Source organism: Microbacterium kribbense, assembly GCF_039537285.1.
In the GTDB taxonomy this organism is placed as follows: Bacteria; Actinomycetota; Actinomycetes; order Actinomycetales; family Microbacteriaceae; genus Microbacterium; species Microbacterium kribbense.
Genome location: NZ_BAABAF010000007.1, coordinates 228798 through 286468, shown reverse-complemented (window position 1 = coordinate 286468; position 57671 = coordinate 228798). Strand labels below are relative to the sequence as shown.

General features: G+C 69.6%; 47 protein-coding genes (2 of these 47 cut by a window edge). 26 read left to right on the top strand and 21 right to left on the bottom strand.

Annotated features, from left to right (window positions below; all coding sequences use genetic code 11):
* The 5 genes from ABD705_RS10745 to ABD705_RS10725 form a co-directional block, all read left to right on the top strand.
* Positions 1-971 carry the 3' portion of an ABC transporter permease gene (locus tag ABD705_RS10745; protein WP_344783389.1) on the top strand. The gene continues 391 nt to the left of window position 1, outside the view, so only the last 971 of its 1362 coding nucleotides appear in the window; its start codon lies beyond the left edge, outside the window; its stop codon occupies positions 969-971.
* Entirely contained in the window at positions 971-2242 is a 1272-nt protein-coding gene (locus tag ABD705_RS10740; RefSeq protein ID WP_425562073.1) for an ABC transporter permease, read from the top strand. Before ABD705_RS10745 ends, ABD705_RS10740 begins: the two co-directional genes overlap by 1 nt.
* A 37-nt stretch (positions 2243-2279) precedes the next feature.
* Positions 2280-2681: a cytidine deaminase gene (locus ABD705_RS10735; protein ID WP_344783385.1), complete on the top strand. Its 402-nt coding sequence runs from the start codon at positions 2280-2282 to the stop codon at positions 2679-2681.
* A 64-nt stretch (positions 2682-2745) separates the two neighbouring features.
* On the top strand, positions 2746-4032 hold the full coding sequence (locus ABD705_RS10730; RefSeq protein ID WP_344783383.1) for a thymidine phosphorylase: 1287 nt from the start codon (positions 2746-2748) through the stop codon (positions 4030-4032).
* Between the two features lie 77 nt (positions 4033-4109).
* On the top strand, positions 4110-5225 hold the full coding sequence (locus ABD705_RS10725; RefSeq protein ID WP_344783381.1) for an adenosine deaminase: 1116 nt from the start codon (positions 4110-4112) through the stop codon (positions 5223-5225).
* A 193-nt stretch (positions 5226-5418) separates the two neighbouring features.
* Here ABD705_RS10725 and ABD705_RS10720 read toward each other — a convergent pair whose 3' ends face one another.
* The 6 genes from ABD705_RS10720 to ABD705_RS10695 all read right to left on the bottom strand — a co-directional run bounded on the left by ABD705_RS10720 (position 5419) and on the right by ABD705_RS10695 (position 11957).
* On the bottom strand, positions 5419-6324 hold the full coding sequence (locus tag ABD705_RS10720; RefSeq protein WP_344783379.1) for an endonuclease domain-containing protein: 906 nt from the start codon (positions 6322-6324) through the stop codon (positions 5419-5421).
* Between the two features lie 276 nt (positions 6325-6600).
* Positions 6601-7758: a mannitol-1-phosphate 5-dehydrogenase gene (locus tag ABD705_RS10715; protein WP_344783377.1), complete on the bottom strand. Its 1158-nt coding sequence runs from the start codon at positions 7756-7758 to the stop codon at positions 6601-6603.
* Complete coding sequence (locus ABD705_RS10710; protein WP_344783375.1) at positions 7755-8195, bottom strand: PTS mannitol transporter subunit IIA; 441 nt, start codon at positions 8193-8195, stop codon at positions 7755-7757. Before ABD705_RS10710 ends, ABD705_RS10715 begins: the two co-directional genes overlap by 4 nt.
* 101 nt (positions 8196-8296) lie before the next feature.
* On the bottom strand, positions 8297-9871 hold the full coding sequence (locus ABD705_RS10705) for a PTS mannitol transporter subunit IIBC (protein WP_425562072.1): 1575 nt from the start codon (positions 9869-9871) through the stop codon (positions 8297-8299).
* Between the two features lie 30 nt (positions 9872-9901).
* Positions 9902-11617: a phosphoenolpyruvate--protein phosphotransferase gene (gene ptsP / locus ABD705_RS10700; RefSeq protein ID WP_344783371.1), complete on the bottom strand. Its 1716-nt coding sequence runs from the start codon at positions 11615-11617 to the stop codon at positions 9902-9904.
* Positions 11607-11957: a PTS sugar transporter subunit IIB gene (locus tag ABD705_RS10695; RefSeq protein WP_344783368.1), complete on the bottom strand. Its 351-nt coding sequence runs from the start codon at positions 11955-11957 to the stop codon at positions 11607-11609. Before ABD705_RS10695 ends, ptsP begins: the two co-directional genes overlap by 11 nt.
* A 146-nt stretch (positions 11958-12103) precedes the next feature.
* Here ABD705_RS10695 and ABD705_RS10690 point away from each other — a divergent pair, with 146 nt between their 5' ends.
* Positions 12104-14026, top strand: coding sequence for a BglG family transcription antiterminator (locus ABD705_RS10690; protein WP_344783366.1), 1923 nt, complete (start codon positions 12104-12106; stop codon positions 14024-14026).
* 10 nt (positions 14027-14036) lie between these two features.
* Here the strand turns inward: ABD705_RS10690 and ABD705_RS10685 are convergent, their stop codons facing one another.
* Genes ABD705_RS10685 through ABD705_RS10675 form a run of 3 tightly spaced genes read right to left on the bottom strand, consistent with a single transcriptional unit; the run spans position 14037 to position 17151 of the window.
* Entirely contained in the window at positions 14037-14621 is a 585-nt protein-coding gene (locus tag ABD705_RS10685; protein ID WP_344783364.1) for a GNAT family N-acetyltransferase, read from the bottom strand.
* Positions 14622-14647: 26 nt separating this feature from the next.
* Complete coding sequence (locus tag ABD705_RS10680; protein ID WP_344783362.1) at positions 14648-16327, bottom strand: phospho-sugar mutase; 1680 nt, start codon at positions 16325-16327, stop codon at positions 14648-14650.
* Positions 16324-17151, bottom strand: a complete 828-nt coding sequence (locus ABD705_RS10675; RefSeq protein ID WP_344783360.1) for a purine-nucleoside phosphorylase — start codon at positions 17149-17151, stop codon at positions 16324-16326. The genes ABD705_RS10680 and ABD705_RS10675 overlap by 4 nt, the downstream gene beginning before the upstream one ends.
* A 93-nt stretch (positions 17152-17244) precedes the next feature.
* Here ABD705_RS10675 and ABD705_RS10670 point away from each other — a divergent pair, with 93 nt between their 5' ends.
* On the top strand, positions 17245-18693 hold the full coding sequence (locus ABD705_RS10670) for an NAD(P)H-quinone dehydrogenase (RefSeq protein WP_344783358.1): 1449 nt from the start codon (positions 17245-17247) through the stop codon (positions 18691-18693).
* Positions 18694-18701: 8 nt separating this feature from the next.
* Here the strand turns inward: ABD705_RS10670 and ABD705_RS10665 are convergent, their stop codons facing one another.
* Both ABD705_RS10665 and ABD705_RS10660 read right to left on the bottom strand, forming a co-directional pair.
* The gene (locus tag ABD705_RS10665) at positions 18702-20465 is read right to left on the bottom strand and encodes an acetyl/propionyl/methylcrotonyl-CoA carboxylase subunit alpha (protein WP_344783356.1); all 1764 of its coding nucleotides are present in this window, start codon (positions 20463-20465) and stop codon (positions 18702-18704) included.
* Positions 20466-20543: 78 nt separating this feature from the next.
* The gene (locus ABD705_RS10660; protein WP_344783354.1) at positions 20544-21191 is read right to left on the bottom strand and encodes a Maf family protein; all 648 of its coding nucleotides are present in this window, start codon (positions 21189-21191) and stop codon (positions 20544-20546) included.
* Between the two features lie 238 nt (positions 21192-21429).
* On the opposite strand from ABD705_RS10660, the gene ABD705_RS10655 reads away from it, so the two are divergent.
* The 4 genes from ABD705_RS10655 to ABD705_RS10640 are packed head-to-tail and all read left to right on the top strand — an operon-like array spanning position 21430 to position 25711.
* A complete protein-coding gene (locus ABD705_RS10655; RefSeq protein WP_344783536.1) occupies positions 21430-22734 on the top strand; it encodes a class I SAM-dependent RNA methyltransferase in 1305 nt (434 codons plus the stop codon).
* A 4-nt stretch (positions 22735-22738) separates the two neighbouring features.
* A complete protein-coding gene (locus ABD705_RS10650; protein ID WP_344783352.1) occupies positions 22739-23401 on the top strand; it encodes a response regulator transcription factor in 663 nt (220 codons plus the stop codon).
* Positions 23391-24644 carry an ATP-binding protein gene (locus ABD705_RS10645; protein ID WP_344783350.1) on the top strand — a complete coding sequence of 418 codons (1254 nt, stop codon included), beginning with the start codon at positions 23391-23393 and terminating at the stop codon, positions 24642-24644. Before ABD705_RS10650 ends, ABD705_RS10645 begins: the two co-directional genes overlap by 11 nt.
* An 8-nt stretch (positions 24645-24652) precedes the next feature.
* Positions 24653-25711, top strand: coding sequence for a hypothetical protein (locus tag ABD705_RS10640; protein WP_344783348.1), 1059 nt, complete (start codon positions 24653-24655; stop codon positions 25709-25711).
* A gap of 250 nt (positions 25712-25961) precedes the next feature.
* Here the strand turns inward: ABD705_RS10640 and ABD705_RS10635 are convergent, their stop codons facing one another.
* The 3 genes from ABD705_RS10635 to ABD705_RS10625 all read right to left on the bottom strand — a co-directional run bounded on the left by ABD705_RS10635 (position 25962) and on the right by ABD705_RS10625 (position 28849).
* Positions 25962-26201 (bottom strand): acyl-CoA carboxylase subunit epsilon, encoded by a 240-nt coding sequence (locus ABD705_RS10635; protein ID WP_344783346.1) that lies wholly within the window; start codon positions 26199-26201, stop codon positions 25962-25964.
* On the bottom strand, positions 26198-27784 hold the full coding sequence (locus tag ABD705_RS10630; RefSeq protein ID WP_425562071.1) for an acyl-CoA carboxylase subunit beta: 1587 nt from the start codon (positions 27782-27784) through the stop codon (positions 26198-26200). Before ABD705_RS10630 ends, ABD705_RS10635 begins: the two co-directional genes overlap by 4 nt.
* 237 nt (positions 27785-28021) lie before the next feature.
* Complete coding sequence (locus ABD705_RS10625) at positions 28022-28849, bottom strand: endonuclease domain-containing protein (protein WP_344783342.1); 828 nt, start codon at positions 28847-28849, stop codon at positions 28022-28024.
* A gap of 245 nt (positions 28850-29094) precedes the next feature.
* Here ABD705_RS10625 and ABD705_RS10620 point away from each other — a divergent pair, with 245 nt between their 5' ends.
* From ABD705_RS10620 to ABD705_RS10570, 11 genes are all read left to right on the top strand, one after another.
* Positions 29095-29304 carry a hypothetical protein gene (locus tag ABD705_RS10620; RefSeq protein ID WP_344783340.1) on the top strand — a complete coding sequence of 70 codons (210 nt, stop codon included), beginning with the start codon at positions 29095-29097 and terminating at the stop codon, positions 29302-29304.
* Between the two features lie 20 nt (positions 29305-29324).
* The gene (locus tag ABD705_RS10615) at positions 29325-30113 is read left to right on the top strand and encodes a biotin--[acetyl-CoA-carboxylase] ligase (protein ID WP_344783338.1); all 789 of its coding nucleotides are present in this window, start codon (positions 29325-29327) and stop codon (positions 30111-30113) included.
* A 189-nt stretch (positions 30114-30302) separates the two neighbouring features.
* Entirely contained in the window at positions 30303-30857 is a 555-nt protein-coding gene (locus tag ABD705_RS10610) for a PH domain-containing protein (protein WP_344783336.1), read from the top strand.
* Between the two features lie 80 nt (positions 30858-30937).
* Positions 30938-32074, top strand: coding sequence for a 5-(carboxyamino)imidazole ribonucleotide synthase (locus ABD705_RS10605; RefSeq protein WP_344783334.1), 1137 nt, complete (start codon positions 30938-30940; stop codon positions 32072-32074).
* Between the two features lie 158 nt (positions 32075-32232).
* Positions 32233-32700, top strand: a complete 468-nt coding sequence (gene purE / locus ABD705_RS10600) for a 5-(carboxyamino)imidazole ribonucleotide mutase (protein ID WP_344783534.1) — start codon at positions 32233-32235, stop codon at positions 32698-32700.
* The gene (locus ABD705_RS10595) at positions 32697-34154 is read left to right on the top strand and encodes an LCP family protein (protein ID WP_425562070.1); all 1458 of its coding nucleotides are present in this window, start codon (positions 32697-32699) and stop codon (positions 34152-34154) included. The genes purE and ABD705_RS10595 overlap by 4 nt, the downstream gene beginning before the upstream one ends.
* A gap of 5 nt (positions 34155-34159) precedes the next feature.
* Positions 34160-35281, top strand: coding sequence for a glycosyltransferase (locus ABD705_RS10590; protein ID WP_344783332.1), 1122 nt, complete (start codon positions 34160-34162; stop codon positions 35279-35281).
* A gap of 228 nt (positions 35282-35509) precedes the next feature.
* Positions 35510-37579 carry an FG-GAP-like repeat-containing protein gene (locus ABD705_RS10585; RefSeq protein WP_344783330.1) on the top strand — a complete coding sequence of 690 codons (2070 nt, stop codon included), beginning with the start codon at positions 35510-35512 and terminating at the stop codon, positions 37577-37579.
* A 112-nt stretch (positions 37580-37691) separates the two neighbouring features.
* Positions 37692-38567 carry an ABC transporter permease gene (locus tag ABD705_RS10580; RefSeq protein ID WP_344783328.1) on the top strand — a complete coding sequence of 292 codons (876 nt, stop codon included), beginning with the start codon at positions 37692-37694 and terminating at the stop codon, positions 38565-38567.
* The gene (locus ABD705_RS10575; protein WP_344783326.1) at positions 38567-39316 is read left to right on the top strand and encodes an ABC transporter ATP-binding protein; all 750 of its coding nucleotides are present in this window, start codon (positions 38567-38569) and stop codon (positions 39314-39316) included. The genes ABD705_RS10580 and ABD705_RS10575 overlap by 1 nt, the downstream gene beginning before the upstream one ends.
* An 81-nt stretch (positions 39317-39397) precedes the next feature.
* Positions 39398-41536, top strand: a complete 2139-nt coding sequence (locus tag ABD705_RS10570) for an acyltransferase family protein (protein ID WP_344783324.1) — start codon at positions 39398-39400, stop codon at positions 41534-41536.
* Here the strand turns inward: ABD705_RS10570 and ABD705_RS10565 are convergent.
* Genes ABD705_RS10565 through rfbA form a run of 3 tightly spaced genes read right to left on the bottom strand, consistent with a single transcriptional unit; the run spans position 41490 to position 44803 of the window.
* On the bottom strand, positions 41490-42941 hold the full coding sequence (locus ABD705_RS10565; RefSeq protein WP_425562069.1) for a sugar nucleotide-binding protein: 1452 nt from the start codon (positions 42939-42941) through the stop codon (positions 41490-41492). The genes ABD705_RS10570 and ABD705_RS10565 overlap by 47 nt on opposite strands.
* The gene (gene rfbB, locus ABD705_RS10560; RefSeq protein ID WP_344783320.1) at positions 42938-43933 is read right to left on the bottom strand and encodes a dTDP-glucose 4,6-dehydratase; all 996 of its coding nucleotides are present in this window, start codon (positions 43931-43933) and stop codon (positions 42938-42940) included. Before rfbB ends, ABD705_RS10565 begins: the two co-directional genes overlap by 4 nt.
* A complete protein-coding gene (gene rfbA / locus ABD705_RS10555; RefSeq protein WP_344783318.1) occupies positions 43934-44803 on the bottom strand; it encodes a glucose-1-phosphate thymidylyltransferase RfbA in 870 nt (289 codons plus the stop codon). It abuts the gene before it with no gap.
* Between the two features lie 99 nt (positions 44804-44902).
* Between rfbA and ABD705_RS10550 the strand changes: the two genes are divergently transcribed.
* Together ABD705_RS10550 and ABD705_RS10545 are read left to right on the top strand one after the other, a co-directional pair.
* Complete coding sequence (locus ABD705_RS10550) at positions 44903-45682, top strand: acyltransferase (RefSeq protein ID WP_344783316.1); 780 nt, start codon at positions 44903-44905, stop codon at positions 45680-45682.
* A gap of 39 nt (positions 45683-45721) precedes the next feature.
* Positions 45722-48457 (top strand): CDP-glycerol glycerophosphotransferase family protein, encoded by a 2736-nt coding sequence (locus ABD705_RS10545; RefSeq protein ID WP_344783313.1) that lies wholly within the window; start codon positions 45722-45724, stop codon positions 48455-48457.
* Positions 48458-48468: 11 nt separating this feature from the next.
* Here ABD705_RS10545 and ABD705_RS10540 read toward each other — a convergent pair whose 3' ends face one another.
* On the bottom strand, positions 48469-49881 hold the full coding sequence (locus ABD705_RS10540; RefSeq protein ID WP_344783311.1) for an SDR family NAD(P)-dependent oxidoreductase: 1413 nt from the start codon (positions 49879-49881) through the stop codon (positions 48469-48471).
* A 116-nt stretch (positions 49882-49997) separates the two neighbouring features.
* Here ABD705_RS10540 and ABD705_RS10535 point away from each other — a divergent pair, with 116 nt between their 5' ends.
* A complete protein-coding gene (locus ABD705_RS10535; RefSeq protein ID WP_344783309.1) occupies positions 49998-51452 on the top strand; it encodes a glycosyltransferase family 2 protein in 1455 nt (484 codons plus the stop codon).
* On the opposite strand, the gene ABD705_RS10530 is transcribed toward ABD705_RS10535, so the two are convergent.
* The 3 genes from ABD705_RS10530 to ABD705_RS10520 are packed head-to-tail and all read right to left on the bottom strand — an operon-like array spanning position 51430 to position 56133.
* On the bottom strand, positions 51430-53802 hold the full coding sequence (locus ABD705_RS10530) for a CDP-glycerol glycerophosphotransferase family protein (RefSeq protein WP_344783307.1): 2373 nt from the start codon (positions 53800-53802) through the stop codon (positions 51430-51432). The genes ABD705_RS10535 and ABD705_RS10530 overlap by 23 nt on opposite strands.
* A gap of 58 nt (positions 53803-53860) precedes the next feature.
* The gene (locus ABD705_RS10525; RefSeq protein WP_344783305.1) at positions 53861-54982 is read right to left on the bottom strand and encodes a hypothetical protein; all 1122 of its coding nucleotides are present in this window, start codon (positions 54980-54982) and stop codon (positions 53861-53863) included.
* A complete protein-coding gene (locus ABD705_RS10520; RefSeq protein WP_344783303.1) occupies positions 54979-56133 on the bottom strand; it encodes a glycosyltransferase in 1155 nt (384 codons plus the stop codon). Before ABD705_RS10520 ends, ABD705_RS10525 begins: the two co-directional genes overlap by 4 nt.
* 213 nt (positions 56134-56346) lie before the next feature.
* Between ABD705_RS10520 and ABD705_RS10515 the strand changes: the two genes are divergently transcribed.
* Positions 56347-57671 carry the 5' portion of a DUF4012 domain-containing protein gene (locus tag ABD705_RS10515; protein WP_344783301.1) on the top strand. It continues 604 nt past the right edge of the window, so the window shows 1325 of its 1929 coding nt (coding positions 1-1325); it begins with the start codon at positions 56347-56349; the stop codon falls past the right edge of the window.

Here is a 57671-nt window from a genome sequence, read left to right as displayed (position 1 = left end):
GGCCGCTGACCAACACGCTCGGCTTCGCCGCGCCGCTGATCGCCGCCGGCCTCGGCGTGGCGCTGGCCTTCCGCGCCGGGCTGTTCAACATCGGTGCGCGCGGCCAGATGCTGATCGCCTGCGCGGTCGCGGCGCTGGTCACCTTCAACCTCGACCTGCCGATGTGGATCCACCTGCCGCTGACGCTGATCGCCGGCATCGTCGGCGGCGCCGTGTGGGGCGGCATCGCGGGGCTGCTCAAGGCCCGCACCGGTGCGCACGAGGTGATCGTGACGATCATGCTGAACTTCGTCGCGCTGTACCTGATCAGCTGGCTGGTGCGCACCCCCGGCCTGCTGCGCAAGCCCGGACAGAATCAGCCGATCTCCTCGCCCACGCCCGCCTCGGCGCAGTTCCCCTCCCTGTTCGGCCCGCAGTTCCCGTTGCTGAACTGGGGCTTCCCGGTCGTGGTGCTGGCCACTCTGATCGTCTGGTGGCTCATCGAGCACTCCAGCCTCGGCTTCCGGCTGCGCGCGGTCGGGGAGAACCCGAACGCCGCCCGCGCATCGGGCATCAGCGTGCAGCGGATGTACGTCTACGCGATGGTGCTCGCCGGAGCGCTGGCGGGCCTGGCCGGCATGAACCAGATCCTCGGCTCGGTCACCAGCGGGTTCGACGGCGGCATCGACGCCGGCATCGGCTTCGACGCGATCACCGTCGCGCTGCTCGGTCGCAGCCGCGCCTGGGGGACCCTGTGGGCCGGGCTGCTGTTCGGCGCCCTGAAGGCGGGCTCGTTCACGATGCAGGCCGCCGAAGGCATCCCGATCGACATCGTGCTGGTCGTCGAGTCGATGATCGTGCTGTTCATCGCGGCGCCGCCGCTGGTGCGCACGATCTTCGGGCTGCCCAAGAACGATGCGGACCGCTCCGCCAAGGGGCGCGCCAAGGCCGCCCGGCGCCGAGCCGACGCCGAGCGCAAGGCGGTGGCATGATGACCACGACCACAGCAGCACCGGCAACGCCGGAACTGGTCCGCACCCGGCACTACAAGCTGCCGATCACGCTGACCATCGTCACCGTGATCCTCGGCGTCCTGTTCCTCGCCTCACCGGCCGGCGGTGAGAGCATCTTCCGCATCGGCGACGGCATCTCGATCTCGATCGGCGACATCCACCTGCCCGCCGCGCCCACGGTGTGGACGCTGTGGGTGATCGTCGCGCTGCTGACGGTGTGGACGTGGCTGGATGCCGTGGCCTACCGGCGCACGACACTGTGGCTGCCGATCGGCTATGCCGTGCTGGGCATATTCGCTTTCCTGGCCTGGGCGGCCCAGGGCGGCGGGGTCGTGCCGGTGGCCGGCACCCTCGCCGGCGCGCTGTCGCTGTCGGTGCCGCTGGTCTACGGTGCCCTCGCCGGCGTGATCGGCGAGCGCGGCGGCGTGGTCAACATCGCGATCGAGGGCCAGCTGCTGCTGGGCGCGTTCGCCGCGGTGGTGCTCTCCAGCATCACGCACAGCCCGTTCGTGGGGCTCGTGGGCGCCATGGTGGGCGGCATGCTGGTCGCGTTCGTGCTGGCCGCCTTCGCGATCCGCTACCTGGTCGACCAGATCATCGTCGGCGTCGTGCTGAACGTGCTGGTGTCGGGTCTGACCGGCTTCCTCTACGGTGCGCTGCTGGCGCCCAACGGCGCGCAGCTGAACAGCGCGGTCACGTTCCCGAAGTGGAAGATCCCGCTGGTGGGCGACATCCCGGTGATCGGTCCGGTCTTCTTCCACCAGACCTTCATCGTGTACCTGATGTACGTCGTGGTCGCCGTCGTCGCGTGGGGACTGTACCGCACCCGCTGGGGCCTGCGCCTGCGCGCGGTCGGCGAGCACCCGCAGGCCGCCGACACCGTCGGCATCAAGGTCAACCCGACGCGGTTCTGGAACGTGCTGCTGGCGGGGGCTATCGCCGGCATCGGCGGCGCGTACTTCACGCTGGTCTCGGTGCCGCAGTTCACGAAGGACATGACCGCCGGGCTCGGCTTCATCGCGCTGGCGGCGGTCATCTTCGGCGGCTGGGACCCGATCAAGGCGACGCTTGCGGCACTGCTGTTCGGTTTCGCGACGAACCTGCAGAACCTGCTCACGGTGCTGAAGACGCCCATCCCCAGCGAGTTCATGCTGATGCTGCCGTACGTCGTGACGATTCTGGCCGTGGCCGGGTTCGCCGGGCAGATCAGGGCGCCGGCGGCGGACGGCAAACCGTACATAAAGGGCTAGGGCGGAGCATCCGCCTGCACCCGACGAAAGGGAGATCGTGACCGACATCGACTGGGACGTGCTGCACGCCGCGGCGCGGGACGCCCAGGAGCACGCCTACGCGCCGTATTCGAGGTACCGGGTGGGCGCCGCCGCACTCGTCACCGACGGGCGGGTGATCTCGGGCTGCAACGTCGAGAACGCCTCGTACGGCCTGACCCTGTGCGCCGAGTGCGGGCTGGTCAGCGACCTGCACCGCTCCGGCGGCGGGCAGCTGGTCGCATTCGTGTGCGTGAACGGCCACGGCGAGACGATCATGCCCTGCGGGCGCTGCCGGCAGCTGCTGTTCGAGCACGCGATCCCCGGGATGCTGCTGGACACCGTCTCGGGCATCCGCACGATCGATGAGGTGCTGCCCGATGCCTGGGGCCCCCGCGACCTGCAGGAGGCGGGTCGTTGAGCGAGCCTGGGTCCCGGTCGTTGCGCGAGCGCCAGCGAGTCGAAACGACAGTGGGAACGAGACGATGACAGAGCCCTTCGACGCGGTCGACGTGATCCGCGCACAGCGCGACGGCACCGGCGTGCCCGAGGACGCGCTGCGGTGGATGGTCGACGCCTACACCCGCGAATACGTCACCGACGCGCAGATGGCGGCGTTCGCGATGGCGGTGCTGCTGAACGGCATGGGACGGGAAGACATCCGGGTGCTCACCGATGCGATGATCGCCTCGGGGCAGCGGATGAGCTTCGCGGGCCTGGGCAAGCGCACCGTCGACAAGCACTCCACCGGCGGCGTGGGCGACAAGATCACGCTGCCGCTGGCGCCGCTGGTCGCCTCGTTCGGCGTCGCGGTGCCGCAGCTGTCCGGCCGGGGTCTCGGCCACACCGGCGGCACGCTGGACAAGCTCGAGTCGATCCCGGGCTGGCGCGCCGCGCTGACCGGCGACGAGCTGATGGCGCAGCTGGCCGGGGTCGGCGCGGCTATCTGCGCGGCCGGGCCGGGGCTGGCCCCGGCCGACAAGCGGCTGTACGCGCTGCGCGACGTGACCGGCACCGTCGAGGCCATCCCGCTGATCGCCTCGAGCATCATGTCGAAGAAGATCGCCGAGGGCACCTCGGCGCTCGTGCTCGACGTGAAGGTCGGCACCGGCGCGTTCATGCGCGACCTCGACCGCGCCCGCGAGCTCGCCCGCACCATGGTGGCCCTCGGCTCCGATTCGGGGGTCGCGACGGTCGCCGTGATCACCGACATGAACACGCCGCTGGGCCGTGCCGTCGGCAACGCCAACGAGGTGCGCGAATCGGTCGAGGTGCTCGCCGGCGGCGGCCCCGCCGACGTGGTCGAGCTGACTGTGACGCTGGCCCGCGAGATGCTGGCCCTGGCCGGACAGCCCGACGCCGACGTCGCGGCGGCGCTGCACGACGGCCGGGCGATGGACGTCTGGCGGGCGATGATCCGCGCGCAGGACGGCGACCCTGACGCCGCGCTGCCCACGCCGCGCGAGTCGCACACCGTCACGGCCGACGCGGCCGGCGTGGTGGCCCGGATGGATGCGTGGGACTTCGGCGTGGCCGCGTGGCGGCTGGGCGCCGGGCGCGCCCGCCCGCAGGACGCGGTGGTGCACGCGGCCGGCATCGAGCTGCACGTCAAACCGGGTGATACTGTGACCGGTGGCCAGCCGCTGTACACGCTGGCGGCCGACGACGCGTCCCGGTTCGCCCGGGCGCTGGATGCGCTGGAAGGGGCGGTCGAGATCGGGGCGAATGCTCCGGCCCTGCCGCCGCTGGTGCACGAGCGCATCACGGCCTGAGCCCGCGCCGGCGCATCCGCGGCCCGCGCGCGTATGCCTGCGTGCGGCACAATCATCGATCACCGACGGAGAACGACATGCCCATCGACCAGAACGGCGACACGACCATCGAGGGCGTCTCGCTGCGCAGCCTGCCCAAGGTCTCGCTGCACGACCACCTCGACGGCGGGCTGCGGCCGGCCACGATCATCGAGCTCGCCGATGCGGCAGGCGTCGCCGTGCCCGAGCGCGACGCCGCCGCGCTGGGCGACTGGTTCGCGCGGCAGGCCGACTCGGGCTCGCTGGTGGAGTACCTGAAGACGTTCGATCTGACCATCGCCGTGATGCAGACCCGCGCCGGGCTCACCCGCGTCGCGCGCGAGTTCGTCGAGGACCTGGTCGCCGATGGCGTGGTCTACGGCGAGGTGCGCTGGGCGCCTGAGCAGCACGTGGCCGGCGGCCTCAGCCTGGACGAGGCGGTCGCGGCCGTGCAGGACGGCATCGAGCAGGCCGAGGATGCCGCCGCCTCCGCCGGGCACGACATCCGGGTCGGGCAGTTGATCAGCGCGATGCGACACACCGACCGGTCGCTACAGATCGCGAAGCTCGCGGTGTCGTGGCGCGACCGCGGGGCGGTCGGGTTCGACATCGCCGGGCCCGAGGACGGCTTTCCGCCGGCACGGCTGCGCGAGGCGTTCGACTACCTGGCAGGGCAGTTCTTCCCGGCCACGGTGCACGCGGGTGAGGCGGCCGGGCTCGACTCGATCCGCTCGGCGCTGCTGGACGGGCGCGCGCTGCGCCTGGGCCATGGCGTGCGGATCGCAGAGGACGTGGACGTCGTCGGCGAGGACGGCGACGAAGTGCAGGTGCGCTTCGGCGACCTGGCGCGCTGGGTGCGCGACCGCGAGATCCCGCTGGAGCTGTCGCCGTCATCCAACCTGCAGACCGGCGCGATCGCGGCGTGGGGCACCACCGTCGCCGATCACCCGTTCGACCTGCTCTATCAGCTCGGCTTCGCCGTGACCGTCAACGTCGACAACCGCACCATGAGCCGCACCTCGCTCACGCGTGAGCTGGCTCTGCTGGCCGAGACCTTCGACTACGGCCTGGACGACCTGGAGGCGTTCCAGCTGAACGCCGCCGCCGGCGCGTTCCTGCCGATCGAGGAGCGCGAGGAACTCATCGACATCATCGCCGCCGGCTTCGGCCGCTAGGCCCGCGCGCTCGGCGGCGCAAGCCGCCCGCCGGCGCGGCCGCCGCACCCGGGTCGCCGGCGCCCGGTCTGTGGGGCTGGGCTCTCGGCGGCGCAAGCCGCCCGCCGCCGCGGGCCGGCCGCCCCGGGGGTCGGCCACTCCGCCCGGCCGCACGCCGTGCAGAACTCCTTCGAATCCGCGTCCAGACCACTCGTCAGGCCGCCTTCTTCGTCCTGCGGACTCGATGAGAGGAGTTCTGCACGGCCGGGCGCGGTGCCGGGGTGGCCAGAACGTGCCTGATGCGGTCGAGAACCTCGTCGCGGCGGTACAGAATGTCTTCGGCGATCGGCCGGATCGTCGTGTACCCTTGCGCGGCGGCGGCGATGTCGCGGCGCCGATCGCGCTTCTGCGCCGTCCAGCCGGAGTGGTGCGCCTCGCTGTCGCACTCGATGATGAGCCAGCCATCGACGACGAAGTCCACCCGGCCCACCGCGCGAATCCTCACCTGCACCTCGACGTGGCAGCCGAGTGCGCGCAGCAGCAGTCGCATCAAGGTCTCCGGTCCTGATTCGGCGCGCTTGTCGAGCAGGGGCCGCAAGCGCTGGAGTCGACGCGGCAGCAGGGCGAAGACGGCGGTGATCTTCTCTTCGTCGACGAGGCCGTGGTGCCAGGCGCTGTCCAGCGTCGCGATGGCCTCCCGAGGCGGCTGGCAGCGGCAGGCCTGCGCGAGTGCGTCGACGATGCCCGTGGCCAATCCGGATCGGTCCTGGCCGGACGCCCGCCAATGCCGGATGATGCCCTTCGCCGGTAGGGGCAGCCGGCTGGCGCCCTGCTCGACCTGCACGTGCAGGTCGTCGCTGGTGTGCACGAAGACGCCGAGCGTGCTCAGCAGCGAGATGCAGTCCAGGCGTGCGCCGAGCCCACCTGCGCGCACCAGGTCCACATCCGTGTCTGCGGCGATGTACCGACCCTTGCGCAGACGGATGAGGTCACCGGCCGAGACGCGCGCGGCGACCTGCCGGCGACTGAACCCCTGTGCGGCCAGCCCAGCGGGGCTGAGGAAGGTCGCGGGAAGGACCGTCTCGGCGAGCTGGATCGCAGTCTTCTTCGGCGTTGCCACACGACTATGACACCGGGGCTCGGGCGGGCGTGGTGTCCTGGTGGACGATCTGTGCACAACTCGGTGTCCGGGCCGGGGCCGCGAACCTGGGGAGGAGCCGGTGGTGGGCCCGGGCCGTGTGCAGAACTCCTCCGATCGGGTGGCTGCGGCGCCGGCTCAGCCTGTTTTCGGGCGCGACTGCGCCGGATCAGAGGAGTTCTGCACACCAGAGATGCCGCGGAGCGCCCGCCGAGCGGCGGAGCGGCCGCCGCCGGCGGTGTGGCGCGCCGGCGCGGGTCAGTCGTCGGCCAGGTCGTCCTGCCGGGCGGCGACGACCTCGCGCACGGCGCTGTAGAGCGGATGCGCCTCGCCCAGGCCGGTCACCTCGGTCACCAGCGAATCCACGTCGATCGTGCGCAGCAGCTGCTGCAGCGCGACCGACTGGGCGTCGGCCGGGTCGTCGAACGCGAGCGCCGCGCCCATCGCCGCCACCAGCGCGTCCACCGGCAGGCCCCGCTCGGCGGCCTCGGCGGCCGGTCCGACGAAGCGCTCGTGCCGAGACAGCTTGCGCATCGGCTGCCGGCCGACCCGCCACACCGTGTCCGGCAGCGCCGGGTTGCGGAACCGCTGCAGGATCGTCGCCCGGTACTCGGCGAGTTCCGCCACCGGCAGCCCGTGCTTGGCGGTCAGCAGTGCGGATGTCTCTTCCAGCGCCGCCGACACCTGGGCCGCGATCGCGTCGTCGGCCAGGGCGTCCGAGATCCGTTCGATGCCGGCCTGAGCGCCGAAGTACGCCGTGGTGGCGTGCCCGGTGTTGACCGTGAACAGCTTGCGCTCGATGTACGGCTGCAAGTCGTTCACGAAATGCGCGCCCGGGATGTGGGGCGGATTCACCCCGAACGGCGCGCGCTCGATGGCCCATTCGAAGAACGGCTCCACCGTGACGTCGACGCCGGCGTCGGCCGGCTGGGCGGGCACGATCCGGTCCACCGCGGTGTTGGCGAACACGGCGCGCGAGCGCACGGCCTCCCACGCGTCTCCGGCGGCCTGGGCGATCTCGGCCTGCAGCAGATCGGTCGCGTTGATGGCGTTCTCGCAGGCCATCACCTGCAGCGGCGGCGCCGACGGATCGCGCAGCGCGAGCGCGTCGGCGATCAGCGGCGCGATGAAGCGCAGCACCGTCGGCCCGACGGCGGTGGTCACCACGTCGGCGCCGGCGACCTGCTCGACGACGTCGGATGGATGCTCGGCGCTGTTGATCGCCCGGAATCCGGTGACGACCGTGTCGCGGCCGCCGTCGCCGACCTCGTGCACGGTGTACGAGTCGACGGCGTTGATCGCGTCCACCAGCGGCGCCGCGACGTCGGAGAACACCAGGTCGTAGCCGCCGTCGTGCAGCAGCAGGCCGACGAATCCGCGCCCGATGTTGCCGGCGCCGAAGTGGACGGCCTTCATGACTCGTTCACGGTCGCGAGCAGCCCGTACAGCGCCTCGGCGGTGGGGGCGGCCTTGAGCCGGGCGACGTCGTCGTCCTCCGAGAACAGGATGGCGATGCGCGAGAGGATCTCGAGGTGCTCGTCGCCCTTGCCCGCGATGCCGACCACGAACGTGACGGGTTCACCACCCCAATCGACGCCGCCGTCGTAGCGCACCATCGACAGCGCCGAATCGAGAATCATGTCCTTGGTCTCATTCGTGCCGTGCGGAATGGCCAGCTCGTTGCCCATGTAGGTGGACACCGTCTGCTCGCGCTGCTGCATCGCATCGAAGTACGCCCCGGTCACGGCGCCGGCCGCCTCGAGGATGTCGGCGGCCTCCTTCATCGCCTCTTCCTGCGTCGCACCGCCGGAGTGGATGCGCACCTGCCCGAGGGCGAGAACCTCACGTGACATGTCTGCTCTTCTCTCTTGATTCGGTCTGTCTGCTTCTGGCGGAGGCGACCGCGGGCCGTGAGGCCGGGGGCGCAAGCCATCCCAGCCCCACGGCTTGCCGTCTACTCTGAGGCCTCGCGCTGCCTTTTGACAAGGTCCACGACTTCGTCGTACTTCGGCGAGTTCATGAAGTTGTCCACCGAGAAGTGGATGGCATCAGGCGCCTGGGCCTGTGCCCGCGGCGTGAGCTGGTTCTGCGTGATGACCAGATCGGCGGTGCCGTCCAGGTTCGCGATCGCCTTGTTGACGACGGTGACCCCTTCGATGCCCGCCTTCTTGATCTTGTTGCGCAGCACGCTGGCGCCCATCGCCGAGGACCCCATGCCCGCGTCGCAGGCGAACACGATGGCGCTGACCTCGCGCTCGGGCGCCTCGGTGGCGACCGCTTCGGCGGCGGCGCCGCTGCCGGCGGCCGACGTGCGCAGCCCGGACAGGGTGCTGGAGGACTTGCCCTTGTTGGCCTCGGTCTGCGAGATCGCCCGTTCGAACGCGTCCTGGTCGCCCAAGGCGGCGAGGTCCCGCTTGCGCGAGGCGCGCAGGATGATCGCCGCGATGACGAACGTGACCGCCGCCGACAGGACCACCGAGAGGATCACGCCCAGATAGTCCGTCTGATAGGTCTGGGCGATCACCGCCAGGATGCTGCCCGGGGCGGCCGGCGCGCGCAGTCCGGTGTTGAACAGCACGTTGGTGGTGACACCGGTCATGCCGCCCAGGATCAGCGCGACGATCAGCATCGGCTTCATCAGGGCGAACGGGAAGTACACCTCGTGGATGCCGCCGATGAACTGGATGATCGCAGCGCCCGGGGCGGATGCCTTCGCGATGCCGAGGCCGAAGAACGTGAACGCCAGCAGCAGACCCAGGCCGGGGCCGGGGTTGGCCTCGAGCAGGAACAGCACCGACTTGTGCGCGGGGCCGGCCGCCTGCTCCAGGCCCAGCGGCGTGAGCACGCCGTGGTTGACCGCGTTGTTGAGGAACAGCACCTTGGCCGGTTCGATCAGGATGCTCGTCAGCGGCAGCAGGTGCGTGGCGATCAGCCAGTTCACCGCCGCGCTCAGCACGTTCATCAGGCCGTTGACCAGCCACGCGATCGGGTAGAAGCCCAGCACGGCCATCGCGAAGCCCCAGATGCCCGCCGAGAACAGGTTGACCAGCATCTCGAAGCCGGCCTTGACCTTGCCCTCCCAGAGCTTGTCGAGCCACTTCATCGTGTAGGCGGCCAGCGGGGCCATGATCATCGCGCCGATGAACATGTGGATCTGGCCCAGCGGGGCGGCGTTCGGGTCGGTCTGCGCCAGCTGCGCGTTGAACTGCGCGATCAGGTTGTCCGACCCCGCGATCACGCCGAACGTGGCGATCGCGCCGACGACGGCACCGCGGTTGCCGTAGACCATGTGACCGCCGGTGTAGGCGATGATGATCGGCAGCAGGTAGTGGATCATCGGGCCGACGATGGTGGCCAGATCCGCGTTGGGAGTCCAGCCGACGTCGATGAAGAAGGCTGTGAAGATGCCCCAGGCGATCAGTGCGGGGATGTTCGGCATGATCATGCCGGAGAGGAACGTGCCGAATCGCTGGATATGGACCCGGGCTCCTCCCTTTGCCTGCGTTGCAGGAACGGACGCCGTTGTCATTGCCGTGTCACTTTCTGTCGGAACGCCGGCTCATGCCGGTCGTGTGGGGGACGCGGCGGCCACAGCGGCCGCTCGCGCGGATGCCGCATCGCCCGCGGCCAGGGCCGCGGCAGCGATGGATTTGGCCTGGTCGAGGGTGTGCGCTCGCAGCGATGCGCGCACGTCGGCCAGCGCTGCCGGGGCCATCGACAGGCTCGTCGCGCCCAAGCCCACCAGCACGACCGCCAGCAGCGGATCGGCGGCGGCCTCGCCGCAGATGCCGACCGGCTTGCCGAGCGTGCGCCCGGCGAAGCCGACGTCGGCGACCAGGCGCAGCACCGCCGGGTGCCACGGGCTCTGGTACGACGCGACGCTGCCGAGCACGCGGTCGGCGGCCATCGTGTACTGGGTGAGGTCATTGGTGCCGATCGAGGCGAAGTCGGTGGCCGCCAGCACCCGGTCGGCCAGCAGCGCCAGCGCGGGCACCTCGACCATCACGCCGGGGACGCGGATGCCGCACTCCCGGGCGAACGCCGTGAAGTACTCGGTCTCTTCGACGGTAGCCACCATCGGAGCCATCACCCACAGCTCGGCGCCTTCGCCGCGCGCCGTGGTCGCGGCGTCGGCCTGCGCCAGCGCGGTGAGCTGATCGCGCAGGATCTGCTCGTTCGCCCGCAGCGCGCGCAGGCCGCGCCGGCCCAGCGCGGGGTTCTCCTCGTGCGCGTCGCCCAGGAACGACAGTGGCTTGTCGGCGCCGGCATCCAGTGCCCGCACCACCACCTTCTTGCCCGCGAAGCCCGCCAGAAGCTGCTCGTACGCGGCCTGCTGCTCGGCGACGGTAGGGGCTTCGGTGGCGCTGAGGAACAGGAACTCGGTGCGGAACAGCCCGACCCCTTCGGCCCCCAGCGCGATCGCGGCGGCCGCGTCGCCGGGCTTACCGAGGTTGGCCAGCAACGGCACGGCGGTGCCGTCGGCCAGCGCCCCCGCCGCCAGCGGTGCCGAGGCGGCCGCCGCGCGGTCGTCGGCGCGCTGCTGCGCATCGGCGAGCTGGTGGGCGGTCGGACCGGTGGTCACGATGCCGGCTGCGGCATCCACGATCACGGTCTGCCCGTCGGCGAGCCGGTCGGCGCCCGCGGCGCCGACGACCGCGACGATCGACTTCTCCCGCGCCAGGATCGCGGTGTGCGAGGTGGGTCCGCCCGCGGTGGTCACCAGCGCCAGCACCTGGGTCAGGTCCAGCAGGGCGGTGTCGGCGGGGGCCAGGTCGCGCGCGACCAGGATGAATGGATGACCGGGGTCGGGCACCCCCGGAGCGGGCACGCCGCGCAGGTGGGCGATGACCCGCTGGGCGATGTCGGCCAGGTCGGCCGCGCGCTCACCGAGGTAGCCGCCCATCGCGGTGAGGGTCTCCTGGAATGTCGCGAACGCCTCGAACACGGCGCGCTCGGCGGTCTTGCCCTGCGCGATGCCGGCGTCGATCTGCTCCTGCAGCGAGGGGTCCTCGGCCATCATCGCCTGGGCCTCGAGCACCTCCGCCGCGGTGCCGCCGACCTGCTCGGCACGAGCGTTCAGCTCGCCCGCGACGGCGGCGACCCCCTCGCGCGCCCGGGCGGTCTCGTCGTCGACCGACAGCGCGCTGGCGACGTCTTCAGGCGCCGGCAGCGGATCGGCCATGCGTGCCACCGGCCCCTGCGCCACACCCGGGCCGATGCCCACTCCGGTCAGCTCGGCGGGCAGCGCCTGCGCCTGTCCGGTCTCATCCGTCATGGCTGATCCTCTCGTCGACCCGCGCCGGCGCGGGGGTGGTCGGTGCGGCGCCGGTGGCCAGCGCGAGCGCACGGCTGCCGTCGCGGTCGCCGAAGATGTCACCCGGCAGCACGATCACGCGCACCCCGCGGCCTGCGGCGGCGCGGGTCAGGTCGTCGCTGCGGTCGGCCAAGTGCGGTCCGACCAGCAGCACGTCGGCGTCGTCCAGGCGGTCCGGCAGCGCGGTGATCGACACCGCCGTCACGACATCGCGGCGACCGGCGGCGCCGATCGCGCGACGCATGCGCTGCGCCACGAAGGTGCTGGACGCACCCGCACCGCATACCACGATGATCCTCATCGACCGTCCCTCCTGACTGCCCATTCTGACAATCTCCTGTGAGGAGGACAACCAGATCTGTTTCCGGAGGGGCGGAAACACCCGGGCGGTGCGCGTGGTTGACTTGCCACAGCGGCGCACCCCGATCTGCCGCGTGGAGGCGGACGGTGACCAGAGCGCGACCGGACCGCCTGCTGGCGCTGCTGGTGCGCGCGGGCGACTGGCTCACCGCCGCGCGGCTGGCCGACGCGCTCGGGGTCACCCCGCGCAGCGTGCGCTCTTACGTCACGGCGCTCAACGCCCGGGTCGGCCCGGAGCTCGCCGTCGAATCCGGCGCGCAGGGCTACCGCGCCGGGCCCGGTGCGGCGGCCGCCGCGGCGCTGGCCGCGGACGACGCCGCCACGCCCCAGGACCGGCTGCACACCCTGGTGCGCGCACTGCTGGATGCCGACACCGGCATCGACGTCTACGAGACCGCCGACCGGCTGCACATCTCCAGCGCGACGCTGGAAGCCGACCTCGGCCGGGTGCGCGCCCTGCTGACGGGCACCGCGCTGGCGCTGGAGCGCTCCGCGCAGCGCGCGCAGCTGCGCGGCACCGAGGGTGCGCAGCGGCGGTTGCTGAGCCGCCTGATCCACGACGAGATGGATGCCGGCGCCTTCGATCTGCGCGCGCTGCGGCGCACGCTCGGCGAGCAGCGGCTGGGCGCCGACGCGCTCGGCCGGTTCGAGGCCGCCCTGCGCAGCCGGCTCGGCGAGCACGGCTACTACATCAACGAGCTCGGCATCTCGGATGTGCTCACCCACATCGCGATCGCCGCCGACCGGGTCGCGCACGGACGCGCTCTCGAGGCGGCCACGGATGCCGCCGGCGGCCCCGCCGCCGAGCCGATCGACCGGCTGCTCGGCGACCTGGTCGCCGAGCATCTGGGCGTGAGCCTGGGCGCCGCCGACCGCCGGCACCTGGCCACGCTGGTGCTGACCCGCGTGGTCACCCCGGGCCCGGCCGCGCCCGAGGCATCCGCCAGCCCGATCGAGCCGGAGGTGGAGGCCGCGGTCCGCGAGCTGGTCACCCAGGCCGCCGACGAGTACCTGGTCGACATCGTGCACGAGGACTTCATCCGCCGACTCGCACTGCACGTGCAGAACCTGCGCTATCGGGCGGGCGAGCAGGCCTGGTCGCGCAACCCCCTGACCCGGTCGCTGAAATCGACGTATCCGATGATCTTCGACGTGGCGGTGTGGATGGCCGGCGGCCTGGCCGAGCGCCTGGGCATCGCCCTGCCCGACGACGAGATCGCCTACATCGCGATGCACCTGGGCGGCCGGGTGGAGCGCAGCCGACGCAGCGAACAGCTGCTGACGGCGATGATCGTGTGCCCCGGCTACTACGAGCTGCACGAGCTGCTGCGCTCGAGCATCGACCGCTCGCTCGGCCAGGCGATCGAGGTGGTCGGCGTCGAGACGCGCGTGGACCCGGACTGGGCGGCGATCGACACCGACCTGATCCTGACCACGATCGACGCCCCGCCGCTGGGTGAGCGCGTCGTGCGCATCCAGCCGTTTCTGACCGACGCCGACATCGAGCGGACGCAGGCCGCGGCATCCCGCATCCGCCGCGGACGGCGGCTCGCGCGGCTGCGCACCGAGCTGGAGCGCTATTTCGACCCGGACGCCTTCCTGGCGCCGCTGCCCGACGGGGATCCCGAGCAGACCATCCGCACGCTGGGCGGCCTGCTGGTGGCGCAGGGGGTCATCGACGACGACTACGTGCAGCGCGCCATCGCGCGCGAGCGGCTGTCGTCGACGGCCTTCACCGATGCGCTGGCGGTGCCGCACGCGATCGGGATGACCGCGACGCGCACCGTGATCGCGGTCGGCATCGCCGACCCGTCGATCGCCTGGGGGCCCGACCGGGTGCAGGTCGTGGCGATGGTCGCGTTCTCAGAGGCCGACCGCGAGGCGTTCCAGACCGTGTTCGAGCAGCTCGTCGAGGTGTTCAACGAGCACGACTCGGTGGCGCGCATCCTGCGCCGGGCGACCGACTTCACGTCGTTCCTGGACGAGCTGGTCGCCGTCATCGACGGCTGAACGGCCCGGCTCACCGGCGCGCGAGGCGGGCCTGCAGGCCGCGACGCACGGCCGGCCACTCGTGCGGCAGGATCGAGTACACGACGGTGTCGCGCAGCGTGCCGTCGGCCTGGATGCGGTGGTTGCGCAGCACCCCGTCCTGCTTGGCGCCCAGCTTCTCGATCGCGCTGCGGGACTGCCGGTTGTGCCAGTGCGTGAGGAACTGCACCGAGATCGCGTCGCACTCATCGAACGCGTGCCCGAGCAGCAGCATCTTGGCCGCGGCGTTGACCTCGGTGCGCTGGGCGGCCAGGCCCAGCCAGGTGTGGCCGATCTCGACGCGCCGGTTGGGCTGGTCGATGTTGCAGAACGTGGTCTCGCCGACGATGCGCCCGGTGGCCACGCGCCGCACCGCGAACGGATTCATCGTGCCGGACTCGTGTCGCCGCAGGCGGTCGGCGATGTCGGCGGGCACACCGTCCGGAGTCGGGACGGACGTGTACCAGCGCCCTTCCAGCCCGACCGCCGCCTCGGCGAGATCGCCGGCGTGCGCGGCGGTCAGCGGCTCGAGCCGGACGAAGTCGTTCTCGAGCGTGACCGGCGTGATGAAGTCCACGCGCCCAGACTACGCGCGTGCCGCGGTCATGTGAAAGAGTGCAGCAGCGAGGTGACGGCCGCGCGCAGCGCGGTCAGGCGGGCCGCGGCATCCGCCACCGAATCACCGCGCACGTCGAGGTAGGCCTTCAGCTTCGGCTCGGTGCCGGAGGGGCGCACCAGCACGCGCGCGTCGCCGGTCAGCCGCAGCCGCAGCACGTCGCCGGGCGGGATGGATTCGAAGCCGTCGCGGTAGTCGTCGACGCCCAGCACCTGCGCCTCGCCCAGTGCGGTGGGGGCCGACGCCCGCAGCGACGCCATGATGCGGGCGATGATCGCGACGTCCTCGACCCGCAGCGCCACCTGGTCGCTGGCGTACGCGCCGAAGGTGGCCGCGAACTCGTCCAGCAGGTCGGCCAGGGTGCGCCCCTCGCCGCGCGCGTCGGAGGCCATCTTCAGCACCGCGACGGCGGCCGAGATGCCGTCCTTGTCGCGCACCTGATCGGGATTGACCAGGTAGCCGATCGCCTCTTCGAAGCCGTACACGATGCCGGGCGCCCGCGAGATCCACTTGAACCCGGTCAGGGTGGCGTGGAAGTCCAGGCCGTAGTGCTCGGCGACCGCCTGCAGCCCGGGGGAGGAGACCAGCGAGCACGCCAGCGACGCACCCGCCGCCGACCCCGCGGCGGCGGCGCGGCGGGCGGCCTGCCAGCCCAGCAGCAGGCCCACCTCGTTGCCGCTCAGGCGCCGCCAGCCGCCGTCGGCGGTCGGATCGGGGATGCCGACGGCCAGCCGGTCGGCATCCGGATCGTTCGCGATCACGAGCTCGGCATCCGCATCCCGCGCCGTCTGGAATGCGAGATCCATCGCGCCGGGCTCTTCGGGATTGGGGAACGACACCGTCGGGAATGCGCCGTCCGGTTCGATCTGCGCGGCCACCAGCGTCGGGCGCGGATACCCGGCCGCGTCCAGGATGCGCGCCGTGGTCTCCCACCCGACGCCGTGCATCGCGGTGTAGGCCCAGCGCAGGCCGGCCGCCGCCGCCGGTGCCGGGCCGGCCGCGGCGGTCGCGGCCACGTAGGCGTCGATCACCGACTCCGGTGCTGTCTCGTAGCCGTGATCGCGCGGCAGCGCGCCCAGGTCCGCTTCGTCGGCGACGTGCTGGATGTGCGCGGCGATCTCGGCATCGGCGGGCGCGACGATCTGCGAGCCGGCGTCGGCGCCACCGAGGTACACCTTGTAGCCATTGTCATCGGGGGGATTGTGCGATGCCGTGACCATCACGCCGGCCGCGGCATCCAGGTGCCGCACGGCGAAGGCGAGCACCGGCGTGGGCAGCAGCCGCGGCAGCAGGATCGCGCGCAGTCCGGCGCCGGCCAGCAGCTCGGCCGAGTCGGTCGCGAAGACCTGCGAGTTGCGCCGCCCGTCGTACCCGATCACGACGGTGGGCGTGGCATCCGGCCCGGCCTTCTCGCGCAGGTATGCCGCGAAGCCGGCCGCGGCCTGCCCCACCAGCACCCGGTTCATCCGCCGGCTGCCGGCGCCCAGCCGGCCGCGCAGCCCGGCGGTGCCGAAGGCGAGCCGGCCGTCGAACCGGTCCTCCAGCTCGGCGGCGGCATCCGCGTCGCCCGCTGCCGCACGATCCAGCAGATCCTGCAGCTCGGCGCGGGTCTGCGGGTCGGGGTCCTGTGCGAGCCACGCTGCGGCACGCGCCGCCGCGGTGCTCACAGTGCCGCCACGACGCGGGCCAGCAGCTGCGAGATGACCGGCTCGGCGGTGCGGCCGGCCTCGAGCACCTCGGCGTGGCTGAGCGGGGACTCCTGGATGCCGGCGGCCAGGTTCGTGATCAGCGAGAAGCCGAGCACCTCCATGCCGGCCTCGCGGGCGGCGATCGCCTCCAGCGCGGTGGACATGCCGACGATGTCGCCGCCGATGATGCCGGCCATGCGCACCTCGGCGGGGGTCTCGTAGTGCGGCCCGCCGAACTGGCAGTACACGCCTTCGGCCAGCGACGGGTCGATCGACCGTGCGGTCGCGCGCAGCCGCCGGGCGTAGAGGTCGGTGAGGTCCACGAAGGTGGCACCCTCCAGCGGCGACGCGGCGGTGAGGTTGATGTGGTCGCTGATCAGCACCGGCTGGCCGGGGGAGTAGCCGCGGTTCACGCCGCCGGCGCCGTTGGTGAGCACCATGACCTTCGCGCCGGTCGCGGCGGCGGTGCGCACCGAGTGCACGACGCGGCGCACGCCGTGGCCTTCGTAGAAGTGCGTGCGCGCACCGATGACCAGCACCCGCGTGCCGGCGGGGGTCAGGATGCTGCGCAGCGTGCCGACGTGGCCTTCGAGCGCCGGCTTGCTGAACCCGGTGACGTCGGTGGCGGGGACGGTGGCGACGGTCTCGCCGACCAGGTCGGCCGCCTTGCCCCAGCCGCTGCCGAGGGTGAGGGCGATGTCGTGCTGCGGCACGCCCGTGGTGCGGGCGATGTCGGCGGCGGCGGTGCGGGCGATCTCGAACGGATCGGCGTTCGGGTCGTCCAGCGGGTTCTCGTGGGTCATGCACCCACTTTAGGGATGCCCCGGCCTGCCGGGCCAGTGCGGCCTGCCGACCTGGGAGTCCGGTGGCGGGCAAGCGGTGTCGGGCCTGGAAGAATGGAGTCCATGTCGCTGAGCTTCGAACGCACCCAGTCCGTCGCCGTCCTCGGCGGTGGCCCCGGTGGATATGAGGCGGCGCTGGCCGCCGCCCAGCTCGGCGCGCAGGTGACCCTCGTCGAGCGGGCCGGCGTGGGTGGCTCGGCCGTCATCACCGACGTGGTCCCCTCCAAGAGCCTGATCGCGACCGCCGATGCCGCCGTCGCGATCGCCCAGGCATCCGATCTGGGGGTCGAGCTGTTCGCCCGCGGGGCCGAGGGCAAGCCGCTCAAGCCCGAGATCGCGATCAACCTGTCCGCCGTCAACCAGCGGCTGCTGGCGCTGGCCCGCAAGCAGTCCGACGACATGCGCGCGACGCTCGTGGAGGCGGGGGTGCGGATCATCTCGGGCCACGGCCGACTCGAGACCAACACCTCGATCGTGGTCTCGACCGGCCCGGGCGGCACCGACTTCGACCGGGTCGAGGCCGACACCCTCGTCGTCTCGGTCGGCGCCGCGCCGCGCGAACTGCCCGATGCCCGCCCCGACGGCACCCGCATCCTGACCTGGACGCAGCTGTACGACATGAAGGCGCTGCCCGAGCACCTGATCGTGGTCGGGTCGGGCGTGACCGGCGCCGAGTTCGCCGGCGCCTACATGAACCTGGGCGCGACGGTGTCGCTGGTCTCCAGCCGCGAGCAGGTGCTGCCCGGTGAGGACAAGGATGCCGCGGCGGTGCTGGAGAAGGTGTTCAAGCGCGGCGGCATGAACCTGCTGTCGCGCTCGCGCGCCGCGCGGGTGGTCAACACCGGCGACGGCGTCGAGGTGACGCTGACCGACGGCCGCGTGGTCACCGGCAGCCACTGCCTGATGGCGGTCGGGTCGATCCCCAACACGACCGGCATCGGGCTCGAGGCTGCCGGCGTGCAGATGGCCGACTCGGGGCACATCCAGGTCAACCGGGTCGCGCGCACGTCGGTGCCCAACATCTATGCGGCCGGCGACTGCACGACCTTCGTGCCGCTGGCCTCGGTGGCCTCGATGCAGGGCCGCACCGCGGTCTTCCACGCCCTGGGCGACGTGGTGATCCCGCTGGAGCAGCGCCGGATCGCCTCGAACATCTTCACCGCCCCCGAGATCGCCACGGTCGGCTGGCAGGAGGCCGACATCGAGGCCGGGCTCATCAACGGCGTCGCTCACAAGCTGCCGCTGACGGCGAACCCGCGCGCGAAGATGATCGGCATCAAGGACGGCTTCGTCAAGATCATCGCGCACTCCGGCAGCGGCACCGTGATCGGCGGCGTGATCGTGGCGCCGAAGGCGTCGGAGCTGATCTATCCGGTCGCCGTCGCGGTGGAGCGGCGGCTGACCGTCGACCAGCTCTCCCGGGTGTTCGCGGTGTACCCGTCGCTGTCGGGCAGCATCACCGACGCCACCCGCGCCATGCACCAGAGCTACGTCGGCGGCTGAGCCGCCGCTCAGGAGATCTGCAGCAGCTGGTGGCCCGCGGCCACGGTCGCGCCGGCGGTGGCGTTGATGCCGCCGATGACGCCGTCCTTGTGCGCCCGGATCGGCTGCTCCATCTTCATCGCCTCCAGCACGACGACCAGGTCGCCCTTGACGACCTCCTGGCCGTCTTCGACGGCGATCTTGACCACGGTCGCCTGCATCGGCGACGTCACCGCGTCGCCGGAGACGCCGGCGGTGGTGGTCGAGTGCGACCGGCGCGAGGGCGGTGCCAACGCCGGCCGGCCGGCGCCCAGCGGTGCGGCGGTGATCCGATCGGGCAGGCTCACCTCGAGGCGCTTGCCGCTGACCTCGACGACGACGGTGTGCCGCGACTGCGCCGGCTCCGGCTCGCCCAGCTCGCCGTCCCACGGGGCGATGTCTCCGTCGAACTCGGTCTCGATCCACCGGGTGTAGACGCCGAAGACCCCGTCGGCGGCGACGAACGCGGGGTCGCGCACGACCATCCGGTGAAACGGCAGCACGGTGGGCAGGCCGCCGACCTCGAACTCGTCCAGCGCGCGTCGGGCCCGCGCCAGCGCCTCGGCGCGGTCGCGCCCGGTGACGATGATCTTGGCCAGCAGCGAGTCGAAGGCGCCGCCTACGACATCCCCGGCCGTCACGCCCGAATCCAGCCGGATGCCGGGGCCGCCGAACGTCTTGAACACCCGGATCGGCCCGGGCTGGGGCAGGAAGCCGCGCCCCGGGTCCTCACCATTGATGCGGAACTCGATCGCGTGCCCGATCGGCTCGGGGTCGTCGTAGTCGAGCGTGCCGCCCTCGGCGATGCGGAACTGCTCGCGCACCAGGTCGATGCCGGTGACCTGCTCCGAGACCGGGTGCTCGACCTGCAGGCGGGTGTTGACCTCGAGGAAGGAGACCGTGCCGTCGGCGCCGATCAGGAACTCGCAGGTGCCCGCGCCGACATAGCCGACGTGCTGCAGGATGGCCTTGGACGAGGCGTACAGCACGTCGCGCTGCGCATCGGTCAGAAACGGCGCCGGGGCCTCTTCGACGAGCTTCTGGTTGCGGCGCTGCAGCGAGCAGTCGCGCGTGGAGATCACCACGACCTTGCCGTCGGCGTCGGCCAGGCACTGCGTCTCGACGTGCCGTGGCCGGTCCAGGTACTTCTCGACGAAGCACTCGCCGCGGCCGAAGGCCGCGACCGCCTCGCGGGTGGCCGACTCGAACATCTCGGCGATGGTGTCCATCTCGCGGGCGACCTTCAGGCCGCGGCCGCCGCCGCCGTACGCCGCCTTGATCGCGACCGGCAGGCCGAACTGCTCGGCGAACGCAATGACCTCGTCGGCGCCCGAGACGGTGCCCTGGGTGCCCGGGGCCAGCGGCGCGCCGACCAGCTCGGCCACGTGGCGGGCGATGACCTTGTCGCCGAGCGCCTCGATCGCCTCGGGCGACGGGCCGATCCAGACCAGGCCTGCGCCGATCACGGCGCGGGCGAACTCGGCGTTCTCGGCCAGGAACCCGTAGCCGGGGTGCACGGCGTCTGCGCCGGAGCGCCGCGCGATCGAGAGGATCTTCTCGATCGACAGATAGGTCTCGGTGCTCGTGGCGCCGTCGAGGGCGTACGCCTCATCGGCGAGCTTGGCGTGCATCGCGTCGCGGTCCTGGTCGGCGTAGACGGCGACCGAGGCTTTGCCACTGTCGCGCGCAGCGCGAATGACACGGACGGCGATCTCGCCGCGGTTCGCGATGAGCACCTTGGCGATTTCAGGCATGAAAGTCAGCCTATCCACCCGATCCGGGCTGGAATTGACTGCCTCGCACAAGAAAATTCCGAAAAGGTGTGGCGGAATCTACGAGGACGTCCAGGTATCCGTCCAGCGCACGCCGACCTCGCGCACCAGCCGGCGCAGCGTCGACAGCGACATCCCGACCACCGTGGACGGGTCGCCGTCGACCCGGTCGATGAACGGGCCGCCGAGGCTGTCGACGGTGAACGCACCGGCCACCAGCAGCGGCTCACCGGTGCCGACGTAGGCGTCGATCTCCTCGTCGGTGATGTCGCCGGCGAAGGTGACGGCCGCCTCGGCGCTCGCGTGGGCCTCCACCGGCGCGCGGCCGGGCACCAGCCGGAACACGCTGTGCCCGGAGTGCAGGATGCCGGTGCGGCCGCGCATCTCGTGCCAGCGTGCCGTGGCCACCTCCGGCGTGTAGGGCTTGCCGAGGATCTGGCCCGCGAGCACGAACATAGAGTCGCCGCCGATGACCAGCCCGTCGAAGTCGGGATCGTCGGCGACCAGGCGCGCCGTGACATCCGCCGCCTTGCGCCGGGCCAGCAGCAGCACGTATTCGGACGGCGTCAGCAGCCGGCCCTCGGCGGCTTCGACCGCGGCGATCACGCCCTCTTCGTCGACGTCGGGTGCGAGCGTCACCGGGTCGATGCCCGCCTGCCGCAGCAGCATCAGGCGGGCGGGGGAGGTCGAAGCCAGACACACGCGCATGCGGTCAACCGTACCGGCGCGGCACGCCCGCGATGCGCCCGTTGCTGAGGTGCGCGCCGGTTTTGGCGGGGACTTGGGCACTCGCGCGCCCGTTTCGTGCAGTCGCGCGCGCAAAAGACGTGCGCGGATGTCAGAAACGACAGCGCACGCGTTCCGGGAGCGGGTGCGAGGAGGACGCGGCAGGCCCGTCGGGCGCACCGCGCGGGGCGCCCACGGCTCGGTATGGGATGCTCGGATGATGCAACCGGGCGACCTGATCGATCTCGACATCACCTCCGTCGCCCACGGCGGCGTCTTCGTCGGACGGCACGAGGGACGCGTCGTGTTCGTGCCCGATGCCATCCCCGGCGAGCGCATGCGCGTGCGGCTGAGCCAGACCGGCGACAAGTCGTTCTGGCGCGGCGAAGCCGTCGAGGTGCTGGATGCGTCGCCGCACCGCCGCCGGCACGTGTGGCGTGCCGCCGACATCGACACCCCGCCCGAGCTGCGGCCCGGCGGCGCCGATTTCGGGCACATCGATCTGGACCACCAGCGCACGCTCAAGCTCGAGGTGCTCGGCGACGCGCTCACCCGGATGGGCGGCCTCGATCTGCCGGTGCAGATGCGCACGGCCGGCGATGACGACGGCCTGCGCTGGCGCACCCGGGTCAGCCTGCATGTGGACGACCAGGGGCGGATCGGCCCCTATGCCGCCCGCAGTCACCGCGTCATCGAGGTCGATGAGCTGCCGCTGGCCACTGCCGCGATCGAGCGGGTCGCCGTCGACGTGCACGCCGAGGCCGCCGGACGCATCGATCTGGTGCAGCCGGCCGACGGCCGGGTGCGCATCGTGCCGCGTCCCACCCAGCATCCGGCCCGCGACCGCCGCCGCAGGCAGGGCGCGCGTCCTGCGCCGTCCGCCGCGTCCCACCGCAGCGCTGCGGCGCGCGAGGTGATCGTCGAGCGGGTGGGGGATCGCCGCTTCCAGGTGGATGCCGGGGGCTTCTGGCAGGTGCACCACCAGGCGGCCGCGACCCTCACCGATCTGGTCACCGACGCCATCCGGGCGACCGGGCCGCTCCAGACGGATGCCCTGCACCTGGACCTCTACGGCGGGGTCGGCCTGTTCGCCGCCGCTCTGGGCGCGCTCGGGGGGCCGGGCACCCGTATGATCAGCGTCGAGTCCGACGCCCGGGCCACCGAGCACGCCGGCGAGAACCTCGCCGAGTGGGTGGGTGCCCGCGCCGAGGCCGGGCGCGTCGACCGCTGGCTGCCGCAACTGCGGCAGACCGCCTCGGAGCGTGATCTGGACCGGCTGCGCGCCGGCGTGGTGATCCTCGACCCGCCGCGCTCGGGCGCCGGCGCCGAGGTCGTCGACGCAGTCGCCGCACTGCAGCCGGCGGCCGTCGTCTACGTGGCGTGCGATCCGGTGGCGCTGGCGCGCGACCTGAAGACCTTCCGCACCGCCGGGTACGAGGCATCCGCCGTGACCGCGGTCGACCTGTTCCCGCACTCGCATCACGTCGAAGCCGTCGCATCCCTCACTCGGCGCACGCTAGCCTGAAGTCATGACTCATGTGGCTCTGATCGACGACCACGAGTCCGTGCGGCTCGGCCTCGAGGCCGCCTGCGCCCGCGCCGACGCGATGGATGTCGTGTTCTCGGGCAGTTCCGTGACGGCGTACCTGGACTGGCGCGCGCTGAGCCACTCGGCTCCGGCCGATGTCGTCGTGCTCGACCTGACGCTGGGCGACGGCACCACCGTCACCGAGAACGTGCGCCGGGTGGCGGCGGCCGGCTCCAGCGTCATCATCCACAGCGTCGCCGACCGGCCCGCCGCCGTCCGCGAGGCGCTCGCCGCAGGGGCGGCGGGCATCATCAGCAAGGCGTCGCCCATCGACGAGGTGATCGCCGCCGTGGCCGCCGTCGCGCAGGGCGAGCCGTTGAACAATGTGGAATGGGCCAGCGCGGTCGACGGCGACCGGGCCTTCGCCGATGCCCAGCTGTCGGCTCGGGAGCGCGACGTGCTGCGCCTGTACGCGGCGGGACTGCCGCTGAAGATCGTGGCGGACCGGCTGGGCGTGGCGTACTCCACGGCCAAGGAGAACATCAACCGCGTGCGGGTCAAGTACGTCGACGTCGGCCGGCCCGCCCCCACGAAGGTGGATCTGCTGCGTCGCGCCGTCGAAGACGGCATCCTCACTCCCATCGAGGACGCCGGTGACAGCTGACCCCGACCGGGCCACGCTCGACGCCGCTTGGGGCACGATCCCGCAGTCGCATCAGACCGGCACCGAGTTGGGCTCCTTCACCCGCATCCGGGTGGAGCGCATCATCGGCCTGGCCATCGCCGTGGGCTGCGTGGCCCTGGGGGGACAGGGCTTCGTCGCCGCCCTGGATGCCACCGCCGTGCTCCCCGGCTGGTATCCGGCGCTTCTGCTGGTCGTCTTCATCCCCCTGGTGCTGATGATCATCGCGTGCGTCCTCGGGCGCGGCCGCCGGGTGCTCGGTGCGCTGTTCGTGCTCGCGTTCACGGTCAGCGTCCTGCTCTGGCCGATCGCCGCGGCCGGCCTGTCCACCACTCCGGACGCCGAGCCGTGGCCGTTCTACCTGCTCAACGTCGCGACGGTGGCCGCCGTCCTGTCCATTCCGCTGTCGTGGCAGATCGCGTCGGCGATCGTGATCCCGGTGCTGTGGGGCGTCGTCCGGTTCATCCAGTGCGGTCTCGACCCGGCGTTCGTGATGCCGGTGCTGCTGGATGTCGCGTTCGCGCTGATCCTCGGCGGCATCCTGGTCACGCTCGGCTGGATGTTCCGCTCGGTGGCGACCAACGTGGACACCGCGCGTGCGCAGGCCGTGTCGTCCTACGCGGCCGCCGCGGCCGCCGCGGCCGGCGAGCAGGAGCGGGTCGCCGTGGGTGCGTTGATGCACGACAGCGTGCTGGCGGCGCTGATCGCGGTCGAACGCGCCGAGAGCGAGCGGGCGCGCACGCTCGCGGTCGGGATGTCGCGTGAGGCGCTCACCCGGCTGGCCAACACCGACAGCGACGCCGAGATGGGCTCGGAGGCACCGGTGGACGTGGAATCTGTCGCCCGTGCGATCGAGGCCTCCGCCGCCGAGCAGGGCTACGCGCTCCGGGTGCAGCGGGTGCGGGCGTCGACCACCGGCGTCGCGATCCCGGGGGTCGTCGCACGTGCGTTGGCGCTGGCGGCCGCCCAGGCCGTCGCCAACGCGATCGCTCATGCCGATGCCGCCGGGCTGGAGGTCAGCATGGTCTCATCCGGCCCGCCCGCAGACATCGGGGTGCGCGTGCGCGACAGCGGCCCCGGGTTCGACATCCATGCCGTGCCGGATGACCGGCTCGGCATCAGCGCATCGATCATGACGCGCGTGGCCGCGGTCGGCGGGCGCGCGCACATCGACTCCGACGCGCGCGGCACGGTCGTGACACTCGAATGGGGTGAGGCCGGGTGAGGGGCAGCGTGCGCAGCATCCTGACCGGCCTGGCCGCTCTGTTCGCCCTGTTCCTGGCGCTGCGCGGCCTGGTGTGGGTGGGCGGTGCGGTCGACCAGCCGATTGCCTACCTGCTGATGACGGTGCTGTACCTGGGCACCGTGGGGCTCTGCCTGCTCGTGACCAGCGGCGCCCTGCCCGAGGCCGGGCCGGACGCAGATGAAGACGTCGGCGAGATGCTCACCACCGCCCAGCACGGCCCGGCCCGGCTGCCGCAGTGGGTCCTGGGGATCGCACTGGCGATGGCACTGTCGATGCCGAACGTCATCGCGCTCTCGGTCGCGCCGGCCTCGCGCACCGCCCCGTTCGGCACCTGGTATGTGGGTGCGATCGGCCTGCTGATGACCATCGTGATGGTGCGCCGACGCCCCTGGACGGCGTGGATCGGCGTCCTGCTCCTGGCGCTGTCGACGATGCTGTGGATCGGCGTGCTGCCGGCGCTCTCGCTGGGTCTGATCGGCTCGGCGGTGTGGGTGCTGGCAGCGCAGCTGCTGGTGATGGGGATGGACCGCGCCGCACGTGACACGTCGCGGCTCGCGCAGTTGCAGCGCACCGCGTCGGCATGGCGGGCCGCGCAGCGCGGCCGGCAGCGCGAGCGGCGCGTTCAGGTGCAGCGGGCGTTGGCGGTGGCCGGCCCCATCCTCTCCCGCGCGATCGAGCGCTCCGGCGAACTGAGCGAGCAGGAGCGGGTCGAGGCCCGTATCGCCGAAGGACAGCTGCGCGACGAGCTGCGTGGTGGACGGCTGCTCGATGACGGCGTGCGGGCGGAGCTGGATGCGGCGCGGCGGCGCGGCGCGACGGTGATCGTCCTCGACGAGGGCGGGCTCGACGACTTGGATGAGGCACAGCTGGGCGCGATCCGCGCGCTGGTGGCCGGGGCCGTGCACGATGCGCACTCGGATCGGCTGTTCATCCGGGCATCCACCCACCCGCAGATCGCAGTGACCGTGGTGGGCCGCTCGGCCCGCGGCGGGGCCCTGTCCGATGAGGACACGGTCGACCTGTGGCGGGAGATCGCCCGGCCGTGACGGGGCTCGAGAGCCCGGCGGTGACGGGGGCGAAAGAGAAGGTGAGGGGCGGCGAAGCCGCCCGCCCCTCACCGGTGTGGACTGTTACCCGAAAACAGCCCACGTGGCCGAACCTGCGCTCATCTACCCTGGATGAGCCGGCCGGCCGAACGCAAGAAGCGTTCCAGCACTTCAAGTATGCGGGGGGCGTGACGACGCGTCTGTAGGTATTTTGGGGGACATGGTCGGTCGAGGCCTGCGACGCCGCGGATCAGCCGCCGAAACGGCCCCAGCCCAGGTCGCGGCGCAGGGGCGCGCGCAGGTTCCGAGCTGAGAGCGACCAGCCGCTGCGGGTGGGCTCATCGGACGCGGTCGCCGTGGCCTGCTCCTGCGCGTAGGCCTCGCTGACGACGGCCAGCACTGCGGCGAGCTCCGCATCGGTCGGATTGCCGCGCACGACATCCACGTGCAGCAGCGACGGATCCGCCGCCGAATCGTCCCCCCGGCTCATAGCGGGATGTTACCGTGCTTCTTCGGCGGCAGCGTGGCGCGCTTGCCGCGCAGCGCCCGCAGCGACTTCGCGATGAACACGCGGGTCTGCGCTGGTTCGATGATGCTGTCCAGCTCGCCGCGCTCCGCGGCCAGGAACGGGGATGCCACGTTGTAGGTGTATTCGTTGGCCAGCCGGGTGCGCACCGCCGCGACATCCTCGCCCGCCTCCGCCGCGCGCTTGAGTTCGCCGCGGTAGAGGATGTTGACCGCGCCCTGCCCGCCCATCACGGCGATCTCGGCGGTCGGCCAGGCGACGTTCACATCGGCGCCGAGCTGCTTGGAGCCCATCACGATGTAGGCGCCGCCGTAGGCCTTGCGCAGGATGACGGTCACCAGCGGCACCGTCGCCTCGGCGTACGCGTAGAGCAGCTTCGCGCCGCGGCGGATGACACCGGTCCACTCCTGGTCGGTGCCGGGCAGGTAGCCGGGCACGTCCACGAGTGTGACGATCGGCACGCTGAAGGCGTCGCAGAACCGCACGAAGCGGCTGGCCTTCTCACCGGCGTCGATGTTCAAGGTGCCGGCCATCGCGTTCGGCTGGTTCGCGATGATCCCGACGGTGCGGCCTTCGACCCGGCCGAAGCCGACCACGATGTTCGGGGCGAACAGCGGCTGGACCTCGATGAACTCGGCACTGTCGACGATGTGCTCGATCACGACGTGGATGTCGTAGGGCTGGTTCGGCGAGTCCGGGATGATCGTGTTCAGCACGCGATCGGCATCCGTGGTCTCCCACTCGAAGTCGCTCTCATAGACGGGCAGCTCGGCCATGTTGTTGTCGGGCAGGAAGCTCAGCACGGTGCGGACGTAGTCGATCGCGTCTTCCTCGTCGTCGGCGAGGTAATGTGCGACTCCGGAACGGGTGTTGTGCGTGTAGGCGCCGCCGAGCTCTTCCATGCCGACGTCTTCGCCGGTGACGGTCTTGATCACGTCGGGTCCGGTGACGAACATCTGACTGGTCTTGTCGACCATGACGACCAGGTCGGTCAGGGCGGGAGAGTAGACCGCGCCGCCGGCGGCGGGGCCCATGATGATCGAGATCTGCGGGATCACGCCCGAGGCCGCCGTGTTCAGGCGGAAGATCTCGCCGTACTTGCCGAGCGCGACCACGCCCTCCTGGATGCGCGCACCGCCGGAGTCGAGGATGCCGACGATCGGCATGCCGCTGCGCAGCGCCAGCTCCATGACCTTGATGATCTTGTCACCGGCTACCTCGCCCAGCGACCCGCCGAACGTGGAGAAATCCTGTGCGTACACCGCGACGGTGCGGCCGTGGATCGTGCCGACGCCGGTGGCGACCGAGTCGCCGTAGGGGCGGGAGCGGTCCATGCCGAACGCGGTGGTGCGGTGTCGCACGTACTCGTCGATCTCGGTGAACGAGCCGGTGTCGACGAGCATATCGATGCGCTCGCGCGCCGTCAGCTTGCCCTTGGCGTGTTGTTTGGTCTGCGCCGTGGCCTCGGCGTCGACGACCGCCTCCTGGTATCGGGCGCGCAGGTCGGCGATCTTGCCGGCGGTCGTATAGAGGTCGGGTTCGCTCACGCATTCCACCCTAACGATGCGTGTGCCGCAACCGTGCAAGACAGTCCACAACGGGTTGCCGATTCCGCTGTCGGTGTTCGCCACCGGCCTCCGGTTGGCGGCCGAGGCATCCCCCTATCGCCGGCCGAGGCATCCGTCGTCGCCAGCGGGCGGCAGAAGGAGATTCCGGCCACAGAAGGAGATTTCCCGCACAGTCTCTCCTTCCCTCGCGCGAATCTCCTTCCTTCGCCGGTGCGCTTACGCCCGGTGCAGCCCCTGCGCCATCGCCGCCGTGACATGTGCCTCGACCTTCGCCCAGTCGTGCATGATCTCCACGTAGTCGAAGCGCAGCACGGTGTAGCCGAGCAGTCGCAGGGCGCGGTCGTGGGCGATGTCCGTCCGCCGCTGGCTGGAGCTGCTGTGGTAGGTGTATCCGTCGAGCTGGATGACCAGTCGCTCGCCGATGAGCCCGTCGACAGGGTGCCCGCTGAGCCGCACCTGCTGTCGCACCTGGATGCCGATTCGCCGCATCCTCGACACGAAGCGGGTCTCGAGCCCGGAGTCGGCATCGGCGCATGCGCACTCGAGCAGCCGGTGCGCCTGCGGTCCGCGCCAAGTCACCTTGAGAAGATGCTCGATCGTCGCCTTGCCGGCGTTGAGTGCCGACTCCCACATCGCGAGCGCGTCTTCGAACGGCAGGCACCGGGCGGCGGCCGCGAGGACGTTCTCGAGCGGATCGACGAGGGAGCGCTTGTCAGGGGCGATGACACCCGTCGACCAGTGGCTGACCGTGCCTTTCGCGCCGGCCTTGGCGTGCGGCGACAGTGCGAGGTGGCCGGCGGTGTCGTGATCCGGGCGCCAGATGCCGAGGGCATCGGCCGCGCTGCGGCAGGTGAGGCGTACGCCGGTGCGCGCGGCCAGGATGACCATCGAGGAGGCTGCCGGTGACACGATCCAGGCGCGACGGATGACGAGGAGCTTCTCGCGCCGGACCGACCTACGGATGGCATCCTCGCTCCACCCGCGATCGGTCAGATCGGCGCGATGGATGTACTTGAGCTTGTCGAGCTCGTCCTCGATGCGCATGGCATTCACGATCCCCGGTCGAGTCCCGCCATGGGATCGGATGGCTTCGATTGTGGACAACTCGGGTGGACCCGCCTGAACACGGCAGTTGGGGAGGGGTCGGCACCCTGACCGCTCCGTCATCCTCCCGCATCCCCGCCCGCGAGCGACAGAAGGAGATTCCGGCCGCGGAAGGAGAATTCGAGTCGGTTCGGTCCTTCCCTCGCCGGAATCTCCTTCTGCGGCCGGATGGGAGGGCGCGGCTGGTGGCCGGCGATGAGCTGATGATCCGGTGCGCGTTCGAGACGCGCGACGACCTGGTGAGCCGGTATCCGGGCACGTTCGGCATTCCGCCGCGGTACGCGGCGCACCAGAAGGTGCAGGCGATGCTGTCAGGCGACGAGGACGCGATCGGCTCGGCGCTCACGCAGGCGTGGGAGCTGCAGCGCGCCGGCGGCACCGGCGGCTACCGGTGAGATCGCCATAGGGTGATCCCATGGCTCAGGCATATCCGCGGACGGCGGCGATCAGTCCGCGCGTCGAGGTCGTGGCATCCACCGGATCGACGAACGCGGATGCCGTGGCCCGGGCATCCGCCGACCCGTCGGCGTGGCCGCACCTGAGTCTGCTGCTCACCCACGACCAGCGTGCGGGCCGGGGCCGGCTCGATCGCTCGTGGACCGCGCCGCCCGGCACCTCGCTGGCGGTGTCGGTCGTGGTGCGCATCGGCAGCATCCCGCCGGCATCACGCGGCTGGATCCCGCTCGTGGCCGGGGCGGCAATGACCCGCGCCGTGTCTGCGCAGCTGCACGGGTCGCACTCGGTCGGCCTGAAGTGGCCGAACGACGTGCTCGTGGACGGTGGCAAGATCTGCGGCATCCTCGCCGAGATGGTGCCGGGGGAGGATGCCGTGGTCATCGGCTCGGGCATCAACACGAGCATGAGTCGGGCCGACCTGCCGGTCGCCACCGCCACCTCGTTCGCGGCGCTCGGACGCGTGGCCGACGACGACCGCCTGCTCGCCGACTATCTCGTCGCGCTCGACGAGCAGCTCGCCGCCCTCGCGCACGGCCGAGCGGCCGAGGCCGGTGTGCGCAGCGAGGTCGAGGCGCTGTGCACGACGCTCGGCCAACGCGTGCAGGTGTCACTGCCGGACGGCTCGCAGCTGGTCGGCCACGCACAGCGGCTCGATGATGGCGGCCGGTTGGTCGTCGAGGTGGGCGGTCGCGAGATCGCCGTCTCGGCCGGCGATGTCGTGCACGTGCGGGGCTCGGGCGCGGACTGAGCGGAGTTCCTGCGTTCCGACTGTACTTTTTCGCGTCCTGAACTTCCGGCTCATGCACTGGTGAACTTCCGGCTCATGCAGTTCTGAACCTCGCGCTCACGCACCGCCGGGCAGGGGATGGTCGGCGACATCCGGGGGTGCCGAGCGCGCCATCGCCGCGATGTCTCCGCAGCCGACCACAATAGAGGCATGAGCCAGCCGACGAGCATCGGGGGCAGGCCGCTCACGCCGGCACCCGGCATGCCGACACCGGAGTTGCGCATCGCGCGGTTCCGGCCGCATGCGCGCCGCCTGTTCTGGTCGGCGCTGGTCCTCATCGCCGTCGCCGGCGCGACCGGCTACCTGTGGCACAACCTCCCCGCCCCGTTCGAGGACTGGATGCTGCTGACCGCCGCCGGCATCGTCGTCTTCCTGCTCGTGCTGATGCCGTTCCTGACCTGGTGGTCGCACATCTTCACCCTGACCACCCGCCGCATCATGGTGCGCCGCGGGGTGTTCCGGGTGCGGCGCGCCCAGCTCTCGCACGTGCGCGGCTACACGGTGCAGCTGCGCCGCGGCCTGTTCGGCCGGCTCTGGCAGGTCGGCACCCTCACCCTCTCGGACGGTGTCGACGCGCCGCTGAAGCTGCGCAACGTCCCCGACGCCGAACTGGTGCACGAGGCGCTGGTCGACCAGGTCGAGGTGAATCAGATCCTCGCCCACCGCGACGCCACCTCGATCCCGCTGGTCGGCGACGCCGGCTGACACCCCCGCTGCTGACGCCGCGCCCCTCGGCGGGGCCCGCCGTGCCGGTGCGCGAGAATGGAGCGGACGGAAGGAACGGGATGACCCTGCGAGTCGGAGTTGTGGGTGGCGGCCAGCTGGCGCGGATGATGATCGCCCCGGCCGTCGAGCTGGGCATCGAGCTGCGCGTCCTCGCCGAGACCGGGGGGATGTCGGCGACGCTGGCGGCGACATCCGTCGGCGACTATCACGATGCCGAGACCGTGCTCGCGTTCGCGCGCGAGGTCGACGTCGTCACCTTCGACCATGAGCACGTGCCTCAGCCGGTGCTGCGCGCGCTGGTGGACGCCGGCGTCGCGGTGCATCCCGGCCCCGACGCGCTGCAGTACGCGCAGGACAAGCTGCTGATGCGCGCCCGCCTGACTGAGCTGGGCATGCCGCAGCCGGACTGGGCCGCGGTGTCGGATGCCGCGGGCCTGCAGGACTTCCTCGACACCCACGGCGGCCGTGCCGTCGTCAAGACGCCCCGCGGCGGATACGACGGCAAGGGAGTGCGCGTGGTGGGTGCCGCGACCGAGGCCGAGGACTGGTTCGCCGCGCTCGCCGAAGACGCGCACGGCGGCCAGCTTCTGGTCGAAGAGCTCGTCGAGTTCCGCCGCGAACTGTCCCAGCAGGTGGCACGGCGCCCCTCCGGCGACGTCATCGCCTATCCGGTCGTCGAGACCATCCAGCGCGATGGTGTCTGCGCAGAGGTGATCGCCCCCGCACCGCAGCTGAGCACGCGACTGGCCGAGGTGGCCGCGATGGTCGGCACCACGATCGCGAACGGCCTGGCGGTGACCGGGATGCTGGCGGTCGAGCTGTTCGAGACCACCGACGAGCGGGTGCTCGTCAACGAGCTCGCGATGCGCCCGCACAATTCCGGGCACTGGTCGCAGGACGGCGCCGTCACCGACCAGTTCGAGCAGCACTTGCGCGCCGTGCTCGACCTGCCGCTGGGCGACCCGTCGCCACGGCAGCCGTACACGGTCATGGTGAACATCCTCGGCGGCCCCGCCGCCGGCGACATCGACGAGCGGTTCGGCGCCGTCATGGCGGAGCATCCCGCCGTCAAGATCCACACCTACGGCAAGGCACCGCGCCCCGGGCGCAAGGTCGGGCACGTGAACGCCGTCGGCGACGATCTCGACGACGCCGTCTACGACGCCCGCGCGGCCGCCGCCTTCTTCGCCGACTGACGCCGGGCCGTCCCCGCGGCGGTCAGCGCACCCGGAACCGGACCCGACGATCGCCGGGTGGGGCCGCGCCGTTGCGGGGTTCTTCCAGCCTCGCGCCCTAGCCTTGACGGGTGACCGAGCCGCTGCATTCCTCCGCATCCCCGCTGGTCGGCGTCGTCATGGGTTCCGACTCGGACTGGCGCGTCATGAGCGACGCGTCGCAGGCGCTGACCGATTTCGGCATTGCGCACGAGGTCGAGGTCGTCTCGGCCCATCGCACCCCCGACAAGCTGATCGCCTACGGGCGCGGCGCGCGCGCACGGGGGCTGAAGGTCATCATCGCCGGCGCCGGCGGGGCAGCCCACCTGCCGGGCATGCTGGCCTCGGTCACGGTGCTGCCGGTGATCGGCGTCCCGGTGCCGCTGGCCACCCTCGACGGGATGGACTCGCTGCTGAGCATCGTGCAGATGCCCGCCGGCATCCCGGTCGCGACCGTCTCGATCGGCGGTGCGCGCAACGCCGGACTGCTGGCAGCCCGCATCCTCGGCACGGCCGACGCGGCCATCGCCGAGCGGGTCGAGGCGTATGCGGCCGACCTGGCGGGTCAGGTCGAGCAGAAGAACCGGCGGCTGAAGGACTCGCTGTGACCGCTGTCGCACATCTGGCCGGCGGTCACGTCGTCCAGGAGCAGCCGATCCGTTATCCGGACGCGGGCTCGGTGCAGGTGATGACCCGCCGCGGCTGGTGGCTGGTCGTGCTGAACTTCCTCATCCCGGGCTCGGCGCAGGCGCTGGCCGGCAGCCGCCGGCTCGGCCGGGTCGGGCTGGGCGCCACGATCGTGATGTGGGTGCTGCTGATCGTGGCCGCCGTGCTGGCGCTGGCCGCACCGGGCACGCTGGCCTCGATTGTGACCGGCTCCGTCCCGCTGCCGTGGGGCGGGCGGGTCTTCATCGTCTCGCTGCTGATCGAGGTGCTGCTGGTCGGCTACCTGCTGCTGTGGATCGTGCTCACCGTCGACACGCTGCGCCTGGTGCGACTGGTGAAGGCGGGGCCAGTGGCACGGATGGGCATCGCGCTGCTGTCCGTCGTGCTGCTGGTGGTCGCCGGCGTCACCACGGGCGCTGCGGTGAGCAAGACGGATGCCGCGCGCAACGCCCTGGGCAGCATCTTCGCCGCCTCGGGTGCGAGTGTGCCGCCGTCCGACGGGTATTACAACATCCTGCTGCTGGGCGCCGACAGCGGCAAGGGCCGGGATTCGATGCGGTTCGACTCCATCTCGGTCGTGTCGGTGAACGCCGACACCGGACGCGTGGTCATCACCGGCATCCCGCGCGATATCGAGGGCTTCCCGTTCCCGAAGGACAGCCCGATGCACGCGCTGTACCCCGGCCTGCACACGGGGCACTCCAGCCCCACCTGCGGCTGGACCGCGGCGATCAACCAGCTCAACACCGAGCTGGATGTGTGCCGCGACGGCAGCCGGATCTATCCGGATGCCCTGTCCCAGGGGTCGACGCCGGGGGTGGAGGCGACCAAGGACGCCGCGGAAGGGCTGCTGGGCGTGAAGATCCCGTACTACGCGTTCATCGACATGGCCGGGTTCGCAGCCCTCGTGGACGCGCTCGGCGGCGTTCAGATCACGGTGACCGAGCGCCTGCCCGAAGGCGGTGGGCCGCGGTACGAGGGCGAACCGGTCGACAAGTGGGCCACCGGCTGGATCGAGACGGGCCCGCAGCGCATGGACGGCACGACCGCCCAGTGGTACGCGCGCAGCCGCAAGACCACCAGCGACTGGGACCGCATGAAGCGGCAGCGTCAGCTGCAGGAGGCGATCCTTAAGCAGTTCACCCCGGCGACCGTGCTGAGTCGGTTCGAAGACATCGCGAGAGCGGGGGAGCACCTGGTCAAGACCGACGTCCCGTCGTCGATGCTCGGATACTTCACCGACCTGGCGATCAAGGCGAAGGGTCACAAGGTCACTACGCTGGAGTTGACGCCGGCCGAGAACGTGAATCAGACCGCGCCCGATCTCGGCTACGTGCATGACCTCGTGGAGAAGGCCCTGCATCCGCCGACACCGAGCGCGTCGCCGAAGGGGTGAGCAGCGTGAGCGTGCTGTTGCGGGTCGTCCTCGACCAGCTCGTGACCGAGACCGACCCCGACCTGGCGATGGCTTCGCGTGAGCTGGCCGCCGCTCTGGTGCGGTCCGCCCCGACGGGCTGCGACGTGGGCGCGATCATCCCCGCCGGATCCGACGAGTTCGACGTGCCGGGTCTGGCCGAGGTACGGCGGATGGGCATGGGGCGGCGGGAACTGGCCGCGGCCTGGCAGCTGGGCGTGACCGCCGGCACCGGTGGCGGGCTGATCCACTCGCCGACGCTGCTCGCGCCGCTCGTGCGCCACGACCGTGCCAACGACCATGACCAGACCGTCGTCACGCTGTGGGACCTGCGCCCGTGGGAGCATCCGGAGGAGTTCAGCCGTCCTGCCCAGGCCTGGTTCAAGGCGATGCTCAAGCGCGCGCGCAAGCATGCCGATGCCGTGGTCGTGCCCACGCATGCGATGGCGCAGCGGCTCGCCGACTTCGTCGAACTGGGCGGGCGGGTGCGCGTCATCTCGGGCGCCCCGCCGGCGGGGCTGGCCGTGCCGGGGGATGCCGTGGGGCGCCGCCGCACGCTCGCGCTGCCCGAAGCGGCCGTCGTACTGGTGGGGGATGCCGCGCCCTCCTCCGCGCTGGCGACGGGGTTCGCGGCGCTGGCCGCCGCCGGCACCGACCTGCCGATCGTGGTGATCGACGCCGGGGACGGGCAGGAGCCGGGCATCGCCGATCTGGCCGAGGCCGCCGGCATCGCGGCCGACCGCGTGCACGTGCGCGCCGAGCTGGACGCGGCCGACCGTGCCTCGGTCCTGGACGCCGCGGTGCTCGTGCTCGCGCCCAGCCGGCGCGCCGGGTTCCCCTGGCGGGTGCTCGAGGCGCTCGCTCTGGGCGTCCCGGTGATCGCAGCGGCCTCGGCGGACCACCGCGAAGTCGTGCTGGACGGCGGCCGCGTCGTCGGTGCCGACGGCGATGATAGCGAGGATGTCACGGCCCTGGGCGATGCGGTCGCCGAGGCGCTGACGTCCCCCGCCCAGCTCGAGCGTCTCGGTGTGCTGGCGGGCGACCGTGGCCGGGCGTTCTCCTGGCGCGCCGCCGCCGAGCGGGTGTGGCAGCTGCACGCCGATCTGTGACGGTCCGGGCCGGCGCAGCGAGGCGACATGGCACCGGGTGAGCGCGTGCGCGCCGGTGATCATCGGTGACCTGAGCCCTCGGACACACCTGAGAGCCTGGCGATTTCGGCGTGTCGTGCGACTGATTTGGGGTCGGCGGTGGTAATCACCAATAACATCAGACACAATAGTCCCATGCTTGTTCGCCACCGGTCTGTTCTGTCCGCGCGCTGGCGATGGCTTGTGTTCATGCTCACGGCCCTCATGGCCGCTGCGTTGCTCACCGCCGTCGCCCCCGCGCCCAAGGCCGCTGCGGCCGAGTTGCCCGGCACGATCCTCGATGGCGGCTACATCATCTCGGACGCTGAATTCTACAGCTCGGGCTCGATGACCGAGGCGCAGATCCAAACTTTCCTCAACAGCAAGGTCACGACCTGCGCGAGCGGTGCGACGTGCCTGAAAGGCTATCGGGGTCAGCTGACGGCACGTTCGGCCGACAGCTACTGCAAGGCGATCGCAGGGGAGACCACCGCCACGGCCGCGCGGATGATCTACCGCGCCGCCACCGCCTGCGGCATCAACCCGAAGGTCATCCTGGTGATGCTGCAGAAGGAGCAGGGCCTGGTCACCTCGAGCAAGCCCAGCGACTGGAACTTCGAGCACGCGATGGGCCAGTCCTGCCCCGACACCCCGACCGGCTGCTCGGCGGCCGCCGCCGGATTCTGGAACCAGGTGTATCTGGGCTCGCGACAGATGCAGATCTACACGAAATACCCGACGTCGTTCAGATATCGCGCGAATCAGTACAACACGATCCAGTGGGATGTGCCCACCTCGTGCGGTTCGTCGAAGGTGTTCATCAAGAACCAGGCCACCGCCAACCTCTACAACTACACGCCGTACCGACCCAACATCGCGGCCCTTGCCGCGGGCTGGGGCACCGGCGACAGCTGCTCGACCTACGGCAACCGCAACTTCTACAACTACTACGTGGCGTGGTTCGCGCCCGACGCATCCGCAGCCAAGGGTGCGCCGGCGCAGATCGCCGCGTGCACGGTGCCGGCCGAGGCGGATGTCTCCACCCGCACCGCGACGGCGACCGTGGATGTGTCGGCGCTGAACGCGCGCACTGCTCCGACGACCCTGTGCAGCACGGGCATCCGCAGCCTGGCCGAGGGCACCGCGGTCACGGTGACCGGTGTCTATGGCGCATGGTCACGGATCACATTCGGCGGTGCAACGGCATGGGTGGTCAGTACCTATCTGACGATCGACAGCACATCCGGCGGAGAGCCGGCCGTGGTCGGCTGTGCGGTGCCGGCGGTGGTCACGAGCGCGTCGGGGACAGCGGTCGTCACGGTGTCGTCACTCAACGCGCGCACGGCACCGAGCACCGACTGCTCTACCGGCATGCAGACCATCTCGAAGGGGCAGACATATGCCCGCACCGGCACATATGGAGCCTGGTGGCGACTGAGTGTCGGCGGCAAGCAGCTGTGGGCGCACAGCGACTATCTCGCGCTCCAGACGGCGGCGCCGAGTCCCGCCTCAGGGCCGCGCTCCGCCGGAGTCGGCGATCTCACGGGTGATGGGGCGCGCGACGTGGTCGCGATCACCGATGGAAGGCTGAAGATCTACCCCGGCAACGGGCGCGGGGCGTGGTACCCGGCGACGACCCCCATCACGAACTGGAAGGGGGGTGCTCCGATCACGCTCGGTGACTTCGACGGCGACAAGCATCCGGATGTCGGAACCATCGGCTCGGATGGATCCTTCTGGCTGTACCGCGGCAACGGTGCGGGCGGATTCGCGGCTCCGGTGCGCATCGGCACGGGATGGGGCGGGTTCACGGCGGTCTTGGGCGGCGTCGACTTCGACGGTGACGGTGCTATGGATGTCATCGTCCGCAACTCTGCCGGATACCTGCTGCTGTATCGCGGTGACGGCGCGGGGCGCTGGAAGCCGGGTTGGGGCAAGATCATCGGGAATGGCTGGAAGTCGTTCACATCCCTGTTCGTGACGACGGACTTCGACGGCGACGGTCACCCGGACATCATGGCGCGTCGGTCGGATGGAAGCCTGTGGCTCTATCGCATGACGGGCTCCGGCCAGTGGTATCCGGCCCGCAAGATCGGTACGGGATGGTCCTCCATGACCGCGCTGCTCAGCCCCGGGGACTTCGACGGCGACGGTAACACCGACGTGCTCGCCCGCACCCCGGGCGGCGATCTGCTGCTGTATCCCGGCAACGGCAAGGGAGGCTGGTTGAGCAAGCGCAAGGTGGGGTACGGATGGTCCTCCATCAGGTGGATCGCCTGAGTCCGGGGCGCGCACCGAGCAGCCCCATGCCAGGCGGTATTCAGCCAGCGATCCAGTAGGATTGCGGGTGGCCCGAATGCGGACGCGCGCGGCCGCTAGGACGAAGAAACCCGTGACATCAACACTCGACAAGAGCGCCTTCGACACGCCCGGGCGCGGCAGAGGCCTGCTCGACGTCTTCCGCTATCGCTATCTGCTGCGGCTGCTCATCGGCAAGACCACGTCATTGCGATATCGCAACTCGGTGCTCGGCTGGCTCTGGTCGTACGTGCGGCCCACCGTGCAGTTTCTTGTGTACTTCCTGGTCATGGGACAGATCCTCGACATGCACGGCAGGGTCGAGGCATATCCGATCTATCTGTTCTCCGGGCTGGTCGTGGTGAACCTGTTCAACGAGGCGATCGGCTCCACCACGCGCTCGATCGTGGACAACAAGGCGCTCGTGCGCAAGATCTACTTGCCTCGGGAGCTCTTCCCGATTTCAGCGGTCGTGGGCTCATTCGTGCACTTTCTGCCGCAGTTGGCGGTGCTGCTGATCGTGTGTCTGCTGTTCGGATGGGTCCCGTCTTTCGCATCGGTCGGACTGGTGCTGGCGGGACTCGCGATCGTGACCACCTTCGTTCTCGGCGTCGGACTGTTGTTCGCGGCGATCAACGTGCGGTTCCGCGATGCGCAGAACTTCATCGAGATCATCCGCACCGTCGCCACATGGTCATCGCCGATCATGTACACGTGGGTCATGGTGTATGACCACAGCCACCGGTTCCCCTGGATATTCCACATCTTCATGAGCAACCCGATCACCGTCGCGGTCGAGTTGTTCCATGAGGCGATGTGGTCGCCCGTCGTCGCGCCGGCGGCCCGGATCGGATGGGATCCGGACTTCGGTTGGCATGCGATCGCCGCGGTAGGCGGAATCGTGGTGGTCACGCTGATCGGGCAGTTCGTGTTCCGCCGCTTCGAGCGAACATTTGCGCAGGACCTCTGATGACACGTCCCACGTCGGCGACGGCTCAGCCGGCCATCGTCCTGAACCACGTGTCGAAGTGGTTCAACAAGCGCTCAACGCGTTCGTTCAAGGAAACCTTCATCAACTGGGTGAAGCGCGAACCGGTCCGCAGCCAGCAGTTTCAGGCACTCAAAGATGTATCGTTCTCCATCGCCGAGGGCGAGTCTGTCGCCGTGATGGGACTCAACGGATCGGGCAAGTCCACGACCTTGAAGATGGTGTCGGGAGTCATGCAGCCCGATGGTGGCGAAGTGCTCACCCGGGGCCGGGTGGCGGGGCTGATCGAGGTCGGCGCCGGCTTTCATCCTGACCTCACCGGCCGGGAGAATGTCTTCCTGAACGCGGCCATCCTCGGCATGAGCGAGAAAGAGACCAAAGATCGCTTCGACGAGATCGTCGAGTTCAGCGGTATCGGCGAGTTCATCGACCAAGAGGTGAAGCACTACTCGTCGGGCATGTTCATGCGGCTCGCATTCAGCGTCGCGATCCATGTCGAACTCGACGTGCTGCTGGTGGATGAGGTGCTCTCCGTCGGGGATGCGCCGTTCCGCGCCAAGTGCAACGCGAAGCTCAAAGAGATGGCACAGGAGGGCATCACGATGATGATCGTCAGCCACAGCGCCGGCCAGGTGAAAGAGCTCTGCACCCGCGGCATCGTCATCCGCAAGGGCGAGGTCATCTTCGATGGGGCGATCGATGCGGCACTCGAGGTGCTGGAACAGAAGTAGGAGCTGGGCGGTGTCTGTCGGGTGCCAGGGCTGGTCAAAGCCTGAGAGCAACCGCTCAGCACCCTCGGCTAAGCTCCGACAGTGCCTGTTTCCGTAAAGCCCGCTGTAGGAGAGGCACCGGCCTCATCGAGCCCGGGCCAGGCCGGCCCGCAGCGCACGGTGATACGGGCCGACATCCAGGCGCTGCGCGCGATAGCGGTGCTTCTCGTGGTCGCCTACCACTTCTTCCCGGGGACGGTGCCCGGCGGCTTCATCGGCGTCGATGTGTTCTTCGTGATCTCCGGATTCCTGATCACCGGGCACCTCTTGTCCAAGCCGCCGCAGTCGCCACGGATGCTGGCGGACTTCTGGGGGCGGCGCATCCGGCGACTGCTGCCGGCCTCGTTCCTCGTGCTGCTCGCGACGCTGGTCGCAATGCTGTTGTGGGCGCCGCAGACCATCTGGTCGGGCATCAGCAAGGAGATCGCGGCGTCGGCGCTCTATGTGCAGAACTGGTTCCTCGCCGGGCAGGCCGTCGACTATCTGGCCGTGGACAACGCGCCCAGCCCAGTGCAGCACTTCTGGTCGCTGTCCGTGGAAGAGCAGTTCTACCTGGTCTGGCCCGTCGTCGTCCTGATCGCAATCTGGCTCGTGCGCCGTCACCGGCGGCGCACAGAGCGGCAGGCGGTCGGCGTCGCGATCTTCGTGATCGTGGTCGCCTCGCTGATCGCGTCTGTCGTGATCACCATCACCGACCCCGCGGCCGCCTATTTCGTGTCCTGGACACGAGCATGGGAGCTGGGTCTGGGCGGGCTCGGCGCGTGCCTGTTCCCCTGGGTGCAGCAACGTGTGGGGGAAAGCCACGCAGCACGTGTCGTCGTCGCCTATGTCGGCTTGGTGATGATCGCGGTCGCGGCGTTCTCCTTCACGGGAGCAATGCCGTTCCCCAGCTACACGGCGGCCCTGCCGGTGGTGGGCACCGCGCTCGTGCTGGTGGCCGGGATCGGCAGGGGCGCACTCTCCCCGCTGCGGGTGATGGCGTGGCGGCCGGTGCAGATCGTCGGAGACTCGTCGTACAGCATGTATCTGTGGCACTGGGCTGCCCTGGTGATGCTCCCCTATGCGCTCGGGCATGCGCTGCACCGGAACGGCAAGCTGATCACGATCATTGTGGTGTTCTTTCTGGCGTGGCTGACCAAGGTGCTCGTCGAAGACCGGCTGCGCGGCCGCAGGCCGCTGGGCGTCCCGCTGCGTCGTTCATTCCTGTTCGCTGCGGTCGGCATGCTGGCCTTCGTGCTCGCTGCCGGCGGGGTCGTCGGGTTCGTCAATATGCGCGCCGCGGCGGCTCAGTCGCAGCTCGACACGGAGCTCAACGATCCGGCTTCGTGCTTCGGTTCTCGGGCGCTTGTCAACGCCAACGCGTGCACGCCGCATGGCAAGAGTCTGCTCACCGACCCCGTGTTCGCGGCTGCCGATCAGCCCGCGCCGTACAAGGACGGGTGCTGGGTACTCGGTGATTTCAGCGATCAGAAGACCTGTCACTATGGCAGCGATCTGCCGGACGCGAAGAAGGTCGCGCTCGTCGGCAACTCGCATGCGGGGCAATGGCTGCCGCCCTTGCAGCAGATCGCGAAGAAGGAGAACTGGAGTATCACGACCTACCTGATCTCGGAGTGCTACACGGTCGATCGGCCCATCCAGTTCCCGAGTGCTCAGAAGATGAAGAACTGCTCTGACTGGAACGACAAGGTGATCACCGACGTCCAGCACAGTGGATACGATCTGGTCGTGTTCTCGAACCGGACTGCGCAGCCGATGCCGGGCATGACCGAGGCTCAGACGTTCGCGGCGGCGCAGGAATCGTACACCCGGGTACTGGATGAGTGGTTGCGCACCGGCACACCTGTGCTGGTGCTGCGCGATACTCCGTATGCGACCGAGTTGCGGAACGTGCCCGATTGCGTCGCCACGCATCTCAAGGATCTGTCGGCGTGCGACGGAACCGATGCGCGCAAGCAGGTCGACCCGCTCGCAGCCGCAGCAGAAGCGATCTCAGCACCGAACCTGTCCGTGCTTGATGAGACCAGTCGCATCTGCGCCAAGGGCACCTGCTATTCGGTGCTCGGCGGCGTCATCGTCTATTTCGACCGCGGACACATGTCCGCGACGTTCGCCACATCGCTCGCGCCGGACATCAAGTCGGCGGCAGATGCACTTCTTGCGAGGTCGGCGAAGCGGTGACCACGTACGCCGCGAGCGACTCGAACGTGCTCCGCATCGTGATGCCGGTTGCTTCGATCTTGCCGGTCTCGAGCACGCTGTTGTGCGGGCGGGGTGCGATGGGCGTGGTCGCGGACGCGTAGTAGTCGTCGGTCGAGACTCCGGTCACCCGTGCCGGGTCGTGGCCGGTGAGTTCGAACACGCGGCGTGCGATGTCGGCCCAGCTGGTGGGCTCGCCGGTGCCGGTGAGGTTGTAGATGCCGTATGCGGCCCGGGTGGTGAGCAGGTGGTGGATGCCGCGGGCCAGGTCGTCGGCGAAGGTCAGGCGTCCGATCTGGTCGTCGACCACGCGCGGGTCGATGCCGCGGGCGGCGAGGCCGGTCATGGTGCGCACGAAATTGCTGCCGTCGCCGATCACCCAGGAGGTGCGGACGATGTAGTGGCGGGGCGCGAGTGCCGCCAGCGCATCGCCGGCGGCCTTGGTCTGGCCGTAGACGCCCAGCGGGCACACCGGGTCGTCTTCGCGGTAGGGACGGTCCAGGGTGCCGTCGAAGACGTAGTCGCTGGAGACGTGCACCAGGGTCAGCCGGTGCTCGGCGGCGATGCGCGCGAGCGCGGCCACGCCGGTGACGTTGGCCGCCCAGGCGTCGCGGCGGCCAGCCGCCGTCTCGGCGGCGTCGACGGCGGTGTGGGCGGCGGCGTTGATGATGGTGTCGTAGTCGCCCCAGCGCCGGGCGGTAGGCAGGTCCGGGTCGGCGAGATCGAGCTGGCTGCGGGTCGCGTACTCGATGTGGGGGCGCTCGCCGAGCGCGTCGCGCAGCGCGCGGCCCAGCTGCCCGCCGGCGCCGAGGATGAGGGTCTTGCGCGGCGGCACCGGGGCGACCTGTGCCAGCCGCGGGTGGGCGGCGTCCTTCGCGGACAGCTCCGCCTGGTCCAGGGGGATCGGCCACGCGATCGCCACGGTCTCGTCGGCGAGGTTCAGGAACGTGTAGGCGGCGTCGGCGGACCAGTGGTCGTTGACCAGGTACGCGTAAGCGGTGTCGGGCTCCAGGGTCTGGTAGGCGTTGCCGACGCCGCGGGGCACGAACACGGCGCGGGACGGGTCGAGCTCGCAGGTGTAGACGGCGCCGAAGCTCGGTCCCTCGCGCAGGTCGACCCACGCGCCGAAGATGCGGCCGGTGGCGACGGAGACGAACTTGTCCCATGGCTCGGCGTGGATGCCGCGGGTGGTGCCGACCGCGTCGTTGAACGAGATGTTGTTCTGCACCGGGCCGAAGTCGGGCAGCCCCGCGGCGGTCATCTTCTCGCGCTGCCAGTTCTCCTTGAACCAGCCGCGGCTGTCGCCGTGCACCGGCAGCTCCCACACGGTCAGCCCCGGGATCGGCGTGGGGGCGGCCGTCAGCGGTGTGCCATACGCGGTCATCATTGCCCTTGACGTGCGTAGAAGGCCTCGGTGGCGTCCTTGGCCGGCGCCCACCAGGGTTCGTTGCGCCGGTACCAGTCGATCGTGGCGGCAAGGCCCGCCTCGAAGTCGCGGTAGCGGGGCCGCCAGCCCAGCTCGGTGCGCAGTTTCGTGGAGTCGATCGCGTAGCGCAGGTCGTGCCCGGGCCGGTCGGTGACGTGGTCATAGGCGTCGGCATCCTGCCCCATCTGGGTCAGGATCAGCTCGATCACCGAGCGGTTGTTCTTCTCGCCGTCGGCGCCGATCAGGTAGGTCTGCCCGATCCGGCCCTTCTCGAGGATGGTCAGCACGGCCGAGGAGTGGTCGTCGGCGTGAATCCAGTCGCGCACATTCAGTCCCGCACCATAGAGCTTGGGGCGGATGCCGCGGATCACGTTGGTGATCTGCCGGGGGATGAACTTCTCCACGTGCTGGTACGGGCCGTAGTTGTTCGAGCAGTTGCTGATGGTCGCCGCGACTTTGAACGAGCGCACCCAGGCGCGCACCAGCAGATCGGAGCCGGCCTTGGTCGACGAGTACGGCGAGGACGGGTTGTACGGGGTGTGCTCGGTGAACCGGGCCGGGTCGTCCAGCTGGAGGTCGCCGTAGACCTCGTCGGTGGAGATGTGGTGCAGCCGGGTGCCGTGCCGGCGGGCGGCCTCCAGCAGCGTATAGGTGCCGACGATGTTGCTATCCAGGAACGGCCTCGGGTCGTGCAGCGAATTGTCGTTGTGCGACTCGGCGGCATAGTGCACGACGGCATCGACCTGCCCGAACAGCTCATCGACCAGCGGCGCGTCGGTGATGTCGCCGTGCACGAACGTGAGCCGGTCCTCTGGCAACCCGGCCAGCGACGCCCGGTTGCCGGCATAGGTGAGCTTGTCCAGCACGGTGACGTGGTCGTCGGTGTGCGCGAGCACGTGGTGGACGAAGTTCGAGCCGATGAAGCCGGCGCCGCCGGTGACCAGTAGCCGCATTCAGTGTCCTCGCTCGAGAATGTCCAGCAGATAGGTGCCGTACCCGGATTTGATCAGGCTCTGCCCGCGGGTGCGCAACTCGTCGTCGGTGAGGAAGCCCTGCCGCCAGCCGATCTCTTCGGGGCAGCCGATCTTCATGCCGGTGCGCCGCTCCATGGTGCGCACGTAGTCGCCGGCGTCGCTCATCTGGTCGAACGTGCCGGTGTCCAGCCACGCGGTGCCGCGGGGCAGCACCTGCACCTGCAGTTTGCCTCGGTCCAGGTAGGCGCGGTTCACGTCGGTGATCTCGTACTCGCCGCGCGCGCTGGGGGTAAGGCCCCGGGCGATGGCGATCACGTCGTTGTCGTAGAAGTACAGGCCGGGCACCGCGTAGTTGCTCTTGGGCTGTGCCGGCTTCTCCTCCAGCGAGACCGCCTGGCCGTGCCCGTCGAAGGAGACCACGCCGTATGCCTGCGGCTCGGCGACCCAGTACGCGAACACCGCGCCGCCGTCGATGTCGGCGAACCGCTGCAACTGGCCGCCCAGGCCCGGCCCGTACAGCAGGTTGTCGCCCAGGACCAGGGCGACCTTGTCGTCGCCGATGAAGTCCGCCCCGATCGTGAACGCCTGCGCCAGGCCGTCCGGGGAGGGCTGCTGCGCGAAGGTCAGCGAGATGCCGAACTGCGACCCGTCACCGAGCAGCCGCTGGAAGAACGGTGCGTCGTGCGGGGTCGTGATCACCAGGATGTCGCGGATGCCGGCGAGCATCAGCGTCGACAGCGGGTAGTACACCATCGGCTTGTCGTACACCGGCACCAGCTGCTTCGACACACCCAACGTGATCGGATGCAACCGGGTCCCCGACCCACCCGCCAAAATGATGCCCTTCACACCACCATCCTCGCAGAGGTCCGCATGGGTGCGGTGAAACCCCGGCTCGGCTGATCGGTACAATGCTGGAGTCCCGTTGCCCGTCGACCCTGGGAAGACATGATCACCGTTCCGCTCGCTGCCTATGAAGACGACGAAGGCAACCGAATCGAATACGACGGGCCGCCGCGCGAAAACATCACGATCGCGTTTCGAGGTGGGGGCAACCTTGTCCGGGTGCATGCCAAGGCCAGTGCAACCAAGCTCCACGTCGATTTCAACAGCAGCAACGGCACCTTCATTCTGGGTGCGAATCCGCATCAGCGCGCCTTCTCCGCCGGCGTGCGGGTGGGGGAGGACGCGACCGTCCGGATCGGCAACGGGGTCTCCGCCACAGCAGCGGTCACGATCTCCGCCGTCGAAGGGGTGTCGGTGATCATCGGCAATGACGTGATGTTCGCCACGGCGAACCAGGTGCGGGCAGACGACGGCCACCCGATCTTCGACGTGCGGTCAGGCAAGCGCGTCAACAAGGCCCGTTCAATCCGAATCGGTGACCACGTCTGGCTCGCATACGGGGCGATGGTCCTCGCCGGCGCAACGATCGGCGAGGGCAGCGTCATCGGGGCCGGCAGCATCGTCACTCGCCGCATCCCCAATAACGTGATCGCCGTCGGGTCGCCTGCCACCGTGGTCCGCAAGGACATCGCATGGGAGCGCCCGCACCTCGGCCTTGTCGCGCCGTTCTACAAGCCGGATGCTTCGACCGTGCAAAAATCCAAGTACTGGAACCGCACGGTCGAGAACGGGACTGCGATCAGGCGCACGTTCCTCGGGCGGGTCGCCCGGCGCCTGCGGAGGATGGTGCGCGCCGTGCGTTCTCCACGGGCGTCCAGGTGAGTCCGCGTAAAATCCTCGAGTGACCGTTCTCGGGCGCCAGTGCGTGGTGTGCCGGCGGCGAGCGGCGGGCACGGACAGCCGTGTCCGGGCCCGCCTAGAATCGTGAGTCACCCGGGGATAAGCCCCCGGTCCGATGCGACGAATGTGAGTTCTGTGTCTGCCCGTTTCTCTGTGGTCTCGCCCATGTACAACGTCCAGGAGTACCTGCCCGACTATTTCGCGTCGCTGGAGAAGCAATCGATCGGCATGGAACAGCTTCAGATCATCCTGGTGGACGACGGGTCGACGGACGACACGGCTGCCGTTGCCGAACGGTTCGCGCAGAAGCACCCGGGATCGGTGACGGTGCTGCGCAAAGCGAACGGTGGCCAGGCCAGCGCTCGCAACCTGGGACTCGAGCATGCCACGGGTGAATGGGTGACCTTCCCAGACCCGGACGACGTTCTGGATCACAACTACTTTCGCGTGGTCGGCGGCGCGGCGGCCGCTGCCTCGGCGCGGGGGACGTCTCCGGCGATGGTCTCGACGCGCCTGCTCATGTGGTTCGAGGAGTCCGGGAAGATCAAACACAGCCATGCGCTCGATCGCCGATTCCGTCACGGGGAGCGGATCGTCGACATCGATGAGTCCCCCGACTGGATTCAGCCTCACGCCACCTCGGGGTTCTTCCGCATGGAACTGATCCGCGAGCATGGACTTCTCTTTCCGGAGACGCTGCGGTTGCGGTTCGAAGACAGCTCATTCGTGGCCCGCTATCTGCTGCGCGCTGCGGCACCCATAGTCCAGTTCCTGCCCTCGGCCCGGTACCTCTATCGTCAGCGTTCGGACAATTCGTCGACGATCCAGAGCAGCACCGCCGATCCGCGCAAGTATGTCGACACGATCGACATCGGGTTTCGCGGGGTGATCGAGGAGGCGCTGTCGATCGTCGGCCGAGTGCCGCGGTGGGCTCAGAATCTGTTTCTCTACGATCAGTTCTGGATCTTGCGAAGCTCACAGGGCGCGGGAGTGCGAAATGCCTCGTTCCCGGACGACATGTACCCGCAGCTGTGGTCGCTGGTTCACGAGTACCTTCAGCAGGTCGACGAGGACGCGATCCTCGCGTTTCATCTGATGCCTGTCGCGCACTGGATGAGGGAAGCGTTGCTGCTCGCCAAGCGCGGCTCGGGGCACACGACCGTGTATCGAGGAGCCGTCGACTCCGAGCGTGGTCTGACCTCTCTGGTCTATCGCTACATTGACGAGCGTCCGCTCGAAAAGCTCACGCTCACCGACGGCACGGCGATCGCCGCCCGTTTCGGCAAGGATCAGGGCCTGGAATATGTCGGCAGGCCGCTGATCTGGCAGCGTACGCTCTGGATCCCCGATGACGTGGCAGTCCTGTTGGAGCTCGACAGCGTCCGCATCGAAGAGTTCCCGGACGGTCCGCGAGTGCCCGCAGCGCAGTTCCGTCTCGCCAACGCTTCCGCTTCGGAGCGCCCGCGCCGCGCCGCCGCGCGACGGCGGCTCAAGCGCGCCGCCCGGGCTCTCAAGCGCCGCGCGTCCACGCGCGGACTCGGGATCATCCGAAGAGACCTCGCGATCGGCTCGCGACATCGGGCACGTAAGTATGCCGATGCATGGGCATTCATCGACAGGGACAATGCGGCCAACGACAGTGCCGAGGACTTGTACTGGTGGGTTCGCGAGCATCATCCCGAGGTCAATGCCTGGTTCATCGTGCGCCACGATTCCCCCGACTGGACTCGGATGCAACGTCGAGGCGCGCGGTTGGTCGATTATGGGACACCCGAGTTCTTCGCGCTTCTCGCGCATGCGAAGCACCTCGCATCCAGTCATGCGGATCGGTTCATCACCGACGCACTGCCACGAAAATATCGCTCCTACAAGTTCACCTTCCTGCAGCACGGTGTCATCAAAGGCGATATCTCTGGGTGGCTGAACCCCAAACGCATCGACCTGTTCGTCACCTCGACGGTTGCAGAATTCGAGTACATCACCGGACCGTCCGCATATCGATACGGAACGAAGGAAGTCTGCTTGACGGGCATGCCACGCTTCGATGCGCTGCAGAGCCGGTCATCGAAGGTCGACGATGCAGACAAGAACCTCATTGTCGTCATGCCGACATGGCGAGACTATCTGGTCAGTGCCATGGGCGCGACATCCGCCGATCGCGCCGGCCTCGCTGAATTCATCCAGACCGATTACGCGACGCAGTTCTCGGCTCTGCTGGCTTCCCTGGCGGCCCAGGAGAAGCAGCGGGGGTCCGGGCGACGGATCGTATTCATGCCCCATCCGAACATGGGCGTGTATCTGGACCGATTCCCGACGCCGCCCGAGGTGTCGGTCGCCTCGTACGACGACGCCGACGTCCGTGACATTCTGATTCACGCCGCCGTGCTCGTCACGGACTACTCGTCGATGGCGTTCAACGCCGCGTATATCGACCTTCCCGTTGTGTACTTCCAGTTCGATGCCGAGGCGTACTACCGCGGGCACACCGAGCGGCCCGGCTATTTCTCGTACGACGATGACGGTTTCGGGCCGGTCTGCATGACGGTGCCGGATGCGACGCGGGCTGTCGCTGCTGCCCTCGAGGGAGGGATGCCCGCCGAATACGGCCGGCGGATCGAGGAGACGTTCCCCACGCGGGACGGACGCAACTGCGAGCGTGTCTACGATGCGATGACCGAGACGGCGACGCGAAGGTCGTTGGCCGAGCGCCTGCGGTCAGCGGAGTCAGAGCCTGCCGAGGGCGATCGCAGCGCGTAACGCACGTCGGGTCAGACGGCGTCATCCTCTCGACGGTGGAGGTTTCGCATCTCGGAGACGTTCACGGTCACGATCTGGCCGGTCAGATCCGATTCCAGCACCTGCAATGTCACACGCGCTACATCTGCTGGATCCAGAAGCGTCTCCTCCGCCTCGTCTCCGAACGCTTCCGAACGCATGGGGGTCGCTGTGCGCTGCGGGTTGATGCAGTTGATGCGCACCCCCGCATCGGACCATTCCTCCGACAGGGCCTGGGTGAGGTTGACCACACCCGCCTTCGTCGCCGAGTACACCCCGTATCCCGCTCTGCCGCGAGTGTACGAGCTGGATGTGAAGAGGATGAGCTGCCCCCTCGTGGCCTCGAGATACGGATACGCTTCGTGCGCGACGGTGACCGGGGCGATCAGGTTCGTCTGGATCGTGCGTTTCAAGTCACGGCGCGGCGTCTGGGCCAACGGTGCGATGTGCAGGACGCCCGCGGTGACGATCACCGTGTCGATGCCTCCCAGTTCGCTTGCCGCCGCGGCCAATGCCGCACGGATCGCCTTCGTCGATCGCACGTCGGTTCCGGTCGTCGACCGGCTGAACTCTCGGACGACTGCCCCGGCTGAGGTCGCCTGCGCGACTATGCTCTGTCCGATTCCGTAGCTGCCGCCGAAGACGACGATACGGCGACCGTTGAGCGCGGGAGCGGAACCGAGACCCGCCAAGGACAGGCTTGCGGACTGCAGCTGGAAGATCTTGTCCGCGATGTGCACGTCGATGGGCTCGGTGACCTTCATGTTCTGCGGGGTGCCGTCGACCACGAAGATCGGAACATCCGGCAGGTACGTGAACACCACTCCGCAGTCGTCGCTGGCGTGGAAGTCCGGATCCTTCGCCGCACGTTCGTAGGCACGCCGGATCGTGCCCAGACGGAACGCCTGGGGTGTCTGTCCGCGCCGCAGTCGCGACCTGTCCGGGATAGCGGTGATGTGCCGTTGACGATCGATCTCGATGATGGTGTCGGCGGACGCGATAGCCGTGTCCACTGCGTCATACTGATCGAGGGCGGCGACGCAGTCCGCGATGATGCGGTCATCGACGAACGGCCGTACGGCGTCATGGAACAGCACCTTCGTGTCGTCGCCGGACAGCGCCGCGATGGCCAGCTCGGTCGTCTCGTTCCGCGTCTGCCCACCCGGCAGCACGCTCGTCAGTTTGCCGAACCGATCATGGGCCAACAAGTGGTCCAGCTCACCGATGGAAGCCGCGTTCATCATGATGATGATCTCGTCGATGAGGGGGCTGGCATCGAGCGCCTCGACAGTGTGTTCCACGATCGCCTTGCCGGCGATCTTGATGAGCTGTTTGGGGATGCCCAGCCCGACCCGGGCGCCGATGCCGCCGGCGAGCACGACGGCGACGGTTCTGCTTCGTTCCACTGCCTCATCCGTTCTGGGCCCGACCTGGCCTGCTGCCGCGCGTGCGACCCGGACACCATCTTAAGAGGCGCACCGGGGCCGCCCCGGACACAGCGAGGGCGGCTATGATCGAGCGGATGTCCATCGGATCAGGTCCACTGGGGTTCAGCGCCGTGATTCCGCTGTTCCGGGTCGAACGATACCTGCCGGATCTGCTGGGCAGTCTCACTCGGCAGCGCCCGGGCGACTACACGCTCGAAGTGATCTTCATCGACGATGGGTCGCCGGACCGCTCCGGCGACCTGGCACAGGAATGGCTGGACGGAACGGGAGCCGCCGGTCGCGTCATCCGCCAACCCAATGCAGGAGTCAGCGTCGCGCGCAACGTCGGCATCGACGCCGCGACGGCCGACTGGGTGACGTTCCCGGACTCGGATGATTTCCTGTCGATCGACTACTTCCGCCGCGCGGCGCACTTTCTGCGCCGTCATGGCGAGGGCGTGTCCGTGGCGTCGACTCGGCTGGTTCGACTGAGCGAACTCGAGAACAGGATCCGCGACGTCCATGCCTTGAAGTTCCGTTTCGCCGCGGGCAGCCGCAGGGTGTCGATGGTCGATTTCCCCGACTTCTTCCAGCTGAACGTCGCCTCGGTGTTTTTCCGGCGCGGCGACCTCCTGGCCCGTGGCACGCGGTTCCGGACAGGCCTGCACGCATCCGAGGACGCCCTGTTCGTCGCCGAGTTCTTGTTGCACGAGTCGGCGCCTATGCTCGGGCTGGTCGCTGACGCGCGGTATGTGTACCGCCGGCGTGCGGCCGGTGATTCCGCGATCGACCGATTCCGCGACAATCCCGACACCTACATAGGCCGGTTCCGAGACGGCTACCTGCAGCTGATGGAGCAGGCGGCGTCGATCGGAGCGGTGCCGCAGTGGCTGCAGGCCATGTTCCTGTATGAGTGCCAATGGCTGCTGCCCGCTCAGCTGACCGACGACGGCTACGCGTCGGTCCTCGATGCCGCCGCACGAGGCGAGACCCTCGCGGCACTGGCGGCATGCGCGGCGCACGTGGACGAAGACCGGTTGTTCCGCTATGACGCCACCGCGCTTCCGCTGGAGTCGCGACTCCTGTTGAACCGATTGGCCGGGCGGCCCGTTCCGTCCTGGGTCGGCGCGTATCGGCGCGGCACCGTCCTGCATCTGCCGGTGGCCGATCCGGCGTCGGTGCAGCTGCGCGGCTCTGGAGATCAACTCATCGAGGCGGATGCGACCGTCGTCACGCCCGATTATTTCGGTCAGCAGATCCTGCACCGGTGGAGTGCCGACTCACCGGGGTCGGTGCGGGTCGCCGCGGACGGCCGCGGGCGGGCCGTGATCGAAACAGTGCGCGGTGAGTCTCTCGCTCAGCAGCAGGACCGTCACCGCCGGCGGGTCTTCAGCCAGCTCCGCCGCGCCGTTCCGGCGCGCGAGGGCGAGGTTCGGGTGTGGAAGCCGGTCCCGGGTCCGTTCGGCTCGCCGTGGCGGCGAATGGGCTGGGATGCACAGCTGCTCCGCCACCGGCTGGGCAGGCTGGTCAGACGGTGGCTGCGCAGATGACCAGGGCGGCGATGGCGTCGGCGCATGGTGTCGTCGACGCCCCAGCGGGGTGCGGCACTTGCACCCATCGGCCGGCGAATGCCCGCGCAGCCTCGACAGTGCCTGCGCCGGCGCTGATGGCGGCGACGAGGGCCGGCACGTCCCGAACGATCGGTCCCGGAAGGTCTCGCAGATAGTCGAGATAGAAGTCTCGCGATGCGATGTAGTCGTCCAGGTCGGGGGCGAGGAAGTAGCTCGGCACTCCCAGGAGGGTGGCCTCGAACAGCGCCGACGAGTAGTCGGTGATGAAATGATCCGCGACGAGCAGCATGTCCTGCGTCGAGAACCCCGGGGCGGTGTCGACCTCTGCGCCGAAGTCCACAGACATCAGTGGGTGGACCTTGACCACAAGGTGGATGCCGATCGCGGCGAGTGCTCGAGCGAGTGCGGCAGCGTCGACGGTCACCGTTCCATCCAGCCGGAAGGTCGGTGCGAACACGGCGATCTGACGTTCGCGCAGGTGCGGGTGCACGGCCCAGATGCGCGCGCGAGTGAGGTCGGCGCGCTGTGGATCCAGCAGGCGGTCGACCCGGGGGAGCGGTGCCACGGTCACCCGGTCAGCCGTGGTGCCGAATGCTTCGGCGAACGCCGGGCGGCAATCGGCGCCGCTGGCGAGCACGATGTCGTATCCCTGATGCATCCGCATCGCCGCGGCGAGGCGTCGATCGCGACCCTCCTCGTGGTCGAGGATGCTCAGCCCGAACTTCTTGAAGGCGCCCAGCGCATGCCAGATCTGCATGACGGTGAGCCCGCCGTCGTGGTCGAGCAGGCTTGCGACCATGGCATAGGTGTCGACGACCAGGACCCGAGATGTCGCGACGTGATACAGCTGTGTCAGCATGTGGAACGCGTAGCCGATCTGGGCGAGGAATCCAGGAGGCACCATGCGCACGAGCATGACGACCCTGATGGTCGGATCGGCCCGCTCGATGGCGGCAGCGAGGTCGATGAAGTCATCCGGCACGCTGTCGTGCTCGCGGCTGATCATCACCACTTTGCGTCGGCGCGGCAGCAGGCGCAACGGCGCGTAGGCGACGTTCACGGCGATACGCGTGGTGTGCGCGATGAGGATGCGCAGACCGATCGCATCGGTCGCGCGTGTCGGTGCCGGCGAGCTGCCGCCGGGAGCGGCGGCAGCGGGGCGACCAGCGCCATGGGGGGTCAGGATCAGCTCCCTCGTGATGCGTTCGGCGGAACGGCCGTCGCAAGCGCCCATGAAGCGTTCCAGGAAGTCATCCAGGTTCGGGCCGGCCTCCGCGGTACGGATCGCGCCGGCGAGCCTGCCCGGATCGGTGATCGGCACCCCCGTCACGTAATCGCGGAACGGGTAGTAGAAGTCCCGGTCCGCAGTGTAGCCATCCAGGTCGGGGCAGAAGAAGACGATCGGGCGGCGCAGCAGCGCGTATTCGAAGATGGTCGACGAGTAGTCCGTGATCAGCACGTCGGCCGCCATCAGCAGCTGCGTGATCTCACGGTCGGCACTGACGTCGACGACGCCAGACGTGCCCGGCCTGGCCACGGCCAGCGGCACCACGAAGGGGTGCATCTTGACCAGGAGCACCCAGTCGTCGCCCAGATCGCGGGTGAGTGCCGCCCAGTCCACGCTGTCGTAGTCGAAGGTCGCCGTCAGCTGGCCGTTCCCCCGGAAGGTCGGCGCATACAGGGCGATCCGCGTGTCGTCGTCGATTCCATACCGGATCCGCACAGCGCGGCGGGCGTCGTCGATGGCACGCGCGTCGAAGAAGACATCGGTCCGCGGCACGCCGAGCGGCTTCACACGGTCCAGCACGACTCCGAATGCCTCGGCGTAGTTCACCCGCACCGCCTCGCTGCTGACCGTGACGTCGGTGTAGTTGCGATGGATGATCGACCCGGGGATCGGACCGCCGGGCAGGCCTGCCCGGCTGTAGCCGACCCGCTTGAACGCGCCCGCGGCGTGCCACACCTGCAGCAGTCTGCTTTCGGGCCGGATGCGGAACGGGTAGATCAGCGGATAGAAGTCGTCGACGACGACCGTCTGCGCGGTGGCGACCAGCCACGGCAGACGGACCATGTCACGGAGGGGGCGACGAGCGCGCAAGCTGTGCTTGAAGATGCCGATGACCTCGGCGTCGGGGTCCTGGCGCATGACCTCGTCGCGGAGCACGGCGAGGTTGCCGCTGTAGTCGGCCCGCGAGTCGGAGAGGAACACGATCCGTGCCGACCGAACTCGAGTGAACCGGGCAAGGACCGCGTAGCTGAGAGCATAGGGGGCCCATCGCCACTTCTGGAGGATGCTGCTGCGGCGCAGGACGCTCCGGACGCTGGGCATCAATGCGGGACTCATTTCGATCTGTGGCGTACGGCGATTCTAGGCGCGGTCGATGCGCTCAGACCGAGTATTGGCCCGCCAGCAGGAACGTGGCGCCGAAGGCGGCGGAAGCAAAAGTCGCTCCGATCAGCACGAGAGCCCATGCCCACCGAGACGTGCGGATCGTCGCCAGTGGCAGCAGCAGCGGGAACAGTGGGAGGAACTGCCGGGACTCGCTCCAGAAGAAAGTGGAGCGAGTAAGGATCATGGCCGACGACAGCACCGTGTAGAGGACGATCCACCCGTAGTCCTTCTGACGCACGCGCCCCGCCAGCAGCACCGTGAGTGCCGCGAAGGCGGCCACGATGGGGATGTAGAACTCTATCGCCACCAGCATCGTGGTGGGGGTGGTCAGATAGTGGATGCTCTGCGACAGGAGCTCCCACGGCTTGCCGAAGCGCAGGTTCCAATGCGACTGCACCTGGAAATACCCGGTCAGTTCGCCGGTGCGCAGCGTCACATAGACGAGGTAGGCGGCCATGCCGGACGGCGCCAGCAGGCCGCCGACAACCCACCGCCAGCGTCGTTGATCCCGCCACACGTGTACGAGGCACCACACCATCACCACTGCGATCAGCGGAAGTGCCGACGGCCGCAGCAGCCCGGCGACCAGCGCCGCCGCGCCCGCGCCGAGCGGCTGGCGCCGGATCATGTACCACAGCGCGAAGGCGGTCGCTGCCGTGAACAGCCCCTCGGGATAGCCCATGACCAGGACGAACGACTGCGGCAGCGCCCCCCACATGAGGGTGAGGATCCAGCCGACGGCAGGGGAATGCAGCTGTCGGCCGATCAGGAAGATCGGTATCGCCGCCACGATGGAGGCGACGAAGGCGATGCCCAGCAGGGCGAAGCCGGGACCCGCTCCGGGGACGAAGGTCACCAGCTTCGCTAATGCGGGAAACAGGGGGAAGAACGCGAGGTTGGACTTCTCGTGACCGGGCGTGGCCAGTTGGTAGCCGGACTCGACGATCTCACGGTACCAACCAGCATCCCACGTCATCAGCAGCCGTGGCAGTCGATGCCAGCCGCTGTAGGCGCCCATCACGGTCAGCGTCATGAGGCGCTGTGCCACGGCTGCAAGCGCCACCAGGGCGAGCAGGCGCCACCCCGTGGTCCACCGCACCAGGGCGCGTGGCGTCACAGCTCGCCCGGCGAGACCACCAGCGCGTCGATGGTCTCGGCGACGCGCGACTTCTTGCTGCGCTTCCCCGTGCTGGGTGCATAGACGACGAGCGAGTGGAACATGAATCGCGCCACGAAGGCGAGTGCGAGGGTGATCGCGGTGGCGATGACGGCGGAGAGGTGCCAGCCGTCGACCAGCAGCGCCAGGATGGGTATCCGGATCACGGCCTCGGCGTTGTTGAAGGTGAATGACTTGGCAAACCGTGTCCAGACGCCCTGTGCGGCGGGGGCCATGTCGTTGAAGACATACCGTTCCTGCAGCAGGAAGTTGCCGATGATCGTCACTTCCGCCGCCACGACGGCGGCGACCAGGTAGTGCACTTGAAACTGAAGCAGCGCCCAGACGATGGCCAGGTTCACGACCGCACCGCCTGCGCCGATGACCGCGAATCGTGACATCTTGCCGAATCGGAGCGCGGCGAGCTGCACGAAGAAGTGGATGCCCTGCTTGACGGATGCTTTCGATGTGCCGGCGAAGCGCTCGGCAAAGGTGAACGGGACCTCGGCGATGCGCAGGCTCGTGCGTGCGAGGATCTCGAGGAGGATCTTGAAGCCGCGGGGGTGCAGACCCTGGATGTCGACGGCCTGACGGTCGACGAGGAAGAATCCGGTCATCGGGTCCGAGACATTTCGCAGGCGCAGCGGGAACATGGCCTTCGTGAGCGCGGTCGACAGCCGCGACACCCAGACCCGCGTCCGATCGGCGAGGCCGGAGGATGATCCGTCTGCGACATAACGGGACGCCACGACGACGTCGGCTCCGCCCTCGTCGAACCGGGCGAGCAGCCGCGGAATGTCCTCCGGCGGATGCTGGAGGTCTCCGTCCATGACCAGGCAGAGGTCTGATTCGGCCGCGTGCATGCCGGCCAGCACGGCTCCCCCCAGCCCGCCTTCCGCGTGCTCGCGGTGGATCAGTCGCACCGGAAACGTCGTCGACGCCGCGGCGGAGTGGATCCGCTCCGGTGTGTCGTCCGTGCTGTCGTCGACGAAGATGAGCTCGGCATCGACCGCATCAGCGGTGCCGTGGCGCAGCGTTGCGGCGACCCGGCTGACGAGCTCTTCGACGTTCGAGGCTTCGTTGAAGGTCGGGACGATGATGGACAGCCGCATGTATTTTCCTTGGACGGACCGTGACGGGTGGATGCATCTGTAGCGAGGGCGCGTGGCACCGCCGCTGACGAGGTGGTGTGTCCACGATCTGGTTCGCATAGCAGGCGACCCCGATACCAGTGGAATAGTACCGGTGACGGCTGGGAAATTCGTTGAGACACCGCGGCCGCGCCTTTGGCCGCCTTCACAGCCGCCGCCGGATACGCTGATCGGGTGCCACGAACGCCTCTGCCCGGACGGTATCGCGCGGGCCGAGGCGGCGTGCATGCGGCACGCCCCTCGCGCACCGTGTCGTGGCTGGCGACCGCGCTGGCGGTGGGAGTGCTCGGTGCGGCGATCGCGGTCGTCGCCGTGTTCGCCGTTCAGGCCATTGCCGTGAAGAACGACCTCGAGCGCGTCAAGACCCAGCTGGTCGCGATGGTCGCCTGTGTCGTGCAGGGCGAGCCGGACCGGGTCGTCGCCGCCGGTGACACGGTGCTCTCGCTCACCGGCGATGCCGCGCAGACCGTGCAGGGCCCGCTGTGGGACGTGATGAGCGCGATTCCGGTGGTCGGTCCGAATGTCCAGGCGATCCGCCAGGCGGCTGCGGCGACGGATGTCGTGGCGCGGGGTGCGATGCCCACGGCCGTGAGCCTGCTGACCGGGTTCTCACCCGGGCGGCTGGGGGCCAGCGGCGGCGGCGTGGACCTGACGCCGGTCGAGGACGCCAGCCACGCTCTTCCGCAGATCCGCGACGCGATCGCCCGTGCATCGCAGCAGCTGGCCGGCATCGACGACGCGGCACTCATCCCCGCCGTGCGCGACGCGCTCAGTCCGCTTCAGGGCGCCTTGGACGCCGCGGGGCCGCTGCTGAAGACGGCCGGACGCGATCTTCCTCCGCTGCTGGACATCGCGGGCATGAACGGCCCGCGCACCTACATGCTGATCTTCCAGAACAACGCCGAAGCGCGCAGCGGCGGCGGCCTGCCCGCAGCGACGGCGATCGTCAAGGTCGACAAGGGCAAGATCGAGCTCGCCGCACAGACCGGCACCTACAGCTTCCCCCGCAACCGACAGGTCCTCGACCTGCCGCAGGAGACCCTGAACCTGTACGAGCCCGACACGTTCAAGGGCTTCGGCAACTTCACCCGCACGCCGAACTTCCCCACCACGGCCCGGGCGTTCGACTCGCTCTGGGACATCACGCAGGGCGCTCACCTCGACGGCGTCATCTCGCTCGACCCGGTCGTGCTGTCGAACGTGCTGAAGGTGACCGGCCCGCTGCAGACCGATGACGGGCGCACCCTGACGTCGCAGAACGTCGTCGAGGCGCTGCTCTACGATGCGTACCTGCGCTACTCCCGCGACGTGCAGGACCACTTCTTCGCCGATGTGGCCTCCCGCGCGTTCGCCAAGATCGCCGACGCCGACTGGAGCCCGACGAAGATGTGGGACGCGCTCCAGACCTCGATCACGCAGCAGCGTCTGCACGCCTGGTTCGCCCGACCCGACGAGCAGGCGCTCGCCGTCCGGTACAAGCTGGACGGCGCGATGGCCAC

Excerpts from the sequence above, each read along its gene's own strand:
- ABD705_RS10725 (WP_344783381.1), top strand. The coding sequence starts at position 4,110 with ATGCCCATCGACCAGAACGGCGACACGACCATCGAGGGCGTCTCGCTG.
- ABD705_RS10530 (WP_344783307.1), bottom strand. The coding sequence starts at position 53,802 with ATGCCCAGCGTCCGGAGCGTCCTGCGCCGCAGCAGCATCCTCCAGAAG.
- purE (WP_344783534.1), top strand. The coding sequence starts at position 32,233 with ATGGGTTCCGACTCGGACTGGCGCGTCATGAGCGACGCGTCGCAGGCG.
- ptsP (WP_344783371.1), bottom strand. The coding sequence starts at position 11,617 with ATGACGGATGAGACCGGACAGGCGCAGGCGCTGCCCGCCGAGCTGACC.
- ABD705_RS10535 (WP_344783309.1), top strand. The coding sequence starts at position 49,998 with ATGTCCATCGGATCAGGTCCACTGGGGTTCAGCGCCGTGATTCCGCTG.
- ABD705_RS10605 (WP_344783334.1), top strand. The coding sequence starts at position 30,938 with ATGACCCTGCGAGTCGGAGTTGTGGGTGGCGGCCAGCTGGCGCGGATG.
- ABD705_RS10710 (WP_344783375.1), bottom strand. The coding sequence starts at position 8,195 with ATGTCACGTGAGGTTCTCGCCCTCGGGCAGGTGCGCATCCACTCCGGC.
- ABD705_RS10655 (WP_344783536.1), top strand. The coding sequence starts at position 21,430 with ATGCAACCGGGCGACCTGATCGATCTCGACATCACCTCCGTCGCCCAC.
- ABD705_RS10585 (WP_344783330.1), top strand. The coding sequence starts at position 35,510 with ATGCTCACGGCCCTCATGGCCGCTGCGTTGCTCACCGCCGTCGCCCCC.
- ABD705_RS10615 (WP_344783338.1), top strand. The coding sequence starts at position 29,325 with ATGGCTCAGGCATATCCGCGGACGGCGGCGATCAGTCCGCGCGTCGAG.
- ABD705_RS10520 (WP_344783303.1), bottom strand. The coding sequence starts at position 56,133 with ATGCGGCTGTCCATCATCGTCCCGACCTTCAACGAAGCCTCGAACGTC.
- ABD705_RS10695 (WP_344783368.1), bottom strand. The coding sequence starts at position 11,957 with ATGAGGATCATCGTGGTATGCGGTGCGGGTGCGTCCAGCACCTTCGTG.
- ABD705_RS10665 (WP_344783356.1), bottom strand. The coding sequence starts at position 20,465 with ATGCCTGAAATCGCCAAGGTGCTCATCGCGAACCGCGGCGAGATCGCC.
- ABD705_RS10610 (WP_344783336.1), top strand. The coding sequence starts at position 30,303 with ATGAGCCAGCCGACGAGCATCGGGGGCAGGCCGCTCACGCCGGCACCC.
- ABD705_RS10705 (WP_425562072.1), bottom strand. The coding sequence starts at position 9,871 with ATGACAACGGCGTCCGTTCCTGCAACGCAGGCAAAGGGAGGAGCCCGG.
- ABD705_RS10675 (WP_344783360.1), bottom strand. The coding sequence starts at position 17,151 with ATGACCCACGAGAACCCGCTGGACGACCCGAACGCCGATCCGTTCGAG.
- ABD705_RS10635 (WP_344783346.1), bottom strand. The coding sequence starts at position 26,201 with ATGAGCCGGGGGGACGATTCGGCGGCGGATCCGTCGCTGCTGCACGTG.
- ABD705_RS10660 (WP_344783354.1), bottom strand. The coding sequence starts at position 21,191 with ATGCGCGTGTGTCTGGCTTCGACCTCCCCCGCCCGCCTGATGCTGCTG.
- ABD705_RS10575 (WP_344783326.1), top strand. The coding sequence starts at position 38,567 with ATGACACGTCCCACGTCGGCGACGGCTCAGCCGGCCATCGTCCTGAAC.
- ABD705_RS10625 (WP_344783342.1), bottom strand. The coding sequence starts at position 28,849 with ATGCGCATCGAGGACGAGCTCGACAAGCTCAAGTACATCCATCGCGCC.
- ABD705_RS10740 (WP_425562073.1), top strand. The coding sequence starts at position 971 with ATGACCACGACCACAGCAGCACCGGCAACGCCGGAACTGGTCCGCACC.
- ABD705_RS10650 (WP_344783352.1), top strand. The coding sequence starts at position 22,739 with ATGACTCATGTGGCTCTGATCGACGACCACGAGTCCGTGCGGCTCGGC.
- ABD705_RS10565 (WP_425562069.1), bottom strand. The coding sequence starts at position 42,941 with ATGATGACCGCGTATGGCACACCGCTGACGGCCGCCCCCACGCCGATC.
- ABD705_RS10670 (WP_344783358.1), top strand. The coding sequence starts at position 17,245 with ATGGAGTCCATGTCGCTGAGCTTCGAACGCACCCAGTCCGTCGCCGTC.
- ABD705_RS10550 (WP_344783316.1), top strand. The coding sequence starts at position 44,903 with ATGATCACCGTTCCGCTCGCTGCCTATGAAGACGACGAAGGCAACCGA.
- rfbB (WP_344783320.1), bottom strand. The coding sequence starts at position 43,933 with ATGCGGCTACTGGTCACCGGCGGCGCCGGCTTCATCGGCTCGAACTTC.
- ABD705_RS10730 (WP_344783383.1), top strand. The coding sequence starts at position 2,746 with ATGACAGAGCCCTTCGACGCGGTCGACGTGATCCGCGCACAGCGCGAC.
- ABD705_RS10715 (WP_344783377.1), bottom strand. The coding sequence starts at position 7,758 with ATGAAGGCCGTCCACTTCGGCGCCGGCAACATCGGGCGCGGATTCGTC.